This window comes from Cupriavidus sp. KK10, from assembly GCF_018223725.1.
GTDB classification, from domain to species: domain Bacteria; phylum Pseudomonadota; class Gammaproteobacteria; order Burkholderiales; family Burkholderiaceae; genus Cupriavidus; species Cupriavidus necator.
In genome coordinates, this window is the sequence record NZ_CP073677.1 from 2524166 (window position 1) to 2581478 (window position 57313).

A 57313-nucleotide genomic window follows, 5' to 3' on the forward strand; every position below is an offset into this window, starting at 1 on the left:
ACGACGCGAAATATTCTTCGAGCTGTTCACGCGTAAACACTGTATTCGGTTCTGTTTTCATGCCTCTACCGCGTGGGTGAGTAAAGGATGCCAAAAGGCTGAGCCCCCGCTCAGCGATTTGTTGCACCACACAAACTAGGCAGCGGCCGGATTCTGCGCGCGAATCAGCGTGTTTTCTCCCCCCATTCGAGGGATACGTTGTCATCTCGTTTCCCTTCGTAAGCGGGGTAACGTTCAACGCAATATCACGGCAATCACGCGCGCGAGGCCTCAATAAACTCGTAGCAAGTCAAGCTACAAGCGTGCCCGCATGTCACACGTACGTCGTGCGTTTGGGTTAAAGTTGCCCTCGTGCGCCAATGTTCTGTTCTGTACCGGCCGGTAACCAGTCACCAAGCTTCGCGTCATCGATAGTGTCAAACGTCCCAGCCTCACCGCGCCACGCTACCCAGTTCACGCGCGCCGAACCCGAACGCTTGCCGCACAGCCACTTCGAGGTAGGTGCCGATGGACCGCAGGCCGCCCGGGGTCAGATACTTGCGTGGCGACAACGCGTTGGGCACGTCATGGACCTGAAGGTCACGCGCGACAGCCTCCTTGCGCCCTTCCACGCAGCCATCGACCGCTACCTGATCGCGGACATGTCTTTCACGGACTGCCGCTGTGACGGCGTCACGCTGCAACGCAGCCTCGCGCGTATCTCGACTGACTCGGCACGGCATCACGCAATACAGGTCTTCGTCGAAGGCAGCGCCGGCGTAGTGGTGGGTGAGCGCCGTAATCCACAGCCGCGCCACGGAGGTATTCTGCTGACGGACCTTGGGCAGCCGATTGAGATGCGGCGCGAGGCAACACGCGCGCTCTCATTCTTCGTCCCGCGCATAACGATGGAAGCCATTTTCATGGAGGCCGAGGCCGCGCACGGACGTATCGTGGAGACCGACACACCGCTGAGCCGACTGGCCGTCGCACACGCCGTCGCGCTCAGTCGCGATCTGCCAACCATGACACCCGAGGCCGCCGTGCACGCAATGCGCACCGGCGTGGAGCTGCTGGTCGGGGCCCTGCGGCGAGGCGTGGGCCTGGACGGCAGCACTCGCGCCGCGGTGCGCAGCGCCGTACTGGCACGCGCCCGTCGGCTGATAGACGCCGATCCCGGCCAGGCCGGACTGTCGCCCACCAGGCTGCTGTCAAAGCTGGAAATCTCGCGAGCCACCCTTTACCGCTTGTTCGAACCTGAAGGCGGCGTGCAAGCCTATATCCGCAAGAGCCGGCTGCGGGCTGCCGCGCAGGACCTGGTGCGCTACCCTCACCTGGCTGTCAACGACATTGCCTACGGGCTGGGATTCAACAGCCCGTCCGACTTTACGCGCGCATTCCGCCGCACCCTCGGCATGTCACCGCGCGACCTGCGGGCCTACGCCACCGACGCCGGCAACCGTGCCTTCTGGCAAGCCGCGATCGCAGTCCAGGGCAAGGATTATCAGCAATGGATGCTGCGTCATGCCGCGTGATGACACCGCGGCCGCAGTGGCCAAACGGTGTCACACCGAGGCTTCGGGCTCTTCCTGTCGGTGCCGATCGGGCTCTTCTGGCCGTATCTGGAAATCGGCGATCGTCAGCCACTGGCTGATGAAGTGCCCCATTGCATTCAACAGGACGTCCGATCCCAGGCCGGCAGCGCCGGCCACCGCCGGGCAGATAACCAGGCGCGTGCCCTGATCCTGGTAGACGCGCAGTACCCGTGCCTGGTCAGCCGGCTTCAGGACATGCTCGGTGTATGGCTGGCCGCGCATGCCAAACGCGTGCAAGTAGTCATCCTCGTGACGCTCGCCCAGGCAGATCACCACCTTGGGCCGCTGGCGCCGGCGCAGTGCCTCGATGAAGCGGAAGCGGCCGCCGTTGCGGCACAGTGACAGGTAGTTGACCTTGGGGTTGAGCTCGGGCTGCGTGCCATACACGCGCTTCCAGGGCAGCCCGTTGTCCGCGCGGATCGGCAGCGGAAACAGGCTCAGCTTGAATTCCCACCCGCGCGCACGGTAGAGATACTCGGCAAGATAGCGCTGCCAGCAGGCGTTATCGTGCCGGCCGAACAACACCATTTCCCAGGCCGCCGACATGATGCGCGCGATGCGCTGGTGCGTCTGCCATCTTGCGATATCCCGTGCGTGAGCAACACGAAAGTGCGCGTCCCAGGCGTGCGGCACTCGCTGCGGAGCCAGCGGCGCCGCCAGCGGCAAGCCCACCGTGGTGGGCACATGATCGCAAATCCAGACCGCTGCCGCCGGGTTGCCTCCCTCCATGCCCACGAAGGAAGAAAAATAGGCGTCCAGCTCGTCGCGGGTAAAAACGTTCCCTTTCATCTCTGCTGCATCCTGCGGAAGATTGCCGTGACCCCGGCTTGGGATCGGCATTACCGCGTTGCGCGCAATGCCGACGCAAGAGTTTAGCCGTGGCGGCCCCTCGCACTTGACCATGCGTCTCAAAACGGAAGAGAGCGACGTAAAGGTGCCACACAAACATCGCCCCACTTTCCCTTCTTACGCAGGGTACCGACGGGTCACGCTGCACCGCACTATTCGCACCAGAAACACGAAGCACACCGGCGCCACCAGCGCGCCGGCAGGAAGAGAGCGTTGCAGTTCCAGGGACGGCACTCAAGGATGCGGCCAGTGGCCGGTCACTAGCTGACCGCAGCCACAGCATGGAACCGACTGCCGCAAAGCAGTCCCGCACGACTCTGCTTTGTTTGCGCCATGAGCATGCACAACCAAGATGCATGCCAGCGACGAGCCTGGCCGCCACTGTGCGCGGCCTGCAAGTTCGGAGGAGACAAAAGGTATGGGCACTCGCTTGAGCGCCCATTACGCGAACGCTTCGGGGGAAGCAAATGGGTGTCTATCGCGATATGTTTGCCAGGCATCACGATCAGCTCGCGCTGATGGTTCGCCTGCTCGACGCCGGCGTCATCTGGCTTGCGGCAATACTGGCCACCGAAGCGCGCTTTGCCAGCGCGCACGCCCCGATCCACCTGTTCGTCCAGTACTTTGGCTGCGCGATCGCCTTCATCGTGTTGCCCGGGTTCGATCTCTACAGTTCATGGCGCGGCCGCAGCCTGTTCTCGCTCGCCACGCGCCTGCTGTCCGCCTGGAGCCTGGTCTGGCTGATCAGCATTCTGCTGACCTACCTGCTGCACCAGTCCGACTCCCTCTCCCGCTTGTGGATGGTGTACTGGTACGCCTTCTCGCTGGCCGGCCTGCTGGGCCTGCGCGTGGCCAGCCGCGTCGTACTCAACCTGGTGCGCGTCACCGGCGCCAACAGCAAGCGCGTGCTTATCGTTGGCTATGGCCGTACTGGACAGGAGATGTATCGCCGCGCGACCGCCAGCCACGCCACCGGATTCAAGATCAGCGGCATCTACGCCCCCGAAGGCGAGCCCACTCCGGAAGGACGCCGGCGCATCACCGATAGCGCCCAAATCCCCGAGTTCGCACGCGACCAAGGGATCGATGAGATCTGGCTCACCCTGCCGATGAGCGAGTTCCGCCTGATGCAGGAGATCAACTTCTCCCTGCGCAATGACTTCATCGACATCAAGTGGATGCCGAGCGTGCTCGACTTTGACCTGCTCAACCACAACGTCGGCAACTTCCTCGGCATGCCCGCGGTGGAAATGAACAGACCGCCCGCGCTCGGCGTACGGGGCACGATCAAGGCCATCTTCGACCGAGCCTTTGCCGCGCTCGTACTCATCGCCCTGTCGCCGCTGTTCCTGATCATTGGCATCCTGATCAAGCGCGACTCCCCGGGCCCCGTCTTCTTCAAGCAGGAGCGCCTTGGCATGGACGGCCGTGTCATCCACGTCTACAAGTTCCGCAGCATGAAGGTCCACGCCGAGCATGGCACCGTCACGCAAGCCATCAAAGGCGACAGCCGCATCACGCCGATCGGCGCCTTCCTGCGCCGCACCAGCCTGGACGAGCTGCCGCAGTTCATCAATGTGCTCAGGGGCGAGATGAGCGTGGTTGGCCCGAGGCCGCATGCCATGGCGCATAACAATATGTACAAGGAGCAGTTGGACTTCTACATGCTGCGCCACCGGGTCAAGCCTGGGATCACGGGCTGGGCCCAGATCAACGGCTATCGCGGCGAGACGGACACCCTGGACAAGATGGCCAAGCGGGTGGAGCACGACATCTTTTATATCCGGAACTGGTCGTTCTGGATGGATGTGAGGATTATTTTCTGGACGGCGTTCAAGGGGTGGACGGGGCGGAATGCGTACTGATCTGTCGCGCCCAAGCGCCGAAGCTACAGCGCTGTTCACGCCGCGGGGCAGGCTATGCCTCGCGGCCGCCATCGCGTTCTTCCTGACCATGCTTGTGGTGGGAAGTATCCCGGGCAAGGCGCAGGCGCTCAACCGGGAGTTTGGCGACAAACTGATGCACCTGTGTGCGTACGCCTGCCTGGCGTGGGCCATTTTCCTGGCTTTTTCGCGGTACCGGGCCGTCATCACGCTGGCTAGCGTTGCCATGCTGGGCAGCCTGGACGAAATCATCCAGGGCTTCTTTCCATACCGCTCGTCCAACCTGTCGGACTTGCTCGCGGACCTCACGGCAGCGTTAGCCGCCATTGCCGTGCTCTCGCTGGCCAACGCATTCGCAAACGCAATGGCGCGCAAAGACGCCGGCGCTTCATATCGATCTCCTCCTCCCTCGAACTGCGCACATGAAGATCACCATCATCGGTAGTGGTTATGTAGGCCTTGTTACCGGCACCTGCCTGGCGGAGCTCGGCAACGATGTCCTTTGCCTGGATCTTGACGCCACCAAGATCGAGATGCTCAACGCCGGCGAAGTCCCCATCTATGAACCCGGCCTGAAAGAGCTCATCGCGCGCAACTACGCCGCCGGCCGCCTGCGCTTCACCAGCGACATTGAAACCAGTGTCAGCTTTGGCGAAATCCAGTTCATCGCCGTGGGCACCCCGCCAGACGAAGACGGCTCCGCGGATCTGCGCTACGTCCTGTCCGCCGCCCGCAATATCGGGCGATACATGACCACCCCGAAGGTGGTGGTGGACAAGTCGACCGTACCCGTGGGTACTGGGGCCAAGGTCAGGGACTGCATCGCCGCGCAACTGCAGGAACGCGGTCTGTCGACGCTCGACTTTGCCGTGGTCTCCAACCCCGAGTTCCTAAAGGAAGGCGCCGCGATCGAAGATTTCATGCGCCCGGACCGCATCGTCATCGGGACCGAACCCGGTGTCTCTGGACAAAAAGCGCGGGAAACCATGCGCTCCCTGTACGCGCCCTTCACCCGTAACCATGACCGCATACTCAACATGGATATCGCGTCGGCCGAGTTCACAAAGTACGCTGCCAACGCCATGCTGGCCACGCGTATTTCATTCATGAACGAACTGGCCAACCTTGCGGACGTGGTTGGGGCAGATATCGAACTGGTGCGCCAGGGAATTGGTTCCGATCCGCGGATTGGATATGGCTTCCTTTACGCCGGCACTGGGTACGGCGGCTCCTGTTTCCCCAAAGATGTGCAAGCCCTCAAGCGCACTGCCGACGAGTATGGCCAGACACCACGCATCCTGACTGCGGTGGAAGCCGTCAACCACGACCAGAAACACATCCTGGTCCGGAAGATCGTTGCGCATTATGGCGAGGACCTCGCCGGCCTGACCTTCGCCCTCTGGGGGCTAGCATTCAAGCCCAACACCGACGACATGCGCGCGGCGCCGAGCCGCGTAGTGATCAAGGAACTGCTGGCACGTGGCGCCAGCGTGCAAGCGTTTGACCCGGTCGCGATGGAAGAAGCCAAGCGCGCGATCCATGCGGACCTGGCGAGCGACGGTTCAGCAGCGGCGCGCATCCTCTTTGTGTCGGACCAAGCTGCCGCCCTGCAGAATGCCGATGGACTAGTGGTGGTTACCGAGTGGAAGTCCTTCCGCTCGCCGAACTTCGCCGCCATTGCCGCCGCATTGCGTCAACCGGTGATCTTTGACGGGCGGAATCTGTATGAGCCGGCAGAACTCAGCCAACAAGGATTTGCGTACTATGGCATTGGGCGGAAAGCGGTCTCCGTTGTACCCAACGCCGAGAGCCGCCGGGACGCGGCCGCGGTGATCGGCAACTATCGCCAGGCGTAGGCTAATGAAAATACTCATGTACTGCCTCAACTATGCCCCCGAGCTGACGGGCATAGGCAAATACACCTCCGAGCAGGCTGAGTGGCTAGTTGCGCAGGGGCATGAGGTACGCGTGATTACCGCACCGCCGTACTATCCGGAATGGTCCATTGCTCCCGACTATAGCGGGTGCCGCTATAGCCGGGAGGTTCGCAATGGGGTAACAGTCTTGCGATCCCCACTTTGGGTTCCGCGTGCTCCCTCCGGGCTCAAGCGGCTGCTCCATTTGGCTACCTTTGCCGCTAGCAGTCTTCCCCTCTTGTTTGGGCAGGCAAAATGGCGTCCAGATGTCCTCTTTGTGGTGGAGCCGCCCCTCTTCTGCGCTCCGGCAGCATTGCTCTTCGGAAAACTCTTTCGAGCCAAGACGTGGCTCCATATTCAAGACTTCGAGGTAGATGCGGCTTTTGCACTGGGCATTCTCAAGAGTCAACGGCTGCGTGACATCGTCGAGCGCGGTGAAAGATGGATACTGCGTCGCTTCGATCGCGTCTCGACGATTTCGCAAGCGATGTTGCGACTGGCCGAAGCAAAGGGTGTGGAGAACCACCGCCTCGTGCACTTCCCCAACTGGGTAGACGTCAACGCAATCAATGCAGGCGCGGACCGGTCGTACCGCAGCGAGTTGAACATTCCGCGCGAGGCTGTCATTGCCCTCTATTCAGGCAACATGGGTCGAAAACAGGGCCTGGAGCTACTCGCCCAGGCCGCCCACCTCCTAAAAGACGCTGAGAACGTTCATTTCATCTTTTGCGGTGACGGCCCGGGCAAAGCCGAGCTTCAGCAGGCGTGTGCAGGCTTGGCACGGACGCATTTTCTTCCTCTGCAACCGAAAGAGCGGCTTCCATCCCTCCTCTCCAGCGCAGACATTCATCTCCTCCCTCAGCGCGCCGACGCAGCTGATCTGGTGATGCCGTCCAAGCTCACAGGCATGCTCGCAAGCGGCAGACCCGTCATTGCAACTGCCGCCGATCACACCGAGCTCGCAGACGTCGTCACAGGGCGGGGAGTTGCCGTTGCGCCTGGCGACGCCTCCGGACTGGCGAGCGCCATTCTCTCCCTCGCTGGTCAACACGATGTCCGAGTCAGTCTAGGTCACGCCGCGCGAAGGTATGCGGAGACGTCCTTGGCCGTGGATAGTCTGTTGGCCCGCTTTGTCTCTCAAATCGGGATAGTGCTTGAAGAACTTCCCTCAAAGCCCGGTACCGCAAAACGATAACGCTTCAGCAACGATCGCCGCTCCCGAATCATGGTCGCTATCAAACGATACAAGTAATGATCATCCAAGGAAACGATCCCACCATCTCCCCTTCGTTCTCCTTGCAGAACAGGATCATGCGCCAACTCTGGAATTGCGCGTGGCTGCTGCTCTTCCGCCCAAGCCCCCGACCATTTCACGCCTGGAGGGCAGGTCTTCTGCGCTTGTTCGGTGCTCATATTGGCAAGCATGTCCACGTGTACCCTGCCGTGCGAATCTGGGCGCCCTGGAACCTGGAGATTGGCAACCATGTTGGCGTCGCCGATGGTGTCACCTTGTACAACATGGACATGATCACCATTGGAGATTACAGCGTCATCTCCCAGGGCGCTCACCTCTGCGGCGGCTCGCACGACTACAACTCGCAAAATTTCCAGTTAATGGCAGCGCCCATCACCCTTCAATCGCAGGTCTGGATCTGCGCCGAGGCATTCGTATCGCAGGGAGTGACTCTCCCGACTGGAGCTGTCATCGCCGCACGATCAGTTGTGACGCGTTCTCCCAAAGACGCGTGGACCGTCTACGCCGGTATGCCGGCAAAACCAATCCGAAAGAGAACTCAACATGTCAAATAAGACATCCGGAGTATCCGTACTCATCCTCACGAAGAACGAGGAGCAAGATCTCCCCGGGTGCCTGGAGAGCGTCTCGTGGTCGGATGACATCCACGTCTACGACTCCCTCAGCACTGATGCCACTGTTGAGATTGCGCGCGCCTTTGGCGCAACCGTGACGCAACGACCATTCGACAATTGGGCAAGCCATCAGAACTGGGGGCTTAAGAACATCAAATTCCAACATCCATGGGTGTTCTACATCGACGCTGACGAGCGGATGACACCGGAACTCGTTCGGAGTGTATTAAGCGCTGCCGATTCCGCTACCGACGCAGTAGCCTTCAGCGTAAGGCGACGAGACTTCTTCATGGGGACCTGGCTTAAGCATGTGCAGACCTCTCCCTACTACATGCGCCTATTTCGTCCAACAAAAATGCGGTACGAACGGCTCGTAAACCCTGTTTCGATTCCCGACGGCCCAACCGCCAATATTTCCGGATACCTAGACCATTACCCCTTCAGCAAGGGAATTGAGCACTGGGTCAACCGACATAACAGCTATAGCAACCTAGAGGCAGCACAAATCATCGAAAATAGAAGAGGCAAGACGCCATTCAGCCTTACCAAGGCGATAACTTGCCAAGATTTTCACGAAAGACGCTTTCACCAAAAAGAGATATTTTACCGACTTCCGATGCGACCGGTCATTAAATTCCTGATCCTCTTCATCGGGAAAAGAGGGTTCCTGGACGGTCAAGCAGGCTTAACCTATGCAGCGCTGCAGTCCATTTATGAATACCTCATCGTTCTCAAGACGAGGCAACTGGAAATGCGAGACCGCGATTCTAGCTTCCAACAGAAGCACGCTCTTTTAGATTAGAAGCCCCGTAATCGCCCGTACACATGGACTAGACTTCATCGCTCGCAGCTCGACTCCCCCCCACATGGGGTGTGTTCTCAGCTAGAGCACCATGCAGGCATTTCCGAACCCTCCCTTGGCTGGGTAGTGGTGTGTCTTATGGTCGGTTACCTAGGTTGAGGTCCCGTATTGCTCCAAGGAGCATCCCGATGAAACTGGAAAACCTTGAGGCGGCGCGTGGTTTCGCCGCTCTCTATGTACTATTGCATCACCTTGATCCCCTAGCGGGGACTAGGCTTCAGCCATTGCTGCGGTTCGGGCAAGAGGCGGTCATCATGTTTTTCCTAGTATCCGGCTTCGTGATTTATTTCTCCTACGCAAAATCGAAAGGAGGGCAGACGCCTGGAGAGTTCATGTGGAGGCGGGCCCTACGCATCTATCCCATTTTCATTCTTGCTCTCGGCCTGGCCGTCCTCGCGAACGCGGTCAAAGGCGATATGTCGTGCCTGACTGTTCAGGACCTGGTTGGAAATCTTCTGATGCAACAGGATATTGCGCGCGTTAAGGGGGGGACGTGGGTCGCTCCGCTATGCACGAACACTCCACTATGGTCGCTCTCATACGAGTGGTGGTTTTACGTTGCATTCACTGGGCTATTCCTCGCCGGCAGCTTAAGCCGACACAACTCAAAACGGATCGCTGTTGCAGCGATTGTTATATTTGGGACGCTAGCATATATCGCCTTTCCGGCCCAGCCATTCTTGTTCGCCTCATATTTTTGCCTATGGTGGGCTGGCTTAGAGCTCGCAATGGAATATGTAGACACGGGCTCGATATCGCTTCCAGGACAGCGATTTTCTATTGCTCTGATGCTCGTAGGAGCAGCCTTGTGGGCGCTACTTGCAATTCGATTTGTAGCTGCAGGTAGGCCGTTGTCGACAGGAGCAGAGCCGGTCCTCCAAATCCGTCATTTCGCGACAGGAATAATCCTGGTATTTGCGGTGGTTCTTGGCCGGCGGTTTGGTACTGTGCCCAAACAGTTCGTCATGGCCTTCAGCCGGATTGCGCCTATTTCCTATGGGCTTTATGTGTCTCACCAGCCCGTTATAATTTTGGTGCACGAACTTGGCCTGCCGCGGATTGCGGAGATTTTTATCACGATTCTCTGTGCCCTAGCCTGTGCCTACATTCTTGAGCTGGTATTCCAGCCCGCTGTAATGCGTGTTCTCTCCGAAATGGGGCTGACCAAGCGCCCGCGCGAGGCAAGATAGTTTCGCGGTCAATAGGGCGCCAGCCAGCCACCGACGGCTGGCATTTTTATTGTGCTGTTACAAAATCATTTTCGATTTCAGCGGCAAGAGCTTGCACGCGAGAATCCAAAATACAATGAGCGGCCCAAGGATCGGGACCAGTGAGGGGTGGGCGTACGGCGTGCTGAAACGCGCGCCGTGTGGAGCGAGAGAAACCATCCCGCCTCGTAGGCGACGAGCGCAAGCAAGTAGAGCAGATCCACTCCTCCTCGGCACGAGAAGGAGATTTCTATCCGCTTTCAGGAATTTAGATCCGCAAAGCTCACCTCAATTTCCCTTCCGAGATGATTTCCACCAAGCGTTCGGCAGCACGCCGGATGTGGAAACGCTCGTCAAAGCTTCTCCTCGCCTTCACGCTCATTTTGCGGTAATCCTCATTTGTCAGGGAAAGCCAGCGCTTCAGATTCCGAGTTGTCCCAGCAACCGATGCGTCATCGACAAAACCAACACCATCATTCTCGATCTCACGCCAGATATTAACCTTGTTACTAATCAGTACAGGCTTTCCACACGCCAGGGCTTCCGCTACCGCGATACCAAAATTTTCCTGATGGGAGGGCAAACAAAAAACTTCCGCCGAGTGGAATGCTCCCCATTTTTCATCACCTTGGAGCATTCCTGCCCAGAGAATTCTCTGATCCATCCCTAAACGCCGTGCGATATTTCGAAGTTTCTCTCCCCACCCGCTCTTGTCTGGTCCGGCCATTACGAGATGCAACCGCTCGTCCATTTTTGAAACCTCGGCGAACGAAGCCAAAAGAAGATCGCATCCCTTTTTCTCATGAATTCTTCCGAGGAACAACACTATTCGCTTGCCTTGTAACTCAGGATGCTTACCGACGAACTGGGCTGCAAAGTCCTCCCCGCCTGTAGGAGGGGTTGACGTACCGTATGAAGTGACAGCCTCATTAGTTTTATACAACCAAAATGACTTTCTAGCTAAGAGCCTCTCTTCTTCACAGGTAAAAATAACGGCACTTGCATCCCGAAGAACCCGATATTCCGCCCACGGCCAATACAGCCATTTTTTAAGATGCTTGATCGGATATTTATATCTAAACCACGGATCGAGCATTCCGTGGGAAAAGACAAAATACGGCGCTCTGATTCCAGAGAGAGCTCTCCAAACTGCGAAGCTGTGATATTGCCAGATTCCGTTTACGATCACCGCATCGTATTTATGGGCGTTGACTCTCAACCATTTAACTATCTTTCCATTGTAGCGATAGCCACCACTCGAAGGCCCAAGCGCATGCACCGCTGTTGGGTATTCTGCAATGAACTTTTCATTAGGTCCGTCTAGAGTAAGGACTTCCGTACTGTGGCCGAGTTTGATCAACTCTGAATCGATTTTTCTTGCGCCCTCCGACGGACCTCCGTCACGAGGATCTATTGTCGAGATAACGCGAAGCAGTTTCATTTTTCACTCTATTCACTATATTAATTTGGCATCGGCGAGTAGACGCGATACGCACCCATCACCGAATCGCAAATAGGCCTCTTCCGCAGCGGACTCAATTCGCCCTCTTGACGACTGGTAAAATTGCCTGGCTTCGACCACTGCGCGCACGAACGAGTCAATATCCTGTTCAACAAACTTCACACCACCCAAGATCGATTCGAAGCCAGTTTTTGGCACCGACGTGGAAATCAGCACTTTTCCGCTCGACACCGCCTCTATGACTTTGAAAGGAAATAACCCCCCTGCATCGCCTTCCAGTGGAAAATGTGGATTCAAGATGACGTCGCATTCCTCTACTATTTCATAGAGGCGATCAACCGCGACGGCCCCGTGAAAACGAAGGGGCGACCCCTCGGTGGCAGACGCATCCTTAAAATTGGAGGCTAATGGGCCTATACCGGTTACGTGAAGCTCATAGCCATTAGGCAACCTTGAGGCAAGCCCCAGGACTATATGCGCCCCCTTCTCCGTATTCAACTGGCCGAAATAGCCAACTCTGATCACATCATCTTCACGCGAAAAGGGAACAACGTCCCCCCTAACCCTATCAACGCTGCGCGTCACGATTCCCGGAAGGAGATGCGTAGGGCCGTATTTCTCTCCAAGCCGGCGAGCCAAGTTACCATTTACAGCAAAAGATATATCAACATGATGACCAAGACACTTCCAGGCCAACCAATCCAAAAAAGGTTTCGGGCTCAACCCCCTATTTCTTGCGAAGTGCCAATCCTCGAACTCAAAGACAATCGGGCATTCAAAATGCTTTTTCGCAGCCCGCCCGAACAACGACTCGAAAGCGTACCCGTTGTACAGCCATACTAGACGCGGAATACCAATTTCATCGAAGAGTGATCGAGCGATCCAGCCCGCCATAAAAATGGAAGCAACCTTCGAGAAAGCACCTCCCAAAAAAACAGGGAGACAAAACTCGCGTACGCCAATTCCCCCAAGCTCCCGAGCGACGGCGCGTACTAGGCCATCTCGTCTGAAGTCGGCTGTATTAAGCAGAATAATGTCTGAGTCTACCTTACTCAATTGATTTATGATCAGTTCAATCTTCCTTGCAGCACCCAGGCTTCCTTTGCCTTTCGCAACCGGGATGTAAGAAGCAACAAAGACGATCATGATCTCCCTTTTTTTCTCAAAAATTCATTCTCGGCTTCTGACCCGAACCTGCCAATAGAAAAACAAAACGCCACGACTACGAACACGAAAGCCTTATCGAAACCGAAAAGGGTGCCATTAAATACACCACACAAAATGAGATATAGAAACAGTCGCCCATTTAGATGGCTTTTGAGCAGAAAGAAGATTATTAAAGCACCAAAACCATAAAACTGAAATATATTGAGTACGCCATTGTCCAGACCAGCAGCGCCCACAGCTTCGGATACCCCCATAACCCGCTCAAACGCCAGCGGATTTACCCCTAGGAAATAGTAATTTCCCAGCATTTCCTGCATATTCAGGAAAGGTTTTACCAAGCGAGAAAAGCCCGACGCCTCAACGGATCCATCGAAGACCGAGAAAAGCCTAGAATACCCCGCATAGAAGGGAATAGACGTCACCAAACCAATTGAAATGACCAACAAATATAGAGTTCGCCGTACAATGTGGCGCCATTCCGTAACAGTCATATAAAGGGTCAAAATGACGACTCCAGATAAGGTCTGGGATATAAGAAGGCCAAGAAGTGTAATCCCAAAAAATCTCATCCGATTCCCAAAGTTCTGCGCACAGTGTGCGTACGCGACGTAGAGCGAGAATGCAATAAACCCGTAGTAGGACGGTTCTGCGTAGAATGCAGAAGGACGTACAATGAGTTCCTCCCCGAGCACCAATCCTTTCTCCATCCCGCGCTCCAACCAGTAGGATGCGAGAGTGGTACTTCTGACCTCATCTAGTTCCGAGCCGGAAATTGATCCATACCAGCTCCAAGGCAAGAAGGCATGAACCCCAAGCCCGGCCTTCAGCGCAAAAAGCTGAGTAATCACGATAGCTAAGAGCAATAGCTGGAGCCTTGCGATCAGTTTTTGAATATCCCTTGTGCTTCCACTCCACCTCCAACGCGCGCCGCCTGCGGATACAATCACGGCGAGCACGAGCCACTCCCTAACAGTCCTCAGGATCATTGACCCGCCTTCCTGGGCCCAGACAAATGGCCAAGTGGAAAATAGCATGACGGCTAAACATAGGAGAAGCGTCGGCCTGAATGGGAAAGTGAATCCGCGCGTTGCGATGAGGGCAAACAGAGTGAAAGCGAATCCAACAAACGAGACGGATGCGAGCCCATTTCCCCCAATCTGAAGAAAAACCGTCAGAGCAATAAACAGTAAACCCACTATGGCCTTTGCAAACTTCCCGCCTGGAACCGCCCAACGGCCCTTCTCTCGGGTCCTATGGCGCGCGAATTCAATGGCTCTTGCCCTCACGGTATCAAATTACCCTAAATATTTAACAATCTTCGCAGGATTACCGGCAACGACGCAATTTGCCGGAACGCTGGCGATCACCACGGAGCCAGCGCCAACCACGCTATTTTGCCCAATAGTGACGCCTTTTCCAACTATTGAATTTGCGCCGATGAATACGTTATTCTCTATAATCACTGGCTTGTTTCGTGCGGCTTCGATCGGCCTACTTCGTCTTTCTAACGACTCGACCGGATGAAAATCCGTGTCGAAAATAATTACGTTAGCACCAATTAAGCAATTTTCCCCAATGGAGACCGAGCCGACCGCGCACACGGTAACACCGCTTAAGCCCGAATTTCGCCCTACCCTCACCTCCGCCCGCCTGGTAAATGTTCGTATTATTACAGGACGAGTCACGCCGAGTGCCGTATATCGACTTAGCGAACAAAGAACAACTCCATCGCCAAGGTGGATTTTTGAACCAGCATACCGTTCAATTATTGGCCGCCCATAAAATAACACTCGTGCGTCGACATTTATACCTAGCGCCCGATAGAGGACTGCAAGCATTGGTGATGCAATGTTACGATGCAATCTGCCGATCATTGCTACTCTATCTCCATGGAAAATTTCCCAAGTTGAACAGCCCTTTTTAAATCCTCATCTGACAAGTCCCACCAGGCCTCGTTGACTAGCTTCATTTCTACTTCCGGAGAGAATCGTCTACGGATTAGCTTTGCCGGAACTCCGCCAACAATCGCGTATGGATCGACGTTTTCGGTTACCACCGATCCAGCAGCAACAATTGCCCCATCACCAATCCTTACCCCGTCCAGAACAATACTGCGAGCACCTATCCAGACATCACAACCGATCTCGACCGATTCACTCTCGAGATAGTTCTCAGCACCACAGTAGCCCGCCCAAATATCTTTCGCTGTCGAATAGAACATTCGATGTGTTGATCGCCTTGAGGTCGGATGGCGCCCAAGTCCTCCGATGATTACCTTCGGTCCAATACAGCTGAATCTCCCGACATTGCAGTTGCTTACGATGGATCCATAGTTCAGGTAGCTAAATTTACCTAGCGTCGAACTCAGGACCTCCACATTCTTTGCCAGGATATTCGCTCCCTCAAACCGGGAGCTACTGTCAGCATAGGCAGTCCAATGACACCGCAACTGAAGCGTTCGCTTGAGAAAGAATGAGTATCTGATGAGCCATGCGATTCGGTTCAACAAAGCAACTAGCCTCCCTTCAAATTTAGGGCCAATGGAATGCTCATTATTCCTCTTTTTCTATACAAGATGAATGCCTCTAGCGCTGCCGTGCTGGCGAGAATAATGCTCGAGGCTGCGATGCCGAGTTCGATGCCAGCCACACTCATGATCGTAAAAACCGAAATTGCATGTGCTATTCCCGAAATGACTGACACAGAATTTTGAATCGCCTCGCCGCCAGACATCATTAAAAAGTGGTTTCTCATACCAAAAAAAGCTGCAACCGCATATCCTCCAGCCATTGTCCTTGCCATCCATGCTGCCGACGGATAACTCGCGCCATACATTAACCTAATGATTTCATCGCCGAAGAGCAGCAATATGAGTGCGGGAATGACAACTGAGATCACGGAAATACGACAAATATTTGTCGCAAGCCGCTGACGGGATGCAAAATCCGATGACACACAAGCATCCGCGACACGAGAAGCTAATGATGACGCAATCACCGCATTAATTAGCGCCAATGTGGCAACGAGCCTGCTCGCGAGCGCGAAATTTGCGACCTCAATTCCACTTCCCAAGCGGGCAACAAACCATATGTTGGTTTGCAATATCAGGTACGCAAATACGGCGGCGCTCAGCGAATGTATCGCCAGCCTCCTATAACGAGCAATTGTGCGAATTGAGTATGAGATTAATTTGAATCTTAAGAGCTTTGCTTTGCGAGCGATCGACATCCCAACTAGGACGGAAATGGCGATCGATATGTTTCCAATCGTCATCACCTCCCCAACGTCAACATCAGCGCCGATAGCCATTAACAGAAGCAATCCAGACAAAAGCAATGAGTTCGATAGCGCACCGGACATCATCGCAAACAGATTTAGTCTCCCGGCTGAGCGAAAAATATCCGCGATTGTTAGCTGTATAGAGAAAGCAAAAATCCAAGCCGTAAAGGCCAAACCATGGCCTCTCAGGCTCTCGACAGCACCGAAGCTATTCAGAAGAAGCGTCCATGAGCTGAAGACCAGTAAAGCAATACCCGCCGCTGATATAGTAACAATGCAGAGAACCCCGCCAGCCGCGCTCGAAAAATCGACCCCTTCTCCGCGGTTGCAATCTTTCCGAAAAATAGCGCCAATCTTAATGATCGCCTGGGACGTCCCCAGTTGCGATAACATCGAGAAAAAGTTGGCTGCGGCCAGTGCGAAGTAGTAAGCACCGAAAGAGTTCGTAGGGATCAGCCGCGCCAGCACCATCGCGATTCCAATTGCTGAAATGGCAGATGCGGAACGTCCCGCCACAACGTACAGTATATCCAGACCGATTCCCGCTTTCTTCAATCTCTCTATTCTCATCGCTGCAGCCCATCCTCAGAAGATCTTCGCATCTGAAAATCTAACGCACTTCAGCGGCCTCGAACGATGCGATCGTTTCCGCAATTCCAACTGATAAGCTTACGGTCGGCTCCCAGCCACTTCCTCGCAATTTGTCAATTGATAGAAGCTTTCTTGGTGCGCCATCCGGCTTTGAACTATCGAACTCGATGCGTCCTGAATAACGCGCGTGATGGGCGATCAGATGGGCGAGCTCGGCAATTGAAATATCTTCACCTACCCCAATATTTATGTGACTAGATGATGGCGTGACCATGTCGTCATATCTGCTTTTATTCATGTTCATGACATGGACACTCGCTGCGGCCATATCATCGACGTACAAGAACTCGCGCATCGGCGCCCCGGTGCCCCAGACCACGACTTGCTCTGCGTTGGTCTCTCTGGCTTCGACGAAGCGTCGAATTAATGCCGGGACGACATGACTGTTCTCAGGGTGGTAGTTATCACCGGGCCCATACAAATTTGTGGGCATAACACTACGATAATCGGTGCCATACTGGCGGTTGTAGCTTTCACAGAGCTTGATACCTGCAATTTTCGCAATTGCGTATGGCTCATTCGTTGGCTCGAGAGCACCTGTCAGCAATACATTCTCGACCATAGGCTGCGGAGCCAGCCTCGGATATATGCAGCTGCTTCCTAGGAATAGCAACTTTCGCACTCCCGCGCGCCACGCCTCGTGTATGACGTTCGCCTCGATCATCAGATTTTGATAAATGAAATCAGCCGGATAGGTGTTGTTGGCATGAATGCCCCCGACCTTTGCAGCGGCTAGATAAACCTCTTCGATCTTATTTTCTGCAAAAAAACGGCGGACTGCATGTTGGTCGGTTAAGTCGAGTTCGGCGTGACTACGCGTGATAATCTCCGCGTGGGACACGGCCTGCAAGCGGCGAACAATAGCGCTTCCAACCATGCCACGATCGCCTGCCACATAAATCCTCGGATTTCTATTCATCTGATTTACTCCACACTCACAGCCACATCAAATCCATGCTGCCTCAGCAGTGCATGACGGCGCGCCTGATCCAAATCGCTAGCAACCATTTCCGCAATCATCTCGTCAAGCGTAATTTCCGGCTCCCACCCAAGCTTCGCCTTAGCCTTGGTCGGATCGCCGAGAAGCGTTTCGACTTCAGCCGGTCGGAAATAGCGAGGATCGACCTTGACGATCACATCGCCAACGGCCAGGGCCGGCGCCATTTCACCGCTGATTGCCTCCACCACGGCCACCTCTTCAACACCCTCCCCCTCAAAGCGCAGCGTGATACCCAGTTGCGTGGCGCTTCGGCTGATGAACTCGCGCACGCTCACCTGCTTGCCTGTGGCAATGACGAAGTCTTCCGGTTGCTCCTGTTGCAGCATCAGCCATTGCATGCGCACATAGTCGTGCGCGTGCCCCCAGTCCCGAAGCGAATCCATATTGCCCATGTACAGGCAGTTCTCCAGGCCTTGTGCGATGTTTGACAGGCCGCGGGTAACCTTGCGCGTCACGAAGGTTTCACCGCGACGCGGGCTTTCGTGGTTGAACAGTATCCCGTTGCAGGCATACATGCCGTAGGACTCCCGGTAGTTCACGGTAATCCAGTACGCATACATCTTTGCTGCGGCATACGGGCTGCGCGGATAGAACGGGGTGGTTTCTTTCTGCGGAATCTCCTGCACCAGGCCATACAACTCCGACGTGGATGCCTGGTAAAAGCGCGTCTTCTTCTCCAGGCCAAGGATCCGGATCGCTTCGAGCAGACGCAGCGTGCCGAGCGCATCCACGTCTGCCGTGTATTCCGGGGACTCGAAGCTCACGGCCACGTGGCTTTGGGCACCCAGGTTGTAGATCTCATCCGGCTGGGTCTGCTGCACGATGCGGATCAGATTGGTACTGTCGCTCAGGTCGCCATAGTGCAGCACAAAGTTCCGGTGGCTGACATGAGGATCCTGGTAGATGTGATCCACGCGCGAGGTGTTGAACGAGCTGGCCCGGCGCTTGATGCCGTGAACGATGTATCCCTTCTCAAGCAGAAATTCAGCCAGGTAAGACCCATCCTGGCCCGTGATGCCGGTGATGAGTGCGGTCTTTTGAGTCGTCTTGGTCATTGTCGGTGTTCTGTTCTGAGATTCGGGTCAATCAGGCCAGTTCGGCCTTAGATCCAGGTGCGGGCGCGCGGCCATAAACATCGTCAAAGCGGACGATGTCGTCCTCACCCAGGTAGCTGCCGCTCTGCACTTCGATGAGTTCGAGCGGGACGCTGCCGGGGTTCTCCAGACGGTGGATGGTGCCCAGTGGGATATAGCTGGACTGGTTCTCGCTGAGCAGGAAGGTCTCGTTGCCGCAGGTCACGCGAGCGGTGCCCTTCACCACGATCCAGTGTTCCGCGCGGTGATAGTGCATTTGCATGGAGAGCTTGGCACCCGGCTTGACCGTAATGCGCTTGACCTGGTAGCGCTGGCCTTCGTCAACCGAGTCATAGCTGCCCCACGGGCGGTAGACCTTACGATGGTCCGCGGCTTCGCTGCGCCCTTGCTTGCGAACCATGTCCACGAGAGCCTTGACGTCCTGGCACTGGTCCTTGTGCACCACGAGCACCGCGTCGGGTGTTTCCACCACCATCACGTCCTCCACGCCTGCAATGGCAACCAGGCGGTGCGACGCATGGACCAGACAATCCTTCGCGTTGTGCGTGAGAACATCACCCGTCGTGACATTTCCGTCAGCCTGCTTTGTGCCGAGTTTCCACACGGCGTCCCACGCACCAACGTCGCTCCACTCGGTGGCAAACGGCACCATCTGCGCGCGCGTCGTGTGTTCCATGACGGCGTAGTCGATGGAGTTGCTTGGGCAGCGCGCGAATGCTGCTTCATCGAGACGGAAGAAATCGAGGTCCTTCTGGCCGAGGCTCACGGACTCCTGGACTGCGCGCAGGATCTCAGGCGAAAAAGCCTCCAGCTCGGCAAGGAACGCCGAGGCACGGAACAGGAAGATTCCGCTGTTCCAGAAGTAGCCACCCTCCGCCAGGAACTGGTTCGCGCGCGGCAACGATGGCTTTTCTTCGAAGCAGGCAACCTCGAAGCTCGATTCCGTGCGGCGCGCACCGGCCTTGATATAGCCGTACCCGGTAGCGGGCGCGGTGGGCGCGATACCAAAGGTGACAAGTGCTCCGGCTTGCGCTGCGGCAACGCCTTGCGTCACGATGCTAGCGAAGGCGGACGTGTCCCGGATCAGGTGATCCGACGGCAGCACTAGCATCAGCGGATCCTGCCCCGCGGCCAGCGCGTGCAACGCAGCCGCAGCCGCAGCCAAGGCAGGGGCAGTATTCCTGGCATGCGGTTCCAGCATGAATTCGCCATCGCTGATGCCGATCTCGCGGGCTTGTTCCGCCACCATGAACCGATGCGCATGACTGGTGACAAGCAATGGTGCGCCAATGCCCGGAATCCCCTGCACACGCAGCAACGTATCCTGCAGCAGCGAGCGGTCACCCAGAAGCTTGAGGAACTGCTTCGGATAGCCCTCGCGTGATAGCGGCCACAGGCGTGTTCCGGAGCCACCACAAAGAACGACGGGAATGATCACGGCTGGCTCTTGCATCGGCTTCTCCTTTGCCAAATCAAATGTCAGTCAGCCTCTCAGCGTAAGCAAGACGTGAGAGGACGCGCCGCCAGGTGGCGACGGCTTTTCCCTGTAATGGATAAATCCCTCCGGACAACTCGATGGCCGCCTTAGCAGCAGACCCTGCTGTCCGGATGGTCGGTGGGAAGGCGGTAGCCACATGCGCTTCATGACTGCGCTTGCCGCCTATCACGCAAATTCGCCTGCTTCCTTGAGCTGGCTGATATATGGCCGGTCTCTATGCCGGCTCAGGCGCCGGTACATGCGTCCGACGTGGACCTAATCCCTACCTGCTGTTCAACTGGTCACGGCCCTTCATTTGCCCTCGACCGTCAACTGCTTTGTCGTGGTATCCGCCGCATACCCGTAGTACGCATACCGATACCGTCCATACTTCGATCCATATCCATAGCGATACGCATTCGGATCCAGGCCATTGAATACGACGCCATTCACATCGGCATTTGTCTGGCGCAGTTGCTTGGCGGATTCCGCCACTTCGCCGATAGTGGTTTTCTCGAACCGCGTCACCAGGAGCACCGTGCCGCAGCGGGCGGCGAGGATCGCCGTATCGGAGACGGCAAGAACGGGGGGCGTATCGATCAGGACAAGGTCGTACTGGTGATCCAACTCATCAAGAAGCTTAACCATGCGCTCGTTGAGTAACAGCTCCGCCGGATTGGGAGGCAAGCTGCCGGTACTGAGAAAGTCCAGATTCTCAAGGACTCCTCGGTGAACCGCCTGCTCAAAACTCGTTTTTCCGATCAGCACTTCCGACAGCCCGTTGTTACGGGACTTGCCAAAATACTGGTTCAGGTGGCCCTTGCGCATGTCGGCATCGATCAGCAGCACGCGCTTTCCACTCAGAGCCATCACCGCGGTGAGGTTGGCTGAGATAAATGACTTGCCGACGCCCGGAGTGGGACCCGTGAGCAGCACGCGCTTGTTGTCCGCGTCGAGCATGGCAAACTGCAGCGCCGTGCGCAGGCTGCGCAGACTTTCAATTGCTGGCTCATTGGGATTACGTTCCGCGAGCACGAAGTTGCCGCGCTTGCGCTGGCGGATTTCTTCGGTGAGGAAAGTCTGGCTGCTCGATAAAGGAACGGTCGCATAGACGCTCAGGCCTGTATGCTGTTCAATGTCCTGGGAGTCTGTGATGCCGCCATACAGCGCATTGCGCACGAAAGCCACAACAATACCAATCAGAACGCCGAGGATAGCCGCCAGCGCCACGACCATGCCCTTCTTGGGCTTGATGGGCTCCTCGGGAACCGGGGCATTGTCAAGCAGCCTTACATTGCCGATTTTGCCCGCCTTGACGAGCTTGAGCTGCTGCATATTGTTCAGCAATCCCACGTAGAGATCGTTGTTGACTTGCACGTCGCGCATCAGCCGCAGTGTGTCCTGCTCCACATTGGGGAAGGCTTTCATGCGGGCTGCCATAGCGCCGACCTTCGTATTTAGCGCCGCAATCTGCTGATCGAGGGCCTGCACGCCCGGATGCGAGGCAGCGAAACGTGTCGATAGTTCGGTACGCTTTTGCTTCAGCTCGAGCAGCCTCGTTTCGCCCGTCACGCTTTCCTGCAGGAACGCTTTACCCTCTTCGCTCAGGTTGAAGGTATTGCGCTTGTTGCGCATCTCGTTGTATTTCACCTCGGCCCGTTCCAGCTCCCCCTTGAGTTGTGGGAGCAGATCCCCCAGGAAGACGAGCGATTTCTCTGCCTCGGCGGCTTTACGCTTGATATTCTGCGCAACGTACTCTTCGCCGATCTCATTCAGAATACTCGCCGTAAGCTTTTGGTCGTTCCCATCCAGCGAAGCACCGATGATGCCGCTCTGCTTGCCCTTCTCGGCAATCCGAAGCTGATCCTGGAGTTGCTCGACTGTCTGCAGGTGCGAGCTTCGCACCAAGTTGAACGTGATACCCGGCTTTGCCTTCATCTCCTTTACCAGGAGCGTGAAGCCGCCCACGCTCTGCTCAGCAGTCAGCGGCTTGCCTACACTCCCTTCAAGGGGCGCGTCCAGGCTGGAATGCTCCACACGGTAGCGGCCTTCCCCGAACGCGGTCAGCTTAAATTTTTCGCCCTCAAGGGATTCTGGGACATCGAACTGCTCGACAATGATCGATTCCTTGGCCCAAGCGAAGCCACCGAACCCGAATAGTCCTGGCTCGGATAGGCCCTTGGCGCGGCTGGCGATGCTGGCACCGAAAAAAGGAAAATACTTGGGCTTCGCCGAAATATAGAGTCGCAGATTGTCCACCGCCTTGCTGACGACCATGCGGGATCGGAGTATCTCGATCTCAGCCGTGGCCTGGGCCTTGACATCAAACAGACTGGAGACGTCACCCAGCAGGCTATTGGCGCTATTCGGATTGTCCTCCACCTGCACCAAGATGTCGGCCCGATAGACTGGCCGAGCCAGGAACGCGTACGCCACCCCTAGCGCCAGCACCACACCCGCAATGGATGCAATCAGCCAACGGCTGGCAATCAGCACATCAAGGTACCGGACGAGATCAATCTCGTCTTCCGGAGGCGCAGCGACAACAACTGGAGGGGGAGTCTGGTTCATCTGCATTGCTACTAAATCGATTATCGAAGCGCCTGGATGCGCGGCACCCAGGCTTCCACGCCGCGTTGGATCAACCGCAGCACGTTTTCGAAGGCGGGACGAGCCTCGCGATAGGGATCTGGCACGTCGAACCTGGCCAGCTCACCGATGCGGAAGACCCGACCGGTGGTGGCCGGGTGCAAGTGCTGGATGTCCTGCCGCTGGTCGTTGTCCATCACGAGAATTAGGTCCGCACGCGTCGTCATGGCTCGACTCAGTTGCTGGGCCCGATGGCCGGTGATATCCACGCCAATCTCGTGCATGACTGCGATGGCGTGCGCGTCGGCCGGCTTGCCAGTGAGCGCACCAAGGCCAGCGGAGATGACGTTGGCATCCGGCAATGCCTGCTTAAGAAGCCCCTGCGCCATAGGGCTCCTGCAAATATTGCCGATGCAAACCACCAATACAGTCTTGATCATTTGACCGCGTTCGCCGTGGACGTGAAGAAATTCCCGCTCGGCAGCAGTTGGTTGATCACACGGCTCCATCGGACCACACCTGCGGCATCGACGTAGACGACGTCCCTCGGCTTCAGCTCGAACGACTCGGCCAGGGCAAAGGAGACAGGTGACTTGCCGTCGAGGTGGAACACCTCTGCTTCGCCATCGTTGCTTTTGCGGATAACGTAGAGTTCCTTGGCGTTGGCCGAGAGGGGGTTGACGCCGCCGGCTTCACCAATGGCCTCGCTGAGGGTCAGGCGGCCGTTGCGCGGCAGAACGGCAACAGGACGCACGACTTCGCCGGTCACGAATACCTTGCTGTCCTCGCGTTGTTCCACGCGAACGATGTCGCCGTTGCGCAGCAGGATTTGGGCGGGGTCGATGCCTTGCTGCAGAAGCGCAGGCAGGTTGACGACGTAGGTCTTGCCCTCGCGCGAAACGCGGATGCGGCTGTTGTCGCCCGTCAGGACGTTGACACCCCCGGCGCGGTTGAGCGCTTCGACCAGGGTCATGGGTACGTCGTCGACGTTCTGGGGGCCGGGCGTCTTGACTTCGCCGTCCATGTAGACGCGCTTGCTGCGGAAGGCGAGCACGCGTACGGTGACCTGCGGCATGTTGACGACAGGCTTGAGCTGGGTGCTCAACTGTCCGCGGATTTCGTCCGGCGTGCGGCCGAGAACCTTGAGCACACCGGCATAAGGAAACTGGATGGTGCCCGCGGGACTTACGACGTAGCCCGGCACGTTGGCCGCGCCGCTGTAGTTCGGGATCTCGTACGCAGTACCAATCGAGTACGTTTGCGTGGGGAACACCAGTTCCGGGTGGTCCCACACAACGATCGAGAGAATGTCGCCCACGCCCACGGTATAGGGCCTCGGGTCTGCGAACAGCTCCTCCACCCCAGCATTCGCTGGCTGTGTGGATGCCTTCAGCGTGCGCACCAGCGCCGGTGTGATGAGCGTGATCTTGGGCACCGATTCCGGGTCCTCCGGATCGAGCGGTCGCTGCGGGTCGAAGCGCATCCCTGGTGCGAGTGCACAGGAAGCCAGCAACGGAACGATCCCCAGGTACATTACCGCCCTGCCAAACGTCAGCCTGCTTGAAAGCTTTAGCACGTCTCGATTATTCCCTTGTTACAAGAAGGCCCGCATTGTCCGCCGTCTCCTGAGCGGGCTGTATTGCGGGGATTCCGCTTGTCCGACATGGCACACGCTGGTGCCTTTCCGCTTGTTTGCGCAGCTTGCGGATTTGAACCTGGCGGTGTTGGCTTCGTGCTGCTCGGCGCGGTGGCGCGCTCTTTTTGCACTGCGTCATTACGCGAATGACCGGCGAAGTGTATGGCTCCAGCGGCTACATCTTCAAGGCACAAATGGCGTTTTTAGCGAGTTATCTATCCCCACGTAAGAGTGGACCCGCAAAAAGGAGGGATGTGCGCGAAGCGATATTGAGCAAGAATGCGTGCCTCGTCGAGCGTGGGAAATTCCGTCATGCGGCTGCGCATTTCGTCTCGTGACAGCCAGCTTGCTGCGGCTTTTTTCGGCCGTGTTCCTGGCCTGCAAGATCGTCTGATCCGGCGCATCTTGCCCACCGGATTTCCGGACGCCACTATGCTCGCACCCTTCTTCCCGCAATTTGCCAAAGCGCAAAAAAAGAAGGGTGTAGGCACAGGGAGTCCTACACCCTAACGGGTCAGGCAAGGGGTCAGGCTTGCCGGGGTTGATTATTGATGGGGGTCGGACCGGGTCTTACCCTGCTTTAGTGGGCCCCACGCTTAGGTGGGGAAAGTCATGAATTGGAGCATTGACGGTTGAAGATGGGGGAAGGAGACACTCAGAAAAGCGAAAGCGAACTCCGAAAGACTGTCGTCGCAACGTCTCTCGTCAGTGGACTGGAAACGTTTGACTTCACCGTGTTCGGATTCTTCGCGGCGATGATCGGAGACCAGTTCTTCCCGGCGGAAGATCCTCTGACTTCGTTGCTGTTGGCAGTGGGCACCTTTGGCGTTGGCTTTCTCATCCGGCCGCTTGGCGCGATGATGATCGGTGCCTACGCCGACCGTGTCGGGCGCCGCGCGGCGATGACGAGAACCATCGGCCTGATGACCGTCGGAACGGCGGCCATCGCCCTCTGCCCGCCGTTTGCAATGATCGGTGCGGCTGCGCCGGTCATCATCATCATCGGTCGGGCGCTGCAAGGTTTTGCCGTCGGCGGTGAAATTGGCGTTGCCTCAACATACGTGATGGAAACCGTACCGGTGTCGAGTCGTGGCCGCGTGGTCAGCTGGCAGTCCGTGAGCCAGGGCGCGGCTGCGTTGCTGGGAGCATCCCTGGGCACCCTTCTCACGAAGGTAATGTCGCCGGAGGATCTGGCTTCCTGGGGCTGGCGTCTCCCGTTCCTGATCGGACTTCTGATCGCGCCAGTCGGCATCTACGTTCGCCGCCAGCTTCGCGAGGCGCCGGTCGCCGACACAAGGGGCAGAGCTGCCGCCACGCCGCTCGTCGAGCTGTGGCGCGAGCATCGCAGCACCATGCTCCTGGCGATCCTGATCAGGATGGGGTCAACGATCCCGGTCTACGTCATCGTCTACTACATGCCAAGCTACCTGCATCGCGTGATGCACGTACCTGCCAGCACAGGATTTTTGGCTGCAACATTGTCCGCGCTGCTGCTGACTGTCATCCCGCCGCTGTCCGGCCTGCTCATCGACCGCCTGCCCCGCCGCAAGCCGCTGGCCCTATTCACGGCGGGATGCAAAGTGCTTCTGGTCTTCCCGGTCTTCCTGACGATTGTGCGTGCAGACGGCACGCTGCCAGTCCTGGTTGGCGTCGGGCTGATCAGCGCAATGGTGGCACTTGGCGCTGCCGTTGGCACCCTGCTTGTGCTCGAGGCATTTCCTGCACGGGTTCGCGCCAGCGGCGCCGCGATTTCGCATGCGCTGAACGTTGCGGTGTTTGGCGGCACCGCGCAGTTCATCGTGACGGGAATGATTAAGTTGAGTGGCAATCCCATGTCGGCGGCCTGGTATATGGCAGCGACATGCCTGCTGAGTTTCGGTGCGGTCGTGCTGATCAAGGAGCAGCGCCCACAAGCCTGAACCGCCCTATCAAGTCAGAATTCCCCGACGCTTCAGGCAGGCCGAGCACTTTCTTACGCTGCACTCGTGCTTCCCATCGCTTGAGGGGTACCGCCGATGCTGCGATGCAGCACAATGCAAAGCGGCGACCCCGTTGCCAACTTAAGGGTGTAGGCGCATCCCTGTGGCGCCTACACCCTCTTTCTTTGCCCTCAGCCCAAACGAGCTGTACGTAGTCGTTCGCCACGGCAGGTTTCATGGCGGAACAGAAAGGCGGCAGGACAATGTGTCCTGCCGCCGCTCAAGCGCGCGCCTCCCCCCGGCCCAGACGCGCGCCGCCATCCAACGTGCCTACTTGATGCAGGCGAGGTTGATGGCGAGGCCTCCCCAATCGGTGGCCTGGTTGTTGTTGACGTGCCTTGGGCCCGAACAGCTCATATGGATGCGTTTCATGGGATGCCCCCCTTTCCCCGGCTCTTAGGCACGCAAGTTCGATGGCTTTGGCAACGCCAACGATGAGGTCAATCTAGCTGGCGGAATTGGAATGGCAAATCAGCTCTATGGACGAGGGGCGCACGTCCCACCGCTGGCGCTCAGGATAATGTCGGAGCGCACGGCATTATTCGCGTTGCGCTCTCGCCTCGGGACTTCTGGACTCTCGCAAAGCCTTGATGGACAAGGCATTGCCGACCATGGAGAGTAGTTTTTTGGAGGCTCCTGCAGACACTGCGGGCAGCGGTATCCAGTGGCCTAAAAATGCTATCAATCCCCACTGGAGCGGGGTACGGCGCGCTAAACAGTTAATGAAAAAGTATTAGGTCAAAATGACCGGAAAAATTTTCATAGCAAATGGAACGTCGTCGAGTACGCCGACTCACCGCGAATGTGCCACGCTTGCACTGAACGCGGAGCGCACGAACTTCAGGCGCCCCTTTCAATCCCCTCCATAGAGGGGATTGAAAGGGGATAAGCCCCGAAATATCGCAGCGCAGCAAAGCCACTTATGTCAGACCTTAAAAGATTGGAATTCCTATTTCCGGCAGGTTTGGTTAAATTGACCTCAATTGCAGGAATCGGGGATAAGAATGCTGCCGGGCTGGAATACCGCATGGCTGCGCGTTTCGAGAGATCTTGATTTTTCCTCCTTGGCGCGTGCTATCGATATGCGGGTAATGCTCAGGCGATACAAAAGTAGTATCGGTTTGCGTCAGTGACAACAATCACATAAGAACGGACATAGCCTGGACCCACGAAAGGGCCGGCTGGCATTTTCTTATTCAGTCGACATTGCTTTTCGTCATCGAAAGCGACGTGGCTGCATTTTCTGGCAGCGCGGCATGCGGGTACTGGCCTGGCCCTGCGGTTACGCAGGCGCCAAGATATCGCCGGCATTAAGGAACGACTAGCAATTACCGGTGACATGGCAGCGGGCGGGCCATTATACCGAGATCCCATCGGCACAAGGATGCCGCCCGCGAGGGCGCACTGATCGCGTTCGTACTCCGCCTGCAGAAAGAGTTTTTAAACGACCACAGTGGCACGCACGCCCCAGAGGCGGCGGCATGCTGCGGCATTGGATGTATGGGGGTCCCACCAAGCAGCAAGGGATAATATGCAGCATTCAGGGGTATTCACGCGTCAGGAACTGGATCGTTATTTTGCATCGTACGTGGGGATGGAAGGAGGCAACCCAAGAGCTCCCGTCTGGATATGCGACAGAAGCCCGCGCGCCTGGTTGGAGCCCCTTGTCGCGCCGCTGCAGCCGCGTGTGGCGCCGCCCGCTTGGGACGCCGAGTTCCGCCACCAGCAGCGGGAAAACATGGGCAAGTGGCTCGGCCATCAGTACATTGCCCGCATCATGGCCGCCGCGCGGGCTGAAGCACTGCGCGTTCGGCTCGCGGACAACGACTGGGAACAATACTACTGGCGCCATCTCTACGCGCCTGGGGGCGCCGAGTTCAGGCTCAGCCTGTTTCCCCTGCCTGCCCAACTCGATGGACGAACGCCTTGGTCCAAAGCGTTCCGAGGCCAGCCCGAACTCGTCCCACAGACGCGCTACGAGGATCTGTGCCGGCATGGCGAACGCTTCCGGTTTCTCGCGAAGACCTGCGCCCGCTGGCGCCCGAAGGTGGTCGTTTGTCTGGGCCATCGCCATACCGACGAATACCTCGAAGCCTTCTCGCTACGCGGGCTCGCCAGCGAAGAGCACGCAATCCAGCCGGCCGACCAAGTCAGGCGCTTGCGCATCTTCGCCAGGGACGGCACGACGTGGATCATCTGCCCAGCGCTCGGCGGCAGCGCAGGACTGATCTCGCAGGTCCAGCTCGATGCGTTTGGCAAGCTTCTAGGCACGCGCCTGGCAGCGAGCGACTTCAAACACTGCCTCGATCTCGATCCCGTCGACAACGCCCCGTGGGCGCAGTTGGAGGTCTTGCCCGATCCGTACTGGAGGAGCCAGCTGCCTGCCGACGCGGCTGGTCGCCATACGGAGGAAGGTGCTCGGCCAGTGTTTCCCAGCAGCGAACACGCTCAGGCGGGGATTCGTGAATCCTTCGCCTAGTATGGGTGTATGCCAAGGGAATCCGCCATCACGAGTCGCGATAAAAGAGCCCGTTATCGTGCCCTGTCTTGGGCCCCGGCAACGCTGGCCTCACGCTCGTCCTGGTCTGACGTGCTGCCGGCATCCGTTGCTAGCCAAGCCTGGCCGAAGGGCAACGGCGGTTGCCGGCCATCAAGCGTCGTAGATCCGCGCGATCACTCGGTAGTTGAAACGTCGGCTCCAGGCAAGCTAACGGACTTTTGGCCAGCGATGCAAGTCGCTTCATCGGCCTTCTAAGACGTTCGCCGGTTGGTAGTTGGCTGGCCGCTTCGATGGGTGAAGCTGCCAGCCAACATATACGAAGTGCTGTTCTCCCACAATGAGTGGCACGATCAACGGACGCCGTCTGGTCTGTGTCAAATCTCCTCTTCATGCTTCATTTTCCGACCGGTGGTATCGGAATGATCCCCGGGAAGACGTAAGCTTGCAGAAGCGCTATCAGGCCGATAACCGCGGCTCCGGCGATTGAGTGCCAGAAAATCGTGCGGAAGATCGGTCCCAGCGCATGCGATCTCTCCTCTGGCTCGTCATAGCATGCTGCGCAGGCCACCATGATGGACTGCGCGTCGATCATTTTTCCCATCACGCCACCGGTCGAGTTCGTGGCGACGATCAGGATCGGATTCAAATTGAGTTGTTCGGCAGTGATTCGCTGCAGGCTACCGAACAGGGCATTGGAGGCAGTGTCGGACCCCGTCAGGAAGACGCCGAGCCAGCCCAGGTAGGCGGCAAAGAAGGGATACAGGAAGCCGGCCCCGGTGAACGCGAGGCCGAGCACCGCGTCAGTACCGGCGTACCGCGTCAGGAAGCCGAGTCCAAGGACTTGCGCAATCACCAGGACTGGAATCTTCATGCGCTGGAGGGTCTGGGCGAAAGCCGCCTTCCATTGCGCCGCGCTCAGCCTGAGAACCAGGCCGGACAGGATCGCGGCCACGAATACGCCGGTCCCAGCGGCCGAGAGCCAGTTGATGGTGAACCTTGCCACCTCCGGCTTGGCATTGGCTGGCGCCACCGGGGGCATCCGTTGCACCAGGTTGTGCAGGGCGGGCATGTCCCAGACCGGCAGCGAGAGCGTCCCTGAGAATGGTGAGCCAAGCAAGGTCGTGGAAAACGTGATCGAGGAGAACAGGTTGTTCAAATACTTCTTAAACTCCGGTATGCCCCAGATGGCGCAGCAAAGGATCAGGATCACCCAGGGCAGCCATGCGTAGACTGTCTCCCGGGTCGTGTACGAGTACTTCCACTCGGTACTGTCGACCGTGGCTGTCGCGCTGGCCTTGCCGGCCGCAGCCAGCGCCTCGCGCTCGGCCCTGAGCAGGAAGCGTGTCTTCGGATGCCATGCAAAGCGAAGAAACAGCGCGGTGCAGATGACCGAGAACACGCCGGAGACCACATCCGTCATCAGGTGGAACTCGTTGGTCCCTGACGCGAACCACTGCATGACGGCGAACGATGCCCCCGCGCACAGCGCCGCCGGCCACACCTCGAATGCTTCCTTCCAGGTACCGCCTTCCATCTTCACGAACGTGGCAACAAGCCAGAACGGGACCAGGACCGAGACAAAGGGCAGTTGGCGGCCGGCCATTGCGGACAGTGTGACCTGGTCCAGGCCGCTCACCGCTGCCAGCGTGACGATCGGCGTGCCAATCGCTCCCCATGCGACCGGCGCGGTATTGGCCAGAAGATTCAGGACAGCGGACTGGAAGGGCTTGAATCCCAGGCCCACCATCACCGCACCCGCGATCGCCACCGGCGTCCCGAAGCCCGAAGTTCCCTCGATGATCGCCCCGAATGAAAACGCGATCAGCACGCACTGCAGCCGCCGATCGAACGAGATATGGATGATGGACTCCTTCACAATCTCGAACTTGCCCGTCACTACGGTCATCGTGTACAGGAACATCGCAGCCAGGACGATCCAGATGATGCCCAGGAAGCCGGACAGCGACCCGAGCGCAAAGGCTGACGCCGCCGAGGCAAGCGGCATCCTGAAGACGATGCAGGAGACCAGGAAAGCCGCGATGACGCCATAGAGCGCCGCATAAGGCGCGGAAATGCCGAGGTGTACGTTGCCTTGCGAATCGCGGTGCCGATGCAGGGCTATGAAGTACAAGAGCACAAGGATCGGGATCGCTGCCACCACGGTGGAAAGAAACACGTTCCCGAGCGGATTGTATGTCTGCTGGTACATGGTTTCCCTCATCGGTTACCCCGTTCAAATGAATCGGATGCTGCACATTCAGTGGGCGGATTAGTATCCGGCACGCGAGTTGTTCTTAGGCCGGCGAAGAGCAGCGGGGTCCGCAAAAATTCTACCGCCGCGTGCACCAGCCAGCAAACCTGAAGGTGTTCCTGGATCGTGGCCCGATGTCACGACCGCGCGGCAACAGCGTAATGGACTGCGAGTCATGCAGCGACCGGCGCTGTCAGTTGACGTGCTGGGCTAGCCACCTAAACTTGAATTGATCAGGAGCATTTCCCAGTAATCGGTGGCTGGCCGGAGTCTGTAGAACAGGCAGCTTCCATGCCAACACCACTTCACTTGGGCTGGAGCGATGAAATGGGTTCTGAGTCAAAGCCAAATTGGCGCGATCACGGAGTCAAGATCATTCCTGGCTCCCAACTCGATCTCAATACACCTCAAACGCCTGGCATGACGAGAGCGGCCGCAATCACACATGCGCGGGCGGGGGCTAGCAAACTTTGGGCAGGCACGGTCACCATTGATGCCAATGCCAAAACGGGAGCTCACCATCATGGCGAATTGGAAAGCGTCATATACGTTGTGAGCGGCCGGGCACGTATGCGATGGGGTGTAAATCTGGAGTTTGTCGCAGAGGCAGGGCCTGGCGATTTCATCTACGTGCCGCCATTCGTACCTCATCAAGAGATCAATGCAAGCAAAACTGAGGTTCTCAGTTGTGTGGTGGTCCGCAGCGGTCAAGATCCAATTGTCATTAACCTGGATATCAAACCCGCCGAGCCACCGGAAGAAGTCTATTGGGTCGATCCCATTCATCCGCATCCGTGAGTCCGACATGGGTATGAGCGGTTGGGGGGCGGATGAACGGCGGTTCAGGAACGTTCGGCGGAAAGAGCCCGCCGAAGACCGAATGCGACAAGATCAAGCCCCGGCCAAGGCGCCGGGCACAAACGGCGGCGGCCCTTAACCGGCTGGACCTGGAGCGGGCCATCGCGGCTTCAACCGCCCCCTGAGCAGGACTCTGCCGCTTCCGGCCAGCGCCACCGCCCGATGGGGCCACCCATCAAGAAGTTAACTACCACGCACAAAACGCCCGGCCGTGCCGGGCTGGCGCTGCGACTCTTCAAAAAGGCTGGACAGTTGGTGTTCGCGCACTCCTGATATATTACATATCTGGCGGGATTGCCGTGACGATCGACGTAGGCCACCGGTGTGCGATTCAGGGAATCGTCGCCGGTTGAAACCGAGTACAGCCGAACATGACAACTACGATTATTTATACCCATACCGCGTGTCTCGAACACCGCCCCGGGCCGCACCATCCGGAGTCGCCTGAACGCCTTAGAGCCGTCGTGCAGGCGTTGCGAACGCCGGAGTTCGCTTCGCTGGAATGGCGCGATGCGCCAATGGGCACCGTCGAGCAGTTGCAATTGATCCACGATTTGCACTACATCGACGAGATCGCGCAAAGCGCCCCCACCCAGGGATACGTGCCGCTGGACGCGGGCGATACGATCATGTCTCCGGGCTCGTGGGAAGCCGTCATGCGCTGCGTCGGCGCTGCTTGCGCGGGTGTCGATGCGGTGATGGACGGCCAGGCGCGTAACGTGTTCTGTGCGACGCGGCCGTGCGGCCATCACGCTGAACCGGCGAAGGCGATGGGCTTTTGCATTTTCAACCAGGCGGCGATCGCGGCAGCCTACGCCTATGAGGTCCACAAACTCGAGCGCGTCGCTGTGGTCGATTTCGATGTGCATCACGGCAATGGAACGCAGGCAGCATTCTTCGACCGCCCGGAGCTGTTCTATGCATCCAGCCACCAGTCGCCTTTCTATCCCGGTACTGGAGCCCGGTCCGAGACAGGGGTGAACCACAATATTGTCAACGTTCCGTTGCCTCGCGGCTGTGAGCCGGCGCAGTTCCGTGCCGCGATTTCCGCCCTTGTGCTTCCCTCGCTAAGGGCATTCGCCCCCGAGATCCTCATTGTCTCCGCGGGATTCGACGCGCACCGCCTGGATCCCCTCGCTGGCATGAACCTGGAAGACAGCGACTTCCATTGGATCACCAAGGAACTGATGCAGATTGCCGACGAGACGTGCGACGGCCGCATCGTATCGATCCTGGAAGGAGGCTATATTCTTGACGCATTGGCTACGAGTGCAATGGCTCATGTCAGCGCTCTGATGCAGCTCGATGCCGGGTGAAGAGACAGCGGTGCGACCGCGTTCAGCGCCGATAATACGTCGTCGCGCATGATGGTTGCCCCGGAACTCTTCATGACACTGTCCAGCGTTGCACGCACGCTCGCAGGCGCCCTCGCGGCTCCGACGATCCAGGCGGTCGCGCTACGTGAACTCAACAAGAATCCATCCTAGGAGACCTTTGGGGTACCTCCAGCGCTGCATCAGGAACTGAAGATTTCCAGGTGCCCTTCTCCCATCGGCCGTTTCTTGCCGGCCATCAAGCGACATCCCCGCAGAAGACCGCGCGGACGCTCAAACGTCAGGTATGGCCAAACAGCGGACGCTTGACGCGCGCCGCAACTGACGTGGGATCGTCGGCCACTCACGAACCATTGCCACCCTTTGAGGAACGGCTTGCGCATGGGAATTTGTTCTCGGCGACACTCATTCGTGCCATCATCGGCTGCGGGCAAGGGATGCTTTCTTTTGTCGGAGGAGGCTTCTTCAGCCTGGCTCTCTACGAGCATGCGAAGGCGGCGTTGTGCGACAACTGACCGCCGTTTCTACCCAGCACGGAGGAGGTGAAAATGGTCGAATCAAGAAATGGACTTTGGAGGCGGACGGGCGCAATGCTGGCCGCAGCCGGACTCCTGGCGCTATCGGGGGCTGCCCTGGCCACCAACCAGTCGCAACAGCGCCAACAAGGCAGGGACGCAAACCAGGCTGCCAAACAGGAAGCGCGCGCGGGCAAGGTCGACTGCCGGGCTGCAAACCAGAAGAGCAACTCCCAGTGCCGGCAAGACAAGCGCGACACGAAGCAGGAGGGCCGCCAGGAAAAACGGGACATCAAGTACTAGCGCGGCCGATGCTGGCCGACGAAACGATGCTACGTATTCGTGCGGCCGCTTTCTGGCGCGGCCCTGTTCATGCGCAACCGGCCAACTACGGCCACTCGACTGCGCTCTCAGGCCGACATTCGAATGTCGGCTTCTTTCTGAAAGTGCTGCTTGAAGGCGCCATTGCGACTGCCCCGGTCTGAACGGCAGCAGTGGGGCAGGGACGATCGCAGGTTCCCAGCGTGCATCCGTCGGGACGACCGGCCAGGACCGGTCGGTCGTCGAGCCCGTCAATTTTGGGCTCTGGACCTCGCACCATTATTTCACTTCTCGTCGGGGCTCTTGTATGGCTGAAGTTTCCCAAGCACTTGCGCAACCAACGGCACTGTGGTGATGACCCCTACAGCGAGCAGCGTCCAGCCGACGGCGCGGCGTTGTTCCGGATTCATTCGGTCGCTGAGCAACAGTGCGAGGCCCGCAGCGCCTGCCGCCCGTGTTCCGGCAATCAATCCAATTTCTGGAATGGTCAGTGATACCTGTTTCATCTGTGCCTCCTGGCGGGTTGGACAGATTCGAAGTAGTTTGCGGCGCGTGCGGCACGCGGTCTGTGCGCAAGCCGACACTGCTGACGGTTAAAAGTCAACGAGACATGCTGACGGGACACGGCGAGTCAAGGACGCGGGGGGCGGTTCACCATGGCGACACGGCATTGTCCGCGCGCCGACCGCGGACACTAGGAAAGGGGCCCGCATGGTCGGCGGGCTTGGCCTGTCCTGTGATGATCCTGTGCCGCTACTTGCCTGCGCCCGGCTGCACGGATACAGCAACGGCCTCGGTATAGACTGCTTCGACCCGGTCGCCCTTCTTAATGCCCTTGATACGTTCCGGATCCTCGACCAGGAGGTCCACGGTGCGTCCTTTCGGCCCCTTCAGGGTGACAGTCTTGGTGCTGGTGTTGACCGCGACGACGTCCGCCGTGACGGTCACTTCCCGGCCAATTGTGCCGCCCGGCTTCGCTCCCGGCGCTGCACGATCTGAGATTTCGCGCTCACGCATTGCAAGCGGCCCGCTACCCTTCTTGAGGCTCATGGTCAGAGCTTCTTTGTACTCGATCGTGACGGTATCGCCGACTTTAAGTTGCTCGAAGTTCCTCGCCTCCGGTCCCACGACGAGATCCGTGGTCCTGCCGTCGGCGGATTTCAGCGAGACCGTTCGCGTCGGCACATCGATCTTGACGATCTTGGCGGTGAGCTTTGCCGTACCGGTCGCGGTCGCCTGTCCGGCTGACTGCGTGACATCCACGCGGGTTTCGGGTTGCGCCCACGCAGAAGCGGTAGCCGCCACCATCACCGCCGCAGCCAGAAGTGTCGTTCGTTTCATGCTGTATCCCCTCTGATCAGACTTGCATTGCGCCCATTCGCGATGTCCCATGCCGCCCCTCGCTTCAGTTGAAGCGCTCTCTCATCACGAGGGCGGAGATCTTGTGACCTTTCCAGAACATGTCGTGGATACGCCCCCGCAGCTTGTCCAGCGTGTCATCGTCGAGCGTATCGAAGGTCAGCCGCACGGCAGGCCTGGTACCGTCGCCTTCCATGTATTCGATACTGGTGTATTCCGGGAATCCGTACTTCAGCAGGAAGGCGCCGATTTCCTCATCGGTGGTTTTGGCGTCGAGTTTCCAAGCAAGAGAATAGACATGATTCACCTCCGCAAAACAGTGCCGGCAGTCGCATTCTGCGCATGGGGACTGAGCGCGGCAGCCAGGCCCCCGACTTGCGTCTTGTTCCGAACTGTAGCGTCAGCCATGGTCGCAACAGAACTGAATCTTTTCGGACGATGAGATAAGAAAAATTTCTTCTACGTATGGCTGGAAGAATGACCATCCTATTGGACTCTGCGTGCGCGTCAGCTTGCTGTTCACGTCGAAGTCTGCCGCGCAGACCTCGAAGCCGAGCGGTTGCCGATAGGTAGGGACCGCTAAGCGTCGAACTAGGACAGGGGCCCAGTTGCTTTGATGCCGGTTTGGAGGGTGGGCAGGATCCAGCCCGCGCGCAGCCGCCTCGGCGCGCATCTTCGCAATGTTGGAAGGGCCCGCGTTGTAACTGGCGAAGGCGAACAACGCGCGGTGCTCATCCGAGAAATGCGAATCGGGAAAGTACCTGGTCGTCAGCAGATCCACATGCGGCTTCAGTTCCTCAATCCTTGTTGGGCTGAATCTTCATGGCGCTGTCGTCAGTGAAATTGTAGAGGTGCGTGTTGTCCGGCGTTTCCCCGATCCGTGTACCGCGCGGGCGAAACTCAAGGTGGCGGCGGAAATTCTCGCTGTCTGACCTGGCGCTCCGGTTAGCAAGTCTGGCCGCCTCCTGGTAGGTCATCGGGTCCTTTTCCTTCTCGATCTCCAGCAGCAACGTACGTTCGTTAACACGCACGCTGTACTTGCCCAGGTTATAGAGGAGGTACATCGCGAACAGGTTGTCGAAGTCCTGATATGCCCCCTCTTCCCTGCGGAAGTCCAGGGACAAGACCGATGGGAAACGATTGGGCAAGTCCTTGAACGCCACCTTTTCGTCCTCGTGAGGATCGACATAGGACGAGCCACCATATTTCTTGTACAGCACCACATCCATGCCATACCCGCGCTTGCCCCACTCCTTGATGAGCTTCATCGCCATTTCGGTGGGAACGTTGGCCGTGGCGGCCGCCACCACGCGGCGCCCGGAGAGAACCCTGGCACTGGTGACATCGAGGTCCCTGTAGTTGGCACCAAACTTGAATGTGGCCCCGATGGTCTTGGCGCAGTTGAGGCGCAAGTAATCGTACTTGATCTCGCCCCTGTGATACTCGGTCTTCCTGGCCCGTCGGTGATAGTCGTAATTGATGCGTTTGAAGTACGCCGCAAGGGCCGCCTTGTCGCTCGCCGGTACGCCGTAGACGCGCACGCCGATGATCGAGCGCTTGTAGATCTCGCCAAAGTCGAGGCCAAACGAAGCAGTCTGCGCGACAGAAGAGACCGTCTTGTACAGGTACTCCTTCTTCGGAATGGCCACCATCAGATCCTTCGTGTAGAAACCTGTTGCGTGCCTGCGTGCGCGGTCGGCATAGAAATTGGCTGAGTAGACCAGATCGTCACCAGGTACTTCGTCTCGAATCGCAAGGGCGATATGGCCGGCCGATCCGCCCTTGGAAGTGCCGAAGCTGATCAGCAACTCCAGATCGTAGGGATCCTCGCGAAGAAGGTCGGCAATATGGTCGATGTTCGCGGGATCGGGCCCGCCCTTGCTGCCGAAGCTGGCGGCGACTGCCGCCCCGGACCACAAAACGGCCACAACTACAAGCCAGATTGCCAGCCGCATCCTCATCGTACCTCCTACGCCATCGGCTACCACGTTACCCATACAGTGGTTCCTTGGTAATTATTACCGGTGTTAGGGGCATTTGTGTGCATGATGGCCCCACGAGACGCCCGAGAAGCGGGGCTGTCAGAGACGGCCGCAGCTTCGCGGTGGGCGTCCGACCGAGGCCGGTAGAGTCGAGATGTGGCGCGGTGGCAGTAGGTTTGGTTTGTCTGTTGCCGCCCCTTTCGTCTGGCGGTGCCCTAGTAACCTCCCCGTGGCTCCGTTTCCACACCCCGCTCATCGAACCGGACAGGCGGATCTCCCGCATCCGGCTCTCGGACAAGACTTCACGCCTTCACCCTCGCCAGGCTGCGCCTCCGCGCGCGGTCAGACGTACGAGTCCGTAGTGCCCGTAGAGGTGCGAGAGTGGATAGCTTCCGCCCCTGCGTCGTCTGACCTTGTGCTTGTTGCGCAGCCACCGGCGCAACCGCGTCGCGGCGTGGCTGTCGAGTGCGCGGTATGCGCGACTGACCGTTCCTACCTTGAAGTAGTTCGCCCAGCCCCGCAGCATGCGGTTCAACTTGCCCACCATCGCCGTGGTCTCTTGCCACCCCGTTTTCAGCGCGGTCAACGCATGGATCTTCTCGACCATGCGCCGAATACTCTTCTTCGACGGCCGCATGCCCATGCGGGGCTGGCCGGTCTTCGCCGAGTACATCCGTCCAAACGTGTATCCCAGGAAGTCGAACTCGCCTTCCGGGACCCGACAGATTCGTGTCTTCTCCTCGCTGACCGTGAGCTTCAGCTTCCCCATGATCGCCCGCATCGCTGACAGGGCTTCTTCAGCCTTGCCGCGTTTGCACAGGATCACAAGATCATCCGCGTATGTCACGATCCGACTGCCAAGACTGTGTTCCAGCCCGAGCTTCCTCCACGCCAGCACGAATCGACGCATATACAGATTCGACAGGAGTGGCGAGATGGGCGAGCCCTGTGGGATGCCGCGACCACTGTCCTTGGCCTCCGTCGTCCGCTTCTTCCGTCCGCGCGAGTCATTTTCCTCGACAGCGCTTTCCAGCCACATCTTGATCAGATGCAGCACCCGTCGATCAACAATGCGTCGCGCAAGCGAATGCATCAGTTCTGGGTGTGGAATGCTGCCGAAGTAGTCCGCGAGGTCGGCGTCAACAACGTCCGTATGACCGCGGTGGAGCCGTTCTTCCACTTCACCTACCGCCTGCTGGGCGTTGCGACCCGGGCGATAGGCGTACTGCTCCGGTGGAAGGTCGGCCTCGAAGATCGGATCAAGCACGACCATCGCTGCCGTCATGCATACCCGATCCCGCAGGGTCGAGATTCCCAGCGGCCGCAGCTTGCCATTGGCCTTCGGGATAAACACTCTTCGAATGGGGTCCGGTCGGTAAGTCTCCTCTCTGAGCGCAAGCGCCAGTTCGCCGAGCCACCGCTCGAGCCCATACGCCTCGATGTCCGCGAAGTCCTGACCATCCACACCCGGCGCGCCCTTGTTGGAGCGGCACTGGGCATAGGCGTGAGCCAGAATGTCGTCTCGGCTGATCTTGTCGTACAGGGCATAGAAGCGGTAATCGGCTTCTGCCTTCGCTTTCGCGTGTAACGCCATCTGCAGCTTCTGAACGCTAATCGGAGTTGATAGGTTGCCCAATCTCCTGTCCCTCACTACGTCTTGCGTTTGTCTTGAACTAAGGCCCCTTCCCTCCGCCGGCGTTACCCGTTAGGCGCTGCAGCGCCTAACGGGTATTCAGCGGAGTCCATTTTTCTGCGGAGTGGGCACGATCTCCTGGCTGTTTAGGACGACATATCAATGAGATAACGTCGCCGACTTGCTGCTGGACTGCGCATAACAATTGGTGTTCTGCTCCTGCTTGTCGATTACCGACACAGCGAAGGAGGACATCATGTGGGCGAGCTACTTCCCGAACCCTGGCACGGCGAATTTTATCCACCAGACGCCTGCCGAACCTTATCTGGACGGCTTCGTTGCAGCATTGATTGGCGCGGGCTATAGGCCTGGCACCATTCAACGATATCTACGTTCGGCGGCGCACTTGAGCTACTGGCAACGGGGTCGTGCGCGATCATTAGCCGATCTTGAGAAGGCCAACATCGACGAGTTTAAGGAACACTTGCACGCCTGTGAGTGCGAACGGTTCAAGCGTGTAAACGATTATGATTTGCGCGGAGCACGGGCATTTCTGCGATACCTCCAAGCGGCGCGCGTCGTTCCCGCGGTGGAGCAAGCCGCGACTGGATCGACGATGCCACCGCTGTTTTGGCAGTTTTGCGAGTGGATGCGCCGGCATCACGGGATGCGGGACACCACGCTCAACACTTATCGGCGGACTATTGTTGATGCTTTGCAAACACTGGGCAGCAATCCCCGAGATTTTGCGATCGCCGGCCTGCGCGCCTTCGTTCTCGATCGGGCAAGCCGGCATGGAAGGTCGCAAGCCAGAGTAGTGATCACAGCACTACGCGCGTTTATCCGCTTCCTCATCGCCCAGGGTCAGTGCCAGGTCGGCCTGGACGTTGCGATTCCAACCATTGGAGGTTGGCGCCTTTCGGCGCTGCCACGCTACTTGCCCGCAGCGGATGTCGAGCGCGTGTTAGGCACGTGCGACTCGGCAACCGTCACCGGAGCACGCGACCGCGCCATCCTTCTGCTACTGGCGCGCTTGGGGCTGCGTGCGAGCGATATCTATGCCCTGCGTCTGGGAGATATCAATTGGGCGCAGGCGACGGTTCAGGTCCTGGGGAAGTCGCGCCGTATGGTTCAGCTACCGCTACCTCAGCAGGTCGGAGATGCAATCGCCCATTACTTGGCGACGGCACGCCCGGCGGTGAGATCGGACCATCTGTTTCTACGGGTCGCTTCACCAGTGGGGCCCTTTCCAGCGAACAGCACTGCCGTTTCCGCTATTGTAAAAAGTGCTATTCATCGCGCCGGCGTGAGCGCCCCTGCCCATGGCGCGCATCTATTGCGACATTCCGCTGCCACAGCGTTACTGGCAGGAGGTGCGTCCCTTGAGAGCATCGCCGTATTGTTACGCCATCGCTCGCTGGATACCACGGCCCATTACGCGAAGGTCGATGTGAAGTTGCTACGCGAGCTGGCGCAACCGTGGCCGGAGGTTTCGCCATGCTAACCCCAGCCATCGACGCCTATCTGGCCATACGGCGCTCGGCGGGCTTCGGATTGCGGGTCGCCGAAGGCTTCCTGCGCAACTACGCTCGCTTCGCCACCGCGCGCGGCGAGACTCACGTACGCGAACAGACTGCGCTTGAATGGGCCGCTTTGGCTCCGTCTGTCTCTCAACGCGGGCGCCGTCTCGAGGCGATAAGAATTTTTGCCCGCCACGCACAGGCCGAGGATACGCGGCATGAAGTCCCACGCCGGAACGTATTTCCGCGTCAGCGAATGCTGTATCGCCCCTTCATCTTCACGGCAGTCCAAATCCGTCAGCTTTTGGAGCAAGCCGCACGTTTGCCACCCTCCGACTCCTTGCGGCCGTGGACCTATTGCACGCTGTTCTCCTTGCTGGCGGTGACGGGGCTGCGGATTTCGGAGGCGCTGGCGCTGCGCTTCGAGGACATCACTGCCGACGGTCTGGTGATTCGTGCAAGCAAATTCCACAAGAGCCGCTTGGTACCCCTACATCCGAGCGCGCAGGCAGGGCTGGAGCGCTATTTGGAGCGGCGCCGGCAACTCGGCGGAGGGGACGACCACGTCTTCATCTCGAGTCGTCGTCGAGGTCTTCACTACTCGGCCGTGCAGGAGACCTTTCGGACTCTGGTGCAGGAGATAGGACTGGGTCCGGATCCCGGCCGGCCAGGCCCGCGACCTCGAATCCATGACCTTCGGCATAGCTGGGCCGTTAGAGCACTGGAGAACTGCCCGCCTGGTTACGACTACGTCCGCCAGCATGTACTCGCGGTTTCTACCTATCTCGGCCACGCGAAGCTCACCGGCACATTTGTCTATCTGCATACCACTCCACATTTGCTCAGCGACATCGCCAATCGGTGCGAGGACTTTTTCAAAGGAGCCACCTCATGACGTCACTTGCCACTCATGTCAGCGTCTTTCTGCGCGAGCGTCTTCCCTTGGAACGTCGGGCCAGCGAGCGTACCTGCGATACTTACGCATTGGCCTTGCGCTTGTTCTTCGAGTTCGCCGCCAAGCGACTAAAGGTCAGACCTTCGGCGCTAGAATTGGAACAGCTCGATGCACCTCTGGTGCTTGATTTCCTCACCCATTTGGAAACCGAGCGTGCCAACGGCCCCGCTACCCGCAATGTTCGCTTGGCCGCGATTCGCACTTTCATGCGATTCATCGAGTACCGAGAACCGTCAGCCTTCGAGCAGATCCAACGCATTCGAGCCATCCCCCTAAAACGTGCCGACACGCGCTTGGTCGACTATCTCAACCGCGACGAAATGCAAGCTTTGCTCGATGCGCCGTCGCTAACCATCCGTGATGGTATTCGTGATCGCGCGATGCTGTACATCGCCTATTCAGCAGGGTTACGCGTCTCCGAGTTAGTTGGTTTGCGTCTGGAGAATTTGAATTTTAATCCTCGGCTCAGCGTCCACGTTCTCGGCAAAGGCCGGCGTGAACGCGCCTTGCCCTTGTGGCGAGAAACGGCCACCGCATTACGTGCCTGGTTGGCACTGCGGCCTACGGGGCAAGCGACGGAGGTCTTTCTCAATGCACGCGGAGCCGCGATGACCCGCTCCGGGTTCGAGTACATCCTGCACAAACATGTCCAAACGGCGGCACAGCGTTGTCCAACTCTCTTAACGAAGAGAGTATCTCCCCATTGCCTTCGACATTCATGTGCCCTTTCTATCCTGCAATCGACCGGCGACATCCGCAAAGTCGCGTTGTGGCTGGGCCACGCCAGTACCCAAACAACGGAGATGTATCTGCGGGCCGATACAACGACACTGCTCGAAACCATGAACTCCACTGTCCCGCCTACCCTTCGTAAGGGACACTTTCGCGCACCCGATCAGCTCATTGAACTTCTGAGGACTGTGTAGGCGCGTGTAATGTTAGGCGGAGTGGAAACGATGGTCCCGACAGGGTTTTCCTTGCTTGGGCCATCCCACTCCGCAGAAAAATGGACTCCGCTGAATACCCGGCTTCCCCGGTACTACGAGCCTCTCCGCCACCCCACAGCGCCCGGCCTGTCCCTCGCGGGCGTCCGGTTGGCCATCCCTGGCCACGCCGTGGGGCTTCCCGTGTTGCGTGCGCTTTCCTTGTGTACATGCTGTCGCCACTACCCCGGCGCAGCGACTGGCGGTACTGCGTCGCTCATCCATCCAGTCGTATCAGCCTTCCCCGAAATGGCTGTCGGGTCGGCCTGCGCATCGACCTTTTCGAGGCTTGCTCGGCGTTCACTCGCGTTACGGCCTGCACACTCGCGCTGTCACCGTATTTCGTGACACGCTTACCCGGAGGCTTCAGCCACTTCGTTACCTCCATAGCTGCTCCGGTTGCTTCCGGCTGGAGCGGTTGCCGGGTGGGGCTTGCACCCACTGGAAAAGCGCCGCCTTAGCACGGCGCACGCCAGAAGCGGTCAATCACGTAGCCGCCTCGCGCCCCGATAGCAGTCGGTCCAGCGGGCTGCACACCGCCAAGCCGCCCATCCGCATCACGTGAGTGTAGATCGTCGTCGTGTCCACGTCTGCATGGCCCAGCAGCTCCTGCACCGTGCGGAGATCACACAGCCGCTAGCCAGTTGTAACGGCAGCGCTAGAACGGCAAACTTAATGCTGGATGAAAGTACAGCCAATGAGAGCAAGACTATGCAAGATCAACGGCTACATGCTCGGAATCTGCACGTGTTAGAGCCCATCATCCGTATTAGGGCGCGTTACACATCGCCCCATAACACGCTAGGCCTCCCAAACTGCACCGACCTCAACCGAAGGATCGAACGATGACGAATTACCTTATCTCCTTTCCTGGAAAAGCGATGGAAGTCCCCGCCGAGGACTTTGCCGCCGTGGGCGAAGCTGCGCACGAGGTCATACGCGAGGCGAAGGCTGCAGGCGTGTACGTGTTCGGTGGTGGTATCAACGAGGATGTCGCACCACTCATGGTCGCCTCAGACGGCACGGTCACAAACGAAACCTATCCCCAGACGAAGGAGTTCGACGGTGGCTTCTGTGTCCTGCAGCTCCCGTCGCGCGAAGCCGCCATCCTGTGGGCTGCGAAGATCGCCAAAGCTTGCCGCTGCTCGCAGGAACTCCGCGAGTTTGGGTATGACCCCGAGAGCTGACGGGCAGGGCCCGTACCCACTACGATCGAAGACACTCTCCCGCATCTACTTTCTTTATCGCCGCGTGCGCGGCTCCGCCGATTTAGCGCTCCGCTGCCCCCACTCCGCTGCCCCCAGTCCACGGAACGGCGTATTATCGGTGGCATTCCGCCTGTGACCGCCGGAACGCCTGCGATGACCAACGATCCTCACCTGTCGCCCAAGCTTCACCTGACCGCCGAGCATGGATTCGCCCTGCATGACAGCCGACAGCCTGCTTTTCGCCGAGCATGGCACGTCCACGACTGCGGCATGCTGTTGTGGCCGCGCATGGGCAGGCTCAGGACGGTTTGGAACGATTCGTCCGGCGAGCCAGACGCACTGCATACCGCTTCGCTGGTGCGCGGTACCGCTGTATTGCTGCATGCGTCGACGTCGCACCTGACGGCATCCGAGCACGGCCTTCAGCAGCACGGGGAACTCTATCTGCCGCCCGATCGCCTGCCCGTGTGCCTACGGTTCGGCGCCATGCACCTGGACGCCGCGACGATCGCGATGCTTGAGGCACTGCTCGCGCCTACGATCTCATGCAACAGCGCGTCCTGGCTCGTGCGCGCCATCGTGGCGCAGATCATGACGAGCCGGCCGCTGGCGATGCCCGAAGAGCCGGCGTCCGTCGCACTGCGCATGGTCCAGCGCTTCCATGCGGCGATCGAACGCGACATGCCCTTGCCATCGATCGATACCGTGGCCGGCGAACTGGGCATCTCGATCCGACATTTGCAGCGCGCCTGTCAGATCGAGTTCGGCGCGACGCCCGTGACGGTACGGCGTCGTATTCTGGCCGAGCACGCACGCAAGCTGATTGCAGGAGGCCGGTCCGCCGCCTGCGTCAGCATGGACCTCGGCTTTGCCTCCAGCGGGCATCTGCACCGGCTGCTGCGCGAGGTGCCGGCGCCGTCGTAGCCTAGCGGCCGACGCGTTCAGGCCGTCATCACAATGGCGTCGACCTCAATCTCCGTCCAAGCCCGGTCCGGTAAGCTCGCCACGCCAAGCGCGCTGCGTGCCGGCAGCGGCTGACCGGGGAATGCTGCGCGCATAACCGCCGAGGCCGCATCGAGCACTGCCGCATGTCGTGTAAAGTCCGGTGCCGCGCGGATGAAGCCACGCAAGCGAACGATCTGGACCACGCGCGCCAACTCGCCATCGCAAGCCAGCCGCAGTATGGCCAGTGCATTCAGCACCGATACTTCGGCGGCATGGCGGGCGAGTTCCAGATCATCGTCGCTCCGGCATTGGCCGGCCATGGCCACGCCAGTCCGCCGGCATACCTGACCGGCAATCGACACCCATTGCGATGTGCCGACCTGGATCGCGCAATACGGCGCATAGCTGCCACGTGGACTTGACACTTCGGGCAACGTGAATCCGGCTGCGGCAAGCCGCGCCTCGGGGGAGCTGTCCGTCACGCATCGCTCCAAGTCACACTGCCGCTGAGCCAGCATCCGTCAGGCTCGCCCGAATCCGTATGGCACGGCGCCACGAGAATTTCCGAGGGGCTGCCCATAGCATCGCCTTGCCAGACCGCGATGGAAGACACCTTTCCATCAGGGCCAGCCAGTTCACCCGCCTGGTTCAGAAAGCCCCATAAGGCAGCCGCCGCTATGCCGGTGGCGGCATCCTCGGGATAGCCGGACGACTTTGGAAATTGCCGCGCATGGATCACGGGTCGGCCGTCCGCTTTCGATACGCCAAATGCATAGGGATAGAGCCCGGTCGAGCCGATCGATGCGCAGAGCGACTCCATCGTCGAGAAGTCCGGTTGCAAGCTGTCGAGCACCGCCACGGAAGGCAAGGCGATGAGCGTCTTGACGCGACTCGTCGCGGCATTGGTGGCCGCATACGTACCGGCCGGAAGACCAAGTTGCGCCGCCACTCGGCCCGATGCCCCGGCGTCCAGCGCCTGGGTACGCACCGCCGGCTGCGAGATCCAAACGGATTGCAGCGCATCGTCCCAGTACGCCAGCACGATGCCACTCAGCGTCTCGATGCGCACCGCCGGGGTCGTCCAGCGGCCCCATTGGCGCAACGCCCACAGCGTGCCCACGGTGGCGTGGCCGCACATCTCCATCTCGTGCTGCGGAACGAAGAATCGGAAACGCCAGTCGCAACCGATATCACTCGGCAATACAAAGGCGGACTCGTGCCCATATGCGCCAGCAACCCTTCGCATTTCCGCCGCGCTCATGCCACGGGCATCGGAGACCAGCGGCACCGGATTGCCGCCTCGCCCATCGCGTACAAAGACCCGGATTAGACTGACATTACTCACCTGTAGCTCCCACGGAACTGGCAATCTTGCCCCAGTACGGGATGTCTGCTTGAACCGCGGCCTGCAGTGCGGCGGGTGTACCGAGGCGCGCCGCCACACCTTTGCTCGATAGATCGGCCACGACCGCATTGTCAGAGAGCACCTTGTTCAGTGCTGCATTGAAGCGATCGACAATCGCAGCGGGCGTTCCCTTCGGAAAGGCGATGCCGTACCACAGTTGCTGCTGGAAGCCTGGCACGCCTTGGCTGGCGAACGTCGGTACATCGGGCAGCAGCGGTGTCGGAGCGGTCACGGCAATGGCGGCAATCTTGTGTGCCTTGATGTATGGCGCCAGTCCCACCGGATTGTCGAACATGATTTGCACCTGTCCACCAATCAGATCAGTGTACGCCGGCGCCGCACCGCGATACGGGACGTGAACCATCGGCACGGCGACGAGCTTCTGAAACTGCTCGCCCATCAGGTGCGACACGGTGCCGACACCAACCGAACCGAAGCTGTGCTGCGCCTTGTCGGCCTTCAGTCTGCTGACAAGCGCCTTGGCATCCGCCACCTGCAAGGTGTTGTTGACGGCCAGCACATAAGGCGACGTGCCAATGAATCCGGCATAGGCGAAGTCCTTTGCCGGGTTGTACGGCAGCTTTGGATACAGGGCGACGCTTACCGCGTGCGTGCTCGTCGTGACCACCCCGGCCGTATAGCCATCGGCCGCAGCCCGCGCGACATAGGCAGACCCAAGCGTGCCGCCTGCGCCGCTGCGATTGTCGATCACGACGGGGCGGCCGAGCTCACGCTGCAACAGCGGCTGGATGGAGCGAACCACCAGATCGGTACCGCCGCCAGCCGGAAATGGCACGACTACGGTGATCGGCTTTGATGGCCAGGTTTCCGCATACGCGGCGACGCAACTTGCTGCGGCCGCGGCCGCCAGCACGGCGCAGCGGGCCTTGCGCGTTGAAATGGACAGGATGGACATGAGCACTCCGCTTGTTGGAATGCATGGAGTCTACGAACGTGTCGGGCGGGCTACGAACCGGAATGCGACTTTCAGCCATCCGAAATGCGCATGCGCCGGGGGCTTGGAATGACGACCGGCGGTTGCCGGCCAGTAGCGTTCAATCGGCGCACGATCGGGAAAATCGAGGCCGGCAAGGAAGGACTCGTCGGAGAGATCGGCTACATTGGCGTAATTGCATCGGGGACGAGTGCCATCACCAGATTTGAGTCCACCATGAGTACTGCCGCGCCTCAAGCCCACGCCTTCTATCGCGAAGTCGCAAATTCGGGCGTGGTCTGGTCTATCCGCGACGACGACGGTTTTCCGGCGCCCTTCGATTACGACGGAAGGCGCGGGGTCGGAAAGCGCCGGTCGCCCCCTCCCCTCAACTTACGTCCCTCAGAATGAGGCAGAGTTAGCCGCATGCATGACCGATACACGCGCTCATGTCGGTTTGATCATGTCACGCGCGTATGCGAGCCCCGTGCCATACCCACCACCATGCTCAACCACGATCGAGCGAGCCTTCTCATATGTGTCATGACGCGTCCAGTCTCTCTGAAATTCGAGAAGGAGTTGGAGCCAGGAAGTCATGACTGCGCCAGCGGAAGCCATCCGTCGCAACGCAAGGTCATGGCTTGTTGGTGTCAGTCCACCGCAAGCATCGGCAACCACGTAGACTTGATATCCCTCGGACAGCGCTGAAAGAACCGGGAAGCTCACGCAGGCCTCCGTCAGCATGCCCGCGATGATCAGCGTACGCTTTCCGGTAGCCGTAATCGCGTCGCGGACCGCATCGTCTTCCCAAAGGTTCATGTTGCGGCGTTCAATCGGCGTGACGTTTGGCAGCACTTCCCGAAAAGCCGGCATCAATGGGCCGCTGTAGACCTTCGAGGCCGAAGTGGAGACCACAACCGGCAAGTCAAAGGCGACCGCCGTCTTCGCGACCGCAAGGCCATTACTGCGCAGAATCTGGGGGTCTTGAGAACCCGCGGCGAACGCAAGGCCCGCCTGTTCATCAACGAGGATCAATGCACAATCCGCGGGTTCGAGCAACGGTAGTTTGGACATGGGAGTTCTCCTGTTCATTTGAGGCCGCGATCTTGCTTCAAGCCGCGGTCTGAGTCAGTCGGGATTGAAGTAGGCAGTTGGCCCCGTTTCTGAAATGACTGGACGTCCTATGGAACGTCCAGCCCGCGAATGCAGAATTACCGCTCGATCACCTGTGCATGGACCGGAGCCAGCGACTCGTGCTTCGTGGCGGTGCGCTGCTCGGCCTTGTGGACCATGGTGTAGGCGTAGTCCACGCCCATGCCGTAGGCACCCGAGTGTTCCTTGGCCACCTTCATTACCGCGTCGTACGTGTCGCGGTTCTTCCAGTCGCGCTGCCATTCAAGCAGCACCTGCTGCCAGGTCACCGGCACCACGCCGGCCTGCACCATGCGCTGCATCGCGTAGTCGTGCGCTTCCTTGGTGGTGCCGCCCGAGGCGTCGGCCACCATGTAGATCTCGTAGTTGCCTTCGAGCATCGCGCAGAGCGCGAACGTGGTGTTGCAGACCTCGGTCCACAGGCCGGCGACAATCACCTTCTTGCGGCCGTTGGCGGCCAGCGCGTCGCGCACCTTCTGGTCATCCCACGAGTTCATCGAGGTGCGTTCGAGCGTCTGCTTACCCGGGAACACGTCGAGTAGTTCGGGGTAGGTATAGCCCGAGAACGAGTCAGACTCGACCGTGGTAATGGTGGTCGGGATGTCGAAGATCTTGGCCGCCTTGGCCAGGCCGACCACGTTGTTCTTCATGGTCTGGCGGTCCATCGACTGCACGCCAAAGGCCATCTGGGGCTGATGATCGATGAAGATAATCTGGCTGTTGTGCGGGGTCAGGACTTCCAGTTTGGCGTTCGACATAATGTTCTCCGGTATATGTTGATTCAATGATTTTGAGCTTCTGGCTGCCGGCGCTGCTTTCGGTCTGTTGCGTTGTTGCGTCGTCCATGTGCAGAACTATAGCGGCGATAGCTTTGCTAAAAGTGATCGATTCGCTGACATGTTATTCAAATATTTTGAATATTTGAGATTCACCAAACGGTCACTCCGGAGGTGCAGCGAGGGATGCGACTCGGGAAGTGCCAACCGGGCACGGGTCGACCTATGGCTCTTCCCGGCCCAGTCGCCAAGGGCAACTCTCGGGTAGGCCGCGCTCCCTTTACTATGCTAGTCACCATCGACCGGCACGGGAGCGAGCTTGGATAACCCGGATCTTCTCGATAGCGACCAAATGACCGCGCACGTCGTCGCTACCCAAGCGAGCCCGTGCGACGAACTCGTCATCCGCACGCAGCCCACCGCGGTCGACCGCCCGTGCCGGCGCAAGCGTCTGGCACTCGCCGCAACGATCCTCGGCTCAAGCATGGCGTTCATCGACGGCTCCGCCGTCAATGTCGCGCTACCCGCCATTCAGAGCGAACTCGGCACGAGCGTCGCTGCAATGCAGTGGATCGTTAACGCCTACCTGCTCTTTCTCGGGTCCCTCGTGCTGGTGGGCGGATCGATGGGCGACAAGCTCGGCCGCCGCACGGTGTTCATCGCGGGCATCGGGGTCTTCACGCTGGCGTCGGCCGCTTGCGGGTTCGCGCCGGACGCGAATTCGCTGATCGCCGCGCGCGCAGTGCAGGGCATTGGCGCAGCACTGTTCGTACCCAGTAGTCTCGCGATCATCGGCGCCGTGTACGAAGGAGAAGCGCGCGGACGGGCAATCGGCACCTGGGCGGCCGTCGGGGCGATCACGTCCGCGGTGGCGCCGGTGGCGGGCGGCTGGCTCGTCGACGTGTTGTCCTGGCGCGCGATATTCTTCCTCAACGTCCCGCTTGCAGCGGTGACGATCGCGCTCGCGATTTCGTCGGTGCCGAACAGCCACAAGCTCGATGCGCCTCAACGGTTGGACTGGCCCGGCGCGCTTAGCGTCGCAGCGGGGCTCGCTGCCCTCACTTACGGTCTGACCGAGGCGTCTGCGCGCGGTTTCGCGGATCCGCTTGTACTGTGCACGATCGGCGCCGGCGCGTTCGTGCTGGTCGCATTCGTGATGATCGAAGCGAACAGCCGTCACCCCATGATGCCGCTCGACGTGTTCCGCTCACGCGATTTCACCGGCGCCAACCTCGTCACACTGCTGCTCTACTTCGGCCTGAGCGGCGCACTGTTCTTCCTGCCGTTCACGCTGATCCGCGCACATGCCTACACCGCAACCGAAGCGGGCGCGGCGCTGCTGCCGGTGCCGGTCATCATCGGCTTGTTGTCGCGCTTCACCGGCGGCCTGACGAGCCGCTTCGGTTCGCGGATCCTGTTGAGCGCTGGCCCGAGTGTCGCCGGAATCGGGTTCGTGATGCTGGCGTTGCCGTTCGTGCGCGGCAGCTATTGGGCCGGATTTTTCCCTGCGCTCAGCGTGCTCGGGCTTGGCATGACGATCACCGTCGCGCCGCTCACGACGATTGTGATGGACTCGGTGCCGGCTGACCACGCGGGCGTTGCGTCCGGCATCAACAATGCGGTTGCACGTGTGGCGAGCCTGCTGGCGATTGCGGTGCTGGGCATCGTGTTCGTGTGGTCGCACCAAGCGGCGCTGTCGGCGCGGCTCGATGAACTGGACGTTCCCAGGGACGCACGCCGGACCGGGCAGTTGCTGGAGCCGGGCGCGCAAGCAGGGGCGGCAGAGGGCGATGCCCATTTGCCGACTCAGACACCCGTGGCGCCGGCAGAAGCCGAAGCTATCACCGACGCGCTGCGCGCCGTTGCGCTGGTGTCCGCTGTGTGCGCGTTCGCCGGAGCGGGTCTCGCGGTGGCGACCATCCAACCCCGCAGGTGATATGCCTCGTGTCTCCGGACGCGTCCGTTGCCTGTCGGCGCCCTCCCCGCGGAGAAGGCAGATGGGTCAAGAAACCGGGGAATGTCGTGCCGCTGGCGCCATTTCTGGCGTCGCAGCCGGATGCCAGTCCAGGCGCAGGAGCAGCCGGTCGCCGCTTACAGCGGCCCGGGCAGCGTCTTCAGGCCGATCCAGAGCACCACGATGACAACATTGACAGGTACGCAGAGCGCGCCGGGCACGTAGAAGAGCGCGGACAGCGCAGGCGCGGACAGCACAAGTTCCACCACGCTACCCAGCCCATAGCAGCAGACACCGCACCAGAGCCAGCGCCGCATGTACGTTAGCAGCCAATGCGCGCGCGCCTTGTTGAAATGCCAGGCGAGGGCTCGTTCAGCGCGGTTGCCCTGGCTGGCGTCCCGGTACAGCCAACCGAAGAAAAAGTAGCGGTACAGCAGGGCGCGAAAGGTCTGCTCTTGCATGATCACTCCTTTGGCCGCTGCCAGCCTGTGGAGTGTAAAAGTCATTCAAGCCCACAGCGCAGGCCGGATGCCAGCGGCGCAGGCCAATTTCCGTTCTGTTCAATGTCATTGGTAGAAACGCCCGGCACGGAAGTCAAGCGTGACGGGAATCGCTGCCGGCACAGGACGGCCACGTGGTGGCACTGCTGCGCCGCAGCGCAAATGGGCAAGCGCACTGGAACCCGGCCAGCCATTTGGCCTGACTCGGCAGACGACGCGGTTGCGCCGACTCTCTTGCCTGTGATCACGGCAGCAAGACTGCGATGACTCGGATGGAGGGCCCCCTGGGGCATAAGCTGCCCGCGCCGAACGGGATTTTCCCCTATTTGGAGTAATGGGCTGGTCGTGCTACGCTCCTCAGCGAGCGATACCCGTCCCGACGTCGTGCCCCGGTGGGGCCGCGCATCTGCAGGGCAATCCGCAGGGCGTTTCGGGCTCATTCTCATCGCTTATCCAAATTTATCTGCATTCGAACCTGAGCGGCATTTCTCCGCTCGTGGAGCCGTGCGCGCGGGAAACCGGCACGGATGACGTCGCGTCGTGACCGGCGACGCAACTTCATTTGTGGTTGGTCATCCTCTTGCGCGTGCGCCTCAGGGACGTACCGGACGGGGCATCTCCGTGATCGATCGCGATCCGGGCGCCCCGGGGATACGTGCGCCCAAATGACGCCGCGGGTCTCGAATGCGATCGCCCCCACCCCTGGCAGCAGGGATGGGCGGAAGAAGAAATGACGATGAGACCACGATGACTTACACCACCAATATCGGACGTCGGCAGTTCCTCAAGATACTTGGCTTTGGATCTGTTGCCGTCTCGGCCTCGGCCCTGGGCCTGGGTACAGCCTGGGCGCAGGCGCCTGCCGGCGTGCGCCCCTACAAGCTGCTGCGTGCGAAAGAGACGCGCAACAACTGCACCTATTGCTCGGTCGGGTGCGGCCTGCTGATGTACTCGCTGGGTGACGGCGCCAAAAACGCGAAGCCCCGCATCTTCCACATCGAGGGGGATCCCGATCACCCGGTCAGCCGTGGTTCGCTCTGCCCCAAGGGCGCGGGGCTGCTGGACATCGTCCATTCGAAAAACCGGCTGCAGTATCCGGAATACCGCGCGCCGGGATCAAAGGAGTGGGTGCGCATCAGTTGGGACGATGCGACCAGGCGCATCGCCCGCCTGCTGAAAGACGACCGCGACAAGAACTTCATCGCGCGCAACGAGAAGGGCCAGCTGGTGAACCGCTGGCTGAGTTCGGGCATGCTCGCCTCGTCGGCGGCTTCCAACGAAACCGGGGTTCTCGACTTCAAGTTTGCCCGCTCGCTGGGGATGCTCGCGCTGGACTGCCAGGCACGCCTGTGCCACGGGCCAACGGTTTCGGCACTGGCGCCGTCCTTCGGCCGCGGCGCGATGACGAACCACTGGGTGGACATCAAGAACGCCAATGTCGTCATCGTCATGGGCGGCAACCCGGCCGAGGCGCATCCGGTCGGCTTCAAATGGGTGATCGAGGCCAAGATCAGGAACAAGGCCAAGGTCATCGTCATCGATCCGCGCTTCAACCGCACCGCCTCAGTTGCCGATATCTTCTCGCCGATCCGGGCGGGGTCGGACACGGCCTTCCTGATGGGCATGGTCAACTGGCTTCTGCAGCACGACAAGATCCAGCACGACTATGTGCGCGCCTACACCAATGCATCGCTGATCGTGCGCGAGGATTTCGGCTTCGACGAAGGGCTGTTCTCGGGCTTCGATCCGCAGAAGCTCGTCTACGACAAATCCTCCTGGAACTATGAGCTCGACGCGGCGGGGAACGCGAAACGCGATCCCTCGATGCGCCATCCGCGCTGCGTGCTGAGCCTGCTGAAGCAGCACGTGTCACGCTACACGCCCGAGAAGGTCGAGGAGATCACCGGCGTCAAGCGGGCCGACTTCCTGCAGATCGCCGAAATCGTCGGCTCGTGCTCGGCGAAGGACAAGACACTGACCTGGCTTTACGCGCTCGGCTGGACGCACCACACCGGCGGCGCGCAGATCATCCGCGGCGCGGCCATGATCCAGTTGCTGCTGGGCAATGTCGGCATGTCCGGCGGCGGCGTGAATGCGCTGCGCGGGCATTCCAACATCCAGGGCTATACCGACCTTGGCCTGCTGTCGGTGCGGCTGCCTGGCTACATGGACCTGCCCACCGACAGGCAGCAGACCCTGAAGCAATACCTGGCCGATGCCACGCCCAAGGCTGTGCTGCCCGATCAGGTGAACTACTGGAAGAACCTGCCCAAGTTCTTCGTCTCATTGCAGAAGAACCTGTTCGGCAAGCACGCCACTGCGGAAAACAACTGGGCCTTTGACCTGCTGCCAAAGTGGGACCGCAGCTACGACATGCTGGCCTATTTCGACCTGATGTACCAGGGCAAGGTCAATGGCTATCTCGTCCAGGGGTTCAACCCGCTGGCGGCGATGCCCGACAAGAACAAGACCTCGGCCGCGCTGTCGAAACTTAAGTTCCTCGTGGTCATCGACCCGCTGGTGACCGAGACCTCCAACTTCTGGCGCAACGAAGGCAAGTTCAACGACGTCAAGACCGAAGAGATCATGACTGAAGTCTTCCGGCTGCCGTCGAGCTGCTTTGCCGAGGAAGACGGGACGGTCGTGAACTCCGGCCGTTGGCTGCAATGGCACTACGCCGGCCAGCAGCCGCCGGGCGAGGCGCGGCACGATCCGGCCATCCTCGGCGGCATCATGATGGAACTGCGGCGGCTCTACGAGAAGGAAGGCGGCGCCTGCCCGGCACAGGTGTTGCACATGACCTGGGACGAGGCAACCTATCACGATCCCCACAGCCCCCATCCCGAGGAAATGGCCAAGGAAGCCAACGGCTATGCGTTGGCAGACGTGTTCGACGAGACCGGGAAGAAGATCCTGCGCAAGGGCCAGTTGCTGGATTCGTTCGCGCAACTGCGCGACGACGGCACGACCTCAAGCTACTGCTGGATCTTCACCGGCTCCTGGACCGAGGCGGGCAACCAGATGGCCCGACGCGACAACACCGACACCGGCCTGGGGAACACGCCGGGCTGGGCCTGGTCCTGGCCTGCCAACCGCCGCATCCTCTACAACCGCGCCTCGATGGATGAGATGGGGAACCCCTGGGATCCCAAGCGCCAGATCCTGCATTGGAACGGCGAGAAATGGGTGGGCGCGGACGTGCCCGACTTTCCGCTCACTGCGGCACCCGGCACGCCCGTCGGACCCTTCATCATGCTGCCCGAAGGCATTGGGCGCCTGTTCTCCGTCGGCGGCATGATCGACGGCCCCTTCCCCGAGCATTACGAGCCGGTTGAAAGCCCGATCGCGAAGAACCCCCTGCACGACAAGGTCACGCACAACCCGACCGCCCGCATCTTCCAGAACGATGCACAGCGAATGGGCAACCGCACCGAGTTCCCCTATGTCGCCACGACCTATTCCATCACGGAACTGTTCCGCCACTGGACCAAGCACTCGCACCTGAACGCCATGCTCCAGCCCGAGCAATTCGTCGAGATCGGCGAAAAGCTGGCCGCGGACAAGGGCATCGCCCATGGCGACACGGTGAAGATCACGACCAAGCGCGGCCATATCACTGCCAAGGCCGTGGTGACCAAGCGCATGCGCACGCTCCAGGTGGCCGGGCAGGCGGTCGATCAGATCGGCATCCCCTGCCATTGGGGCTTCGAGGGGGCGACCCGCAAGGGCTATCTCGCCAATACGCTTGCGCCGGGTGTCGGCGACGCCAATTCGCAAACGCCGGAATTCAAGGCATTCCTTGTAAACATTGAAAAAGTGGCGGGAGCACAAGCATGAACTCGCAGAACATCATCCGTAGCTCGGCCTCGTCGGAGCTGACACCCGCCCCCCGCATCCGCGACCATCAGATGGAAGTGGCCAAGCTGATCGACGTGTCGATCTGCATCGGCTGCAAGGCGTGCCAGGTCGCCTGCAACGAATGGAACGACCTGCGCGGCGACGTGCAGGAGAATGTCGGCGTCTACGACAATCCGCGCGACCTATCGCCCAACACCTGGACCCTGATGCGCTTCACCGAGCATGAGGACCAGGCGGGCAAGCTGGAATGGCTGATCCGCAAGGACGGCTGCATGCATTGCGAGGATCCCGGCTGCCTGAAAGCCTGCCCGGCGCCCGGCGCCATCGTCCAGTACGCCAACGGCATCGTCGACTTCCAGTCCGACCTGTGCATCGGCTGCGGCTATTGCGTCGCCGGCTGCCCCTTCGACGTGCCGCGTATTTCCAAGATGGACAACAAGGCCTACAAGTGCACGCTGTGCTCGGACCGCGTCTCGGTCGGGCAGGAGCCTGCCTGCGTCAAGACCTGCCCGACCGGCGCCATCGCCTTCGGCTCGAAAGCGGAGATGCAATCCCTTGCCGGCGAGCGCGTGGCCGAGTTGAACGAGCGCGGCTATGCCAAGGCCGGCCTGTATGACCCGGCGGGAGTCGGCGGTACCCACGTGATGTACGTGCTGCAACATGCCGACGACCCGAAGCGTTATGCGGGCTTGCCGAAGGACCCGGGGATCAGCTCGGTGGTCGCCGGCTGGAAGGATGGACTGAAACCCGCCGCCGGCTTCGTCGGCGCGGCGGCGGTGGTGGGCATGGCGGCGCATTTCATGGCGGTCGGCCCCAACACCGCCGAAACAGACGATAACGACGCCCCGACTGACGGCGCGGCATAAGCGGAGACCGGAAATGGCGACCAACAACGACAGGATCCTGCGCACGAAATTCGCCGAGCGGCTGTGTCACTGGGCGATCGTGCTCTGCTTCTTCCTCGCGGCGGTTTCGGGAATCTCGTGGTTCTTCCCGACGGTGAGCTGGCTGAGCGGCTTCCTTGGCACGCCGCAGATGGCGCGGCTGCTCCACCCGTTCCTGGGCATCGCGGTTTTCGCGGGGCTTTGCTACATGTTCTGGCGCTTCGTGGGCTACAACATGCCCGCGCGCACCGACGCGATCTGGTTCCGCCGCGCCAGGGAGGTGCTGCTGATCCAGCATGGCGGCGAACCGCTGCAGATCGGCAAGTACAACGCCGGCCAGAAGGTGCTGTTCTGGCTCATCATGGCGTCGATCCTGGCCCTGCTGATCTCTGGGTTGATCATGTGGCGCGCCTATTTCGCCGAGTATTTCCCGATTCCCGTGCTCCGCCTGGCGATCCTGGCCCATTCCGTCGCGGGGATCGGCCTGATCCTGCTGATCGTGGGCCACATCTATCTTGCAATCTGGGTCCGCGGCTCGATCACGGGCATGGTGACGGGCTACGTCTCGCGTGCCTGGGCCAGGCAGCACCATGACCGCTGGTATGGCGAGTTGAAGGCGAAAGAGTTGAATCAGTCGAAAGCGGCGCAAGCGAAGGGCCACGAAGCATGAACCAGCATCAGACCACGCCGGGAACACTGTCATCGGACGAGGCCTCCCGCCATTTCACCCCGCTGATCCAGCCAGACCTTGCCGGTCTTTACAGCCGCCGCGCCGCACGCCTGCGTGCGCTGGCCGACGGGCACGACCTTGCCGATTACCTGCTCCTGGCCGCCCGCGTGGCCGAAGTACAGGCATCGCTTGCGCCCGGGGCCGGTGGGTCCGGCCCGGCAGACGCCAGGGCCATCCCGCAGGAGGGGCATTGGGGTGCCCTGCTTGATCGGATGATTGAGCGGCTCGCGCACGATGTTCCCGCCCCGGTCGCCCCGCATC

General features: G+C 59.5%; 52 protein-coding genes and 1 pseudogene (2 of these 53 cut by a window edge). 26 read left to right on the forward strand and 27 right to left on the reverse strand.

The window, feature by feature from the left end:
- Positions 1 to 61 carry the 5' end (the start) of a transcriptional regulator gene (locus tag KB879_RS12065; RefSeq protein WP_211982182.1) on the reverse strand. The gene continues 740 nt to the left of window position 1, outside the view, so only the first 61 of its 801 coding nucleotides appear in the window; its start codon is at positions 59 to 61; its stop codon lies beyond the left edge, outside the window.
- Between the two features lie 505 nt (positions 62 to 566).
- Here KB879_RS12065 and KB879_RS12070 point away from each other — a divergent pair.
- On the forward strand, positions 567 to 1514 hold the full coding sequence (locus tag KB879_RS12070) for a helix-turn-helix domain-containing protein (protein ID WP_211981454.1): 948 nt from the start codon (positions 567 to 569) through the stop codon (positions 1512 to 1514).
- A 30-nt stretch (positions 1515 to 1544) separates the two neighbouring features.
- Here KB879_RS12070 and KB879_RS12075 read toward each other — a convergent pair whose 3' ends face one another.
- Positions 1545 to 2363 carry a transcriptional regulator gene (locus KB879_RS12075; RefSeq protein ID WP_211981456.1) on the reverse strand — a complete coding sequence of 273 codons (819 nt, stop codon included), beginning with the start codon at positions 2361 to 2363 and terminating at the stop codon, positions 1545 to 1547.
- A gap of 545 nt (positions 2364 to 2908) precedes the next feature.
- On the opposite strand from KB879_RS12075, the gene KB879_RS12080 reads away from it, so the two are divergent.
- The 7 genes from KB879_RS12080 to KB879_RS12110 all read left to right on the forward strand — a co-directional run bounded on the left by KB879_RS12080 (position 2909) and on the right by KB879_RS12110 (position 10143).
- Complete coding sequence (locus KB879_RS12080) at positions 2909 to 4288, forward strand: undecaprenyl-phosphate glucose phosphotransferase (protein ID WP_211982184.1); 1380 nt, start codon at positions 2909 to 2911, stop codon at positions 4286 to 4288.
- Positions 4278 to 4751: a VanZ family protein gene (locus tag KB879_RS12085; protein ID WP_211981459.1), complete on the forward strand. Its 474-nt coding sequence runs from the start codon at positions 4278 to 4280 to the stop codon at positions 4749 to 4751. The genes KB879_RS12080 and KB879_RS12085 overlap by 11 nt, the downstream gene beginning before the upstream one ends.
- Entirely contained in the window at positions 4729 to 6162 is a 1434-nt protein-coding gene (locus KB879_RS12090) for a UDP-glucose/GDP-mannose dehydrogenase family protein (protein ID WP_211981463.1), read from the forward strand. Before KB879_RS12085 ends, KB879_RS12090 begins: the two co-directional genes overlap by 23 nt.
- 16 nt (positions 6163 to 6178) lie before the next feature.
- Complete coding sequence (locus KB879_RS12095; RefSeq protein ID WP_249221287.1) at positions 6179 to 7417, forward strand: glycosyltransferase WbuB; 1239 nt, start codon at positions 6179 to 6181, stop codon at positions 7415 to 7417.
- A gap of 56 nt (positions 7418 to 7473) precedes the next feature.
- Complete coding sequence (locus tag KB879_RS12100) at positions 7474 to 8031, forward strand: putative colanic acid biosynthesis acetyltransferase (protein WP_211981468.1); 558 nt, start codon at positions 7474 to 7476, stop codon at positions 8029 to 8031.
- Positions 8021 to 8893 carry a glycosyltransferase family 2 protein gene (locus KB879_RS12105; protein WP_211981469.1) on the forward strand — a complete coding sequence of 291 codons (873 nt, stop codon included), beginning with the start codon at positions 8021 to 8023 and terminating at the stop codon, positions 8891 to 8893. The genes KB879_RS12100 and KB879_RS12105 overlap by 11 nt, the downstream gene beginning before the upstream one ends.
- Before the next feature lie 188 nt (positions 8894 to 9081).
- Positions 9082 to 10143: an acyltransferase gene (locus tag KB879_RS12110; protein ID WP_211981470.1), complete on the forward strand. Its 1062-nt coding sequence runs from the start codon at positions 9082 to 9084 to the stop codon at positions 10141 to 10143.
- A gap of 301 nt (positions 10144 to 10444) precedes the next feature.
- On the opposite strand, the gene KB879_RS12115 is transcribed toward KB879_RS12110, so the two are convergent.
- The 12 genes from KB879_RS12115 to KB879_RS12170 form a co-directional block, all read right to left on the reverse strand.
- A complete protein-coding gene (locus tag KB879_RS12115) occupies positions 10445 to 11602 on the reverse strand; it encodes a glycosyltransferase (RefSeq protein WP_211981472.1) in 1158 nt (385 codons plus the stop codon).
- Between the two features lie 15 nt (positions 11603 to 11617).
- Positions 11618 to 12769: a glycosyltransferase gene (locus KB879_RS12120; protein WP_211981474.1), complete on the reverse strand. Its 1152-nt coding sequence runs from the start codon at positions 12767 to 12769 to the stop codon at positions 11618 to 11620.
- Entirely contained in the window at positions 12766 to 13746 is a 981-nt protein-coding gene (locus tag KB879_RS12125) for a hypothetical protein (protein WP_211981476.1), read from the reverse strand. The genes KB879_RS12120 and KB879_RS12125 overlap by 4 nt, the downstream gene beginning before the upstream one ends.
- A gap of 339 nt (positions 13747 to 14085) precedes the next feature.
- Positions 14086 to 14664, reverse strand: a complete 579-nt coding sequence (locus tag KB879_RS12130; RefSeq protein WP_211981478.1) for an acyltransferase — start codon at positions 14662 to 14664, stop codon at positions 14086 to 14088.
- 2 nt (positions 14665 to 14666) lie between these two features.
- Entirely contained in the window at positions 14667 to 15011 is a 345-nt protein-coding gene (locus KB879_RS12135) for a CatB-related O-acetyltransferase (RefSeq protein WP_211981480.1), read from the reverse strand.
- A gap of 293 nt (positions 15012 to 15304) precedes the next feature.
- Positions 15305 to 16624, reverse strand: a complete 1320-nt coding sequence (locus KB879_RS12140; protein ID WP_211981482.1) for a lipopolysaccharide biosynthesis protein — start codon at positions 16622 to 16624, stop codon at positions 15305 to 15307.
- A 55-nt stretch (positions 16625 to 16679) separates the two neighbouring features.
- Entirely contained in the window at positions 16680 to 17639 is a 960-nt protein-coding gene (locus tag KB879_RS12145; protein ID WP_211981484.1) for a GDP-L-fucose synthase, read from the reverse strand.
- Positions 17640 to 17644: 5 nt separating this feature from the next.
- Positions 17645 to 18775 (reverse strand): GDP-mannose 4,6-dehydratase, encoded by a 1131-nt coding sequence (gene gmd, locus KB879_RS12150; RefSeq protein WP_114130841.1) that lies wholly within the window; start codon positions 18773 to 18775, stop codon positions 17645 to 17647.
- 31 nt (positions 18776 to 18806) lie between these two features.
- Positions 18807 to 20267 carry a mannose-1-phosphate guanylyltransferase/mannose-6-phosphate isomerase gene (locus KB879_RS12155; RefSeq protein ID WP_211982186.1) on the reverse strand — a complete coding sequence of 487 codons (1461 nt, stop codon included), beginning with the start codon at positions 20265 to 20267 and terminating at the stop codon, positions 18807 to 18809.
- A gap of 336 nt (positions 20268 to 20603) precedes the next feature.
- Complete coding sequence (locus tag KB879_RS12160) at positions 20604 to 22868, reverse strand: polysaccharide biosynthesis tyrosine autokinase (RefSeq protein WP_211981486.1); 2265 nt, start codon at positions 22866 to 22868, stop codon at positions 20604 to 20606.
- A gap of 14 nt (positions 22869 to 22882) precedes the next feature.
- On the reverse strand, positions 22883 to 23320 hold the full coding sequence (locus tag KB879_RS12165) for a low molecular weight protein-tyrosine-phosphatase (RefSeq protein WP_211981488.1): 438 nt from the start codon (positions 23318 to 23320) through the stop codon (positions 22883 to 22885).
- On the reverse strand, positions 23317 to 24456 hold the full coding sequence (locus KB879_RS12170; RefSeq protein ID WP_211981490.1) for a polysaccharide biosynthesis/export family protein: 1140 nt from the start codon (positions 24454 to 24456) through the stop codon (positions 23317 to 23319). Before KB879_RS12170 ends, KB879_RS12165 begins: the two co-directional genes overlap by 4 nt.
- 372 nt (positions 24457 to 24828) lie before the next feature.
- Here KB879_RS12170 and KB879_RS12175 point away from each other — a divergent pair, with 372 nt between their 5' ends.
- The 3 genes from KB879_RS12175 (at position 24829) to KB879_RS12185 (ending at position 28974) form a co-directional block, all read left to right on the forward strand.
- Positions 24829 to 25026 (forward strand): hypothetical protein, encoded by a 198-nt coding sequence (locus tag KB879_RS12175; RefSeq protein ID WP_211981492.1) that lies wholly within the window; start codon positions 24829 to 24831, stop codon positions 25024 to 25026.
- A gap of 128 nt (positions 25027 to 25154) precedes the next feature.
- Positions 25155 to 26435, forward strand: coding sequence for an MFS transporter (locus KB879_RS12180; RefSeq protein ID WP_211982187.1), 1281 nt, complete (start codon positions 25155 to 25157; stop codon positions 26433 to 26435).
- A gap of 1798 nt (positions 26436 to 28233) precedes the next feature.
- Positions 28234 to 28974 (forward strand): transcriptional regulator, encoded by a 741-nt coding sequence (locus tag KB879_RS12185; protein WP_249221288.1) that lies wholly within the window; start codon positions 28234 to 28236, stop codon positions 28972 to 28974.
- A gap of 415 nt (positions 28975 to 29389) precedes the next feature.
- Here KB879_RS12185 and KB879_RS12190 read toward each other — a convergent pair whose 3' ends face one another.
- Positions 29390 to 31204, reverse strand: coding sequence for an L-lactate permease (locus KB879_RS12190; RefSeq protein WP_153957052.1), 1815 nt, complete (start codon positions 31202 to 31204; stop codon positions 29390 to 29392).
- A 333-nt stretch (positions 31205 to 31537) separates the two neighbouring features.
- On the opposite strand from KB879_RS12190, the gene KB879_RS12195 reads away from it, so the two are divergent.
- From KB879_RS12195 to KB879_RS12215, 5 genes are all read left to right on the forward strand, one after another.
- Positions 31538 to 32044 (forward strand): cupin domain-containing protein, encoded by a 507-nt coding sequence (locus KB879_RS12195; protein ID WP_371827403.1) that lies wholly within the window; start codon positions 31538 to 31540, stop codon positions 32042 to 32044.
- A gap of 431 nt (positions 32045 to 32475) precedes the next feature.
- Positions 32476 to 33420, forward strand: coding sequence for a histone deacetylase family protein (locus KB879_RS12200; protein WP_211981498.1), 945 nt, complete (start codon positions 32476 to 32478; stop codon positions 33418 to 33420).
- A 221-nt stretch (positions 33421 to 33641) separates the two neighbouring features.
- A complete protein-coding gene (locus tag KB879_RS12205; protein WP_148271662.1) occupies positions 33642 to 33953 on the forward strand; it encodes a hypothetical protein in 312 nt (103 codons plus the stop codon).
- Positions 33954 to 33986: 33 nt separating this feature from the next.
- A complete protein-coding gene (locus KB879_RS12210; RefSeq protein WP_013953073.1) occupies positions 33987 to 34256 on the forward strand; it encodes a hypothetical protein in 270 nt (89 codons plus the stop codon).
- Between the two features lie 8 nt (positions 34257 to 34264).
- The gene (locus KB879_RS12215) at positions 34265 to 34438 is read left to right on the forward strand and encodes a hypothetical protein (RefSeq protein ID WP_013953074.1); all 174 of its coding nucleotides are present in this window, start codon (positions 34265 to 34267) and stop codon (positions 34436 to 34438) included.
- 120 nt (positions 34439 to 34558) lie between these two features.
- On the opposite strand, the gene KB879_RS12220 is transcribed toward KB879_RS12215, so the two are convergent.
- The 6 genes and pseudogenes from KB879_RS12220 to ltrA all read right to left on the reverse strand — a co-directional run bounded on the left by KB879_RS12220 (position 34559) and on the right by ltrA (position 39209).
- The gene (locus tag KB879_RS12220) at positions 34559 to 34780 is read right to left on the reverse strand and encodes a hypothetical protein (RefSeq protein WP_013953075.1); all 222 of its coding nucleotides are present in this window, start codon (positions 34778 to 34780) and stop codon (positions 34559 to 34561) included.
- 247 nt (positions 34781 to 35027) lie between these two features.
- Positions 35028 to 35615 carry a hypothetical protein gene (locus KB879_RS12225; RefSeq protein ID WP_041228885.1) on the reverse strand — a complete coding sequence of 196 codons (588 nt, stop codon included), beginning with the start codon at positions 35613 to 35615 and terminating at the stop codon, positions 35028 to 35030.
- A 64-nt stretch (positions 35616 to 35679) separates the two neighbouring features.
- Positions 35680 to 35933: pseudogene (locus tag KB879_RS12230) on the reverse strand (RNA-binding protein).
- Between the two features lie 100 nt (positions 35934 to 36033).
- Positions 36034 to 36414, reverse strand: coding sequence for a hypothetical protein (locus KB879_RS12235; RefSeq protein WP_211981501.1), 381 nt, complete (start codon positions 36412 to 36414; stop codon positions 36034 to 36036).
- A gap of 16 nt (positions 36415 to 36430) precedes the next feature.
- A complete protein-coding gene (locus KB879_RS12240) occupies positions 36431 to 37588 on the reverse strand; it encodes a hypothetical protein (protein ID WP_211981509.1) in 1158 nt (385 codons plus the stop codon).
- A 337-nt stretch (positions 37589 to 37925) separates the two neighbouring features.
- Entirely contained in the window at positions 37926 to 39209 is a 1284-nt protein-coding gene (ltrA, locus tag KB879_RS12245) for a group II intron reverse transcriptase/maturase (RefSeq protein WP_249221289.1), read from the reverse strand.
- Positions 39210 to 39504: 295 nt separating this feature from the next.
- Here ltrA and KB879_RS12250 point away from each other — a divergent pair, with 295 nt between their 5' ends.
- From KB879_RS12250 to KB879_RS12275, 5 genes are all read left to right on the forward strand, one after another.
- Positions 39505 to 40752 (forward strand): tyrosine-type recombinase/integrase, encoded by a 1248-nt coding sequence (locus KB879_RS12250; protein ID WP_211981513.1) that lies wholly within the window; start codon positions 39505 to 39507, stop codon positions 40750 to 40752.
- Complete coding sequence (locus KB879_RS12255) at positions 40746 to 41663, forward strand: tyrosine-type recombinase/integrase (protein ID WP_211981515.1); 918 nt, start codon at positions 40746 to 40748, stop codon at positions 41661 to 41663. Before KB879_RS12250 ends, KB879_RS12255 begins: the two co-directional genes overlap by 7 nt.
- On the forward strand, positions 41660 to 42649 hold the full coding sequence (locus KB879_RS12260) for a tyrosine-type recombinase/integrase (protein WP_211981516.1): 990 nt from the start codon (positions 41660 to 41662) through the stop codon (positions 42647 to 42649). Before KB879_RS12255 ends, KB879_RS12260 begins: the two co-directional genes overlap by 4 nt.
- A 902-nt stretch (positions 42650 to 43551) precedes the next feature.
- The gene (locus KB879_RS12270) at positions 43552 to 43893 is read left to right on the forward strand and encodes a YciI family protein (RefSeq protein WP_194946781.1); all 342 of its coding nucleotides are present in this window, start codon (positions 43552 to 43554) and stop codon (positions 43891 to 43893) included.
- A 174-nt stretch (positions 43894 to 44067) separates the two neighbouring features.
- Positions 44068 to 44838 carry an AraC family transcriptional regulator gene (locus tag KB879_RS12275; RefSeq protein WP_211982188.1) on the forward strand — a complete coding sequence of 257 codons (771 nt, stop codon included), beginning with the start codon at positions 44068 to 44070 and terminating at the stop codon, positions 44836 to 44838.
- Between the two features lie 17 nt (positions 44839 to 44855).
- Here the strand turns inward: KB879_RS12275 and KB879_RS12280 are convergent, their stop codons facing one another.
- From KB879_RS12280 to KB879_RS12300, 5 genes are all read right to left on the reverse strand, one after another.
- On the reverse strand, positions 44856 to 45341 hold the full coding sequence (locus KB879_RS12280; protein ID WP_211981520.1) for a RidA family protein: 486 nt from the start codon (positions 45339 to 45341) through the stop codon (positions 44856 to 44858).
- Positions 45338 to 46204, reverse strand: coding sequence for a PhzF family phenazine biosynthesis protein (locus KB879_RS12285; RefSeq protein WP_211981522.1), 867 nt, complete (start codon positions 46202 to 46204; stop codon positions 45338 to 45340). The genes KB879_RS12280 and KB879_RS12285 overlap by 4 nt, the downstream gene beginning before the upstream one ends.
- On the reverse strand, positions 46197 to 47180 hold the full coding sequence (locus tag KB879_RS12290) for a tripartite tricarboxylate transporter substrate binding protein (protein ID WP_211981524.1): 984 nt from the start codon (positions 47178 to 47180) through the stop codon (positions 46197 to 46199). The genes KB879_RS12285 and KB879_RS12290 overlap by 8 nt, the downstream gene beginning before the upstream one ends.
- Before the next feature lie 465 nt (positions 47181 to 47645).
- Positions 47646 to 48272 (reverse strand): hydrolase, encoded by a 627-nt coding sequence (locus KB879_RS12295; RefSeq protein ID WP_013953086.1) that lies wholly within the window; start codon positions 48270 to 48272, stop codon positions 47646 to 47648.
- A 137-nt stretch (positions 48273 to 48409) separates the two neighbouring features.
- A complete protein-coding gene (locus tag KB879_RS12300) occupies positions 48410 to 49108 on the reverse strand; it encodes a hydrolase (protein ID WP_013953087.1) in 699 nt (232 codons plus the stop codon).
- Positions 49109 to 49478: 370 nt separating this feature from the next.
- Between KB879_RS12300 and KB879_RS12305 the strand changes: the two genes are divergently transcribed.
- Positions 49479 to 51062: an MFS transporter gene (locus KB879_RS12305; protein ID WP_211982189.1), complete on the forward strand. Its 1584-nt coding sequence runs from the start codon at positions 49479 to 49481 to the stop codon at positions 51060 to 51062.
- Positions 51063 to 51217: 155 nt separating this feature from the next.
- Here the strand turns inward: KB879_RS12305 and KB879_RS12310 are convergent, their stop codons facing one another.
- Entirely contained in the window at positions 51218 to 51541 is a 324-nt protein-coding gene (locus KB879_RS12310) for a hypothetical protein (RefSeq protein WP_013953089.1), read from the reverse strand.
- A gap of 786 nt (positions 51542 to 52327) precedes the next feature.
- On the opposite strand from KB879_RS12310, the gene fdnG reads away from it, so the two are divergent.
- The 4 genes in view from fdnG to fdhE are tightly spaced (at most 13 nt apart) and all read left to right on the forward strand, a layout consistent with a single transcriptional unit that may run on beyond the window.
- Positions 52328 to 55417: a formate dehydrogenase-N subunit alpha gene (gene fdnG / locus KB879_RS12315; protein ID WP_211981526.1), complete on the forward strand. Its 3090-nt coding sequence runs from the start codon at positions 52328 to 52330 to the stop codon at positions 55415 to 55417.
- Complete coding sequence (fdxH, locus tag KB879_RS12320) at positions 55414 to 56304, forward strand: formate dehydrogenase subunit beta (RefSeq protein ID WP_211981535.1); 891 nt, start codon at positions 55414 to 55416, stop codon at positions 56302 to 56304. Before fdnG ends, fdxH begins: the two co-directional genes overlap by 4 nt.
- A gap of 13 nt (positions 56305 to 56317) precedes the next feature.
- Positions 56318 to 56992: a formate dehydrogenase subunit gamma gene (locus KB879_RS12325; protein ID WP_153953550.1), complete on the forward strand. Its 675-nt coding sequence runs from the start codon at positions 56318 to 56320 to the stop codon at positions 56990 to 56992.
- On the forward strand, positions 56989 to 57313 hold the 5' end (the start) of the coding sequence (gene fdhE / locus KB879_RS12330; protein WP_211981537.1) for a formate dehydrogenase accessory protein FdhE. The gene runs 539 nt beyond the window's last position; only the first 325 of its 864 coding nucleotides appear in the window; it begins with the start codon at positions 56989 to 56991; the stop codon falls past the right edge of the window. Before KB879_RS12325 ends, fdhE begins: the two co-directional genes overlap by 4 nt.

What these genes read in the sequence shown, in the direction of transcription:
- KB879_RS12310 (WP_013953089.1), bottom strand. Translation starts at nt 51,541, where the DNA reads ATGCAAGAGCAGACCTTTCGCGCCCTGCTGTACCGCTACTTTTTCTTC.
- gmd (WP_114130841.1), bottom strand. Translation starts at nt 18,775, where the DNA reads ATGACCAAGACGACTCAAAAGACCGCACTCATCACCGGCATCACGGGC.
- KB879_RS12165 (WP_211981488.1), bottom strand. Translation starts at nt 23,320, where the DNA reads ATGATCAAGACTGTATTGGTGGTTTGCATCGGCAATATTTGCAGGAGC.
- KB879_RS12295 (WP_013953086.1), bottom strand. Translation starts at nt 48,272, where the DNA reads ATGTCCAAACTACCGTTGCTCGAACCCGCGGATTGTGCATTGATCCTC.
- KB879_RS12185 (WP_249221288.1), top strand. Translation starts at nt 28,234, where the DNA reads ATGGGCAAGTGGCTCGGCCATCAGTACATTGCCCGCATCATGGCCGCC.
- KB879_RS12135 (WP_211981480.1), bottom strand. Translation starts at nt 15,011, where the DNA reads ATGTTCTATTCGACAGCGAAAGATATTTGGGCGGGCTACTGTGGTGCT.
- KB879_RS12075 (WP_211981456.1), bottom strand. Translation starts at nt 2,363, where the DNA reads ATGAAAGGGAACGTTTTTACCCGCGACGAGCTGGACGCCTATTTTTCT.
- KB879_RS12115 (WP_211981472.1), bottom strand. Translation starts at nt 11,602, where the DNA reads ATGAAACTGCTTCGCGTTATCTCGACAATAGATCCTCGTGACGGAGGT.
- KB879_RS12105 (WP_211981469.1), top strand. Translation starts at nt 8,021, where the DNA reads ATGTCAAATAAGACATCCGGAGTATCCGTACTCATCCTCACGAAGAAC.
- KB879_RS12260 (WP_211981516.1), top strand. Translation starts at nt 41,660, where the DNA reads ATGACGTCACTTGCCACTCATGTCAGCGTCTTTCTGCGCGAGCGTCTT.
- KB879_RS12180 (WP_211982187.1), top strand. Translation starts at nt 25,155, where the DNA reads ATGGGGGAAGGAGACACTCAGAAAAGCGAAAGCGAACTCCGAAAGACT.
- KB879_RS12270 (WP_194946781.1), top strand. Translation starts at nt 43,552, where the DNA reads ATGACGAATTACCTTATCTCCTTTCCTGGAAAAGCGATGGAAGTCCCC.
- KB879_RS12110 (WP_211981470.1), top strand. Translation starts at nt 9,082, where the DNA reads ATGAAACTGGAAAACCTTGAGGCGGCGCGTGGTTTCGCCGCTCTCTAT.
- KB879_RS12145 (WP_211981484.1), bottom strand. Translation starts at nt 17,639, where the DNA reads ATGAATAGAAATCCGAGGATTTATGTGGCAGGCGATCGTGGCATGGTT.
- KB879_RS12305 (WP_211982189.1), top strand. Translation starts at nt 49,479, where the DNA reads ATGACCGCGCACGTCGTCGCTACCCAAGCGAGCCCGTGCGACGAACTC.
- KB879_RS12120 (WP_211981474.1), bottom strand. Translation starts at nt 12,769, where the DNA reads ATGATCGTCTTTGTTGCTTCTTACATCCCGGTTGCGAAAGGCAAAGGA.
- KB879_RS12070 (WP_211981454.1), top strand. Translation starts at nt 567, where the DNA reads ATGGACCTGAAGGTCACGCGCGACAGCCTCCTTGCGCCCTTCCACGCA.
- KB879_RS12300 (WP_013953087.1), bottom strand. Translation starts at nt 49,108, where the DNA reads ATGTCGAACGCCAAACTGGAAGTCCTGACCCCGCACAACAGCCAGATT.
- KB879_RS12325 (WP_153953550.1), top strand. Translation starts at nt 56,318, where the DNA reads ATGGCGACCAACAACGACAGGATCCTGCGCACGAAATTCGCCGAGCGG.
- KB879_RS12250 (WP_211981513.1), top strand. Translation starts at nt 39,505, where the DNA reads ATGTGGGCGAGCTACTTCCCGAACCCTGGCACGGCGAATTTTATCCAC.
- KB879_RS12290 (WP_211981524.1), bottom strand. Translation starts at nt 47,180, where the DNA reads ATGTCCATCCTGTCCATTTCAACGCGCAAGGCCCGCTGCGCCGTGCTG.
- KB879_RS12155 (WP_211982186.1), bottom strand. Translation starts at nt 20,267, where the DNA reads ATGCAAGAGCCAGCCGTGATCATTCCCGTCGTTCTTTGTGGTGGCTCC.
- KB879_RS12085 (WP_211981459.1), top strand. Translation starts at nt 4,278, where the DNA reads ATGCGTACTGATCTGTCGCGCCCAAGCGCCGAAGCTACAGCGCTGTTC.
- KB879_RS12255 (WP_211981515.1), top strand. Translation starts at nt 40,746, where the DNA reads ATGCTAACCCCAGCCATCGACGCCTATCTGGCCATACGGCGCTCGGCG.
- KB879_RS12200 (WP_211981498.1), top strand. Translation starts at nt 32,476, where the DNA reads ATGACAACTACGATTATTTATACCCATACCGCGTGTCTCGAACACCGC.
- KB879_RS12130 (WP_211981478.1), bottom strand. Translation starts at nt 14,664, where the DNA reads ATGATCGGCAGATTGCATCGTAACATTGCATCACCAATGCTTGCAGTC.
- KB879_RS12240 (WP_211981509.1), bottom strand. Translation starts at nt 37,588, where the DNA reads ATGCGGCTGGCAATCTGGCTTGTAGTTGTGGCCGTTTTGTGGTCCGGG.
- fdxH (WP_211981535.1), top strand. Translation starts at nt 55,414, where the DNA reads ATGAACTCGCAGAACATCATCCGTAGCTCGGCCTCGTCGGAGCTGACA.
- KB879_RS12090 (WP_211981463.1), top strand. Translation starts at nt 4,729, where the DNA reads ATGAAGATCACCATCATCGGTAGTGGTTATGTAGGCCTTGTTACCGGC.
- KB879_RS12195 (WP_371827403.1), top strand. Translation starts at nt 31,538, where the DNA reads ATGCCAACACCACTTCACTTGGGCTGGAGCGATGAAATGGGTTCTGAG.
- fdnG (WP_211981526.1), top strand. Translation starts at nt 52,328, where the DNA reads ATGACTTACACCACCAATATCGGACGTCGGCAGTTCCTCAAGATACTT.
- KB879_RS12225 (WP_041228885.1), bottom strand. Translation starts at nt 35,615, where the DNA reads ATGAAACGAACGACACTTCTGGCTGCGGCGGTGATGGTGGCGGCTACC.
- KB879_RS12210 (WP_013953073.1), top strand. Translation starts at nt 33,987, where the DNA reads ATGGTCGAATCAAGAAATGGACTTTGGAGGCGGACGGGCGCAATGCTG.
- KB879_RS12160 (WP_211981486.1), bottom strand. Translation starts at nt 22,868, where the DNA reads ATGCAGATGAACCAGACTCCCCCTCCAGTTGTTGTCGCTGCGCCTCCG.
- KB879_RS12175 (WP_211981492.1), top strand. Translation starts at nt 24,829, where the DNA reads ATGCGGCTGCGCATTTCGTCTCGTGACAGCCAGCTTGCTGCGGCTTTT.
- ltrA (WP_249221289.1), bottom strand. Translation starts at nt 39,209, where the DNA reads ATGGCGTTACACGCGAAAGCGAAGGCAGAAGCCGATTACCGCTTCTAT.
- KB879_RS12095 (WP_249221287.1), top strand. Translation starts at nt 6,179, where the DNA reads ATGTACTGCCTCAACTATGCCCCCGAGCTGACGGGCATAGGCAAATAC.
- KB879_RS12100 (WP_211981468.1), top strand. Translation starts at nt 7,474, where the DNA reads ATGATCATCCAAGGAAACGATCCCACCATCTCCCCTTCGTTCTCCTTG.
- KB879_RS12190 (WP_153957052.1), bottom strand. Translation starts at nt 31,204, where the DNA reads ATGTACCAGCAGACATACAATCCGCTCGGGAACGTGTTTCTTTCCACC.
- KB879_RS12080 (WP_211982184.1), top strand. Translation starts at nt 2,909, where the DNA reads ATGTTTGCCAGGCATCACGATCAGCTCGCGCTGATGGTTCGCCTGCTC.
- KB879_RS12220 (WP_013953075.1), bottom strand. Translation starts at nt 34,780, where the DNA reads ATGAAACAGGTATCACTGACCATTCCAGAAATTGGATTGATTGCCGGA.
- KB879_RS12275 (WP_211982188.1), top strand. Translation starts at nt 44,068, where the DNA reads ATGACCAACGATCCTCACCTGTCGCCCAAGCTTCACCTGACCGCCGAG.
- KB879_RS12215 (WP_013953074.1), top strand. Translation starts at nt 34,265, where the DNA reads ATGCTGGCCGACGAAACGATGCTACGTATTCGTGCGGCCGCTTTCTGG.